The 56,495-nt window shown below is 66.5% G+C and carries 50 protein-coding genes (1 of these 50 running past the window's edge); 20 read left to right on the top strand and 30 right to left on the bottom strand.

Translation table 11 applies throughout. The features are described 5' to 3' along the window. Positions 1–780 precede the first annotated feature (780 nt). The 3 genes from FBZ88_RS28325 to FBZ88_RS28335 all read left to right on the top strand — a co-directional run bounded on the left by FBZ88_RS28325 (position 781) and on the right by FBZ88_RS28335 (position 4,309). On the top strand, positions 781–2,442 hold the full coding sequence (locus tag FBZ88_RS28325; protein ID WP_246138901.1) for a S8 family peptidase: 1,662 nt from the start codon (positions 781–783) through the stop codon (positions 2,440–2,442). A 521-nt stretch (positions 2,443–2,963) separates the two neighbouring features. Then, entirely contained in the window at positions 2,964–3,461 is a 498-nt protein-coding gene (locus tag FBZ88_RS28330) for a MarR family winged helix-turn-helix transcriptional regulator (protein ID WP_145620327.1), read from the top strand. Next, on the top strand, positions 3,458–4,309 hold the full coding sequence (locus tag FBZ88_RS28335; RefSeq protein ID WP_145620328.1) for a CPBP family intramembrane glutamic endopeptidase: 852 nt from the start codon (positions 3,458–3,460) through the stop codon (positions 4,307–4,309). Before FBZ88_RS28330 ends, FBZ88_RS28335 begins: the two co-directional genes overlap by 4 nt. A gap of 3 nt (positions 4,310–4,312) precedes the next feature. On the opposite strand, the gene FBZ88_RS28340 is transcribed toward FBZ88_RS28335, so the two are convergent. Both FBZ88_RS28340 and FBZ88_RS28345 read right to left on the bottom strand, forming a co-directional pair. Next, positions 4,313–4,837 (bottom strand): GFA family protein, encoded by a 525-nt coding sequence (locus FBZ88_RS28340; RefSeq protein ID WP_211102834.1) that lies wholly within the window; start codon positions 4,835–4,837, stop codon positions 4,313–4,315. A gap of 132 nt (positions 4,838–4,969) precedes the next feature. Then, the gene (locus FBZ88_RS28345; RefSeq protein WP_145620329.1) at positions 4,970–5,716 is read right to left on the bottom strand and encodes a glucose 1-dehydrogenase; all 747 of its coding nucleotides are present in this window, start codon (positions 5,714–5,716) and stop codon (positions 4,970–4,972) included. 145 nt (positions 5,717–5,861) lie between these two features. On the opposite strand from FBZ88_RS28345, the gene FBZ88_RS28350 reads away from it, so the two are divergent. Continuing rightward, positions 5,862–6,158, top strand: coding sequence for an ArsR/SmtB family transcription factor (locus FBZ88_RS28350; RefSeq protein WP_246138894.1), 297 nt, complete (start codon positions 5,862–5,864; stop codon positions 6,156–6,158). Between the two features lie 14 nt (positions 6,159–6,172). On the opposite strand, the gene FBZ88_RS28355 is transcribed toward FBZ88_RS28350, so the two are convergent. Then, entirely contained in the window at positions 6,173–7,810 is a 1,638-nt protein-coding gene (locus FBZ88_RS28355; protein ID WP_145620331.1) for a GMC family oxidoreductase, read from the bottom strand. A gap of 91 nt (positions 7,811–7,901) precedes the next feature. Next, positions 7,902–10,262, bottom strand: coding sequence for a beta-glucosidase family protein (locus tag FBZ88_RS28360; RefSeq protein WP_246138895.1), 2,361 nt, complete (start codon positions 10,260–10,262; stop codon positions 7,902–7,904). A 220-nt stretch (positions 10,263–10,482) separates the two neighbouring features. Here FBZ88_RS28360 and FBZ88_RS28365 point away from each other — a divergent pair, with 220 nt between their 5' ends. Further along, positions 10,483–10,854, top strand: a complete 372-nt coding sequence (locus FBZ88_RS28365; protein WP_145620332.1) for a hypothetical protein — start codon at positions 10,483–10,485, stop codon at positions 10,852–10,854. A gap of 4 nt (positions 10,855–10,858) precedes the next feature. Here the strand turns inward: FBZ88_RS28365 and ftrA are convergent, their stop codons facing one another. The 6 genes from ftrA to FBZ88_RS28395 form a co-directional block, all read right to left on the bottom strand. Continuing rightward, positions 10,859–11,851 (bottom strand): transcriptional regulator FtrA, encoded by a 993-nt coding sequence (ftrA, locus tag FBZ88_RS28370; RefSeq protein ID WP_145620333.1) that lies wholly within the window; start codon positions 11,849–11,851, stop codon positions 10,859–10,861. 85 nt (positions 11,852–11,936) lie between these two features. Next, positions 11,937–12,290, bottom strand: a complete 354-nt coding sequence (locus tag FBZ88_RS28375) for a hypothetical protein (protein ID WP_145620334.1) — start codon at positions 12,288–12,290, stop codon at positions 11,937–11,939. Next, positions 12,287–12,622 carry a hypothetical protein gene (locus FBZ88_RS28380; protein WP_186464644.1) on the bottom strand — a complete coding sequence of 112 codons (336 nt, stop codon included), beginning with the start codon at positions 12,620–12,622 and terminating at the stop codon, positions 12,287–12,289. Before FBZ88_RS28380 ends, FBZ88_RS28375 begins: the two co-directional genes overlap by 4 nt. A gap of 153 nt (positions 12,623–12,775) precedes the next feature. Next, positions 12,776–13,123 carry a VOC family protein gene (locus FBZ88_RS28385; RefSeq protein ID WP_145620336.1) on the bottom strand — a complete coding sequence of 116 codons (348 nt, stop codon included), beginning with the start codon at positions 13,121–13,123 and terminating at the stop codon, positions 12,776–12,778. Positions 13,124–13,216: 93 nt separating this feature from the next. Continuing rightward, positions 13,217–13,735 (bottom strand): RES family NAD+ phosphorylase, encoded by a 519-nt coding sequence (locus FBZ88_RS28390; protein ID WP_186464645.1) that lies wholly within the window; start codon positions 13,733–13,735, stop codon positions 13,217–13,219. Beyond that, positions 13,732–14,100, bottom strand: a complete 369-nt coding sequence (locus tag FBZ88_RS28395; protein WP_145620337.1) for an antitoxin Xre/MbcA/ParS toxin-binding domain-containing protein — start codon at positions 14,098–14,100, stop codon at positions 13,732–13,734. The genes FBZ88_RS28390 and FBZ88_RS28395 overlap by 4 nt, the downstream gene beginning before the upstream one ends. Positions 14,101–14,287: 187 nt before the next feature. Here FBZ88_RS28395 and FBZ88_RS28400 point away from each other — a divergent pair, with 187 nt between their 5' ends. Further along, positions 14,288–14,710 (top strand): rhodanese-like domain-containing protein, encoded by a 423-nt coding sequence (locus FBZ88_RS28400; RefSeq protein ID WP_145620338.1) that lies wholly within the window; start codon positions 14,288–14,290, stop codon positions 14,708–14,710. A 5-nt stretch (positions 14,711–14,715) separates the two neighbouring features. On the opposite strand, the gene FBZ88_RS28405 is transcribed toward FBZ88_RS28400, so the two are convergent. After that, positions 14,716–15,192 carry a GNAT family N-acetyltransferase gene (locus FBZ88_RS28405; RefSeq protein ID WP_145620339.1) on the bottom strand — a complete coding sequence of 159 codons (477 nt, stop codon included), beginning with the start codon at positions 15,190–15,192 and terminating at the stop codon, positions 14,716–14,718. 57 nt (positions 15,193–15,249) lie between these two features. After that, positions 15,250–17,313, bottom strand: coding sequence for a methyl-accepting chemotaxis protein (locus FBZ88_RS28410; protein WP_145620340.1), 2,064 nt, complete (start codon positions 17,311–17,313; stop codon positions 15,250–15,252). A 265-nt stretch (positions 17,314–17,578) separates the two neighbouring features. Here FBZ88_RS28410 and FBZ88_RS28415 point away from each other — a divergent pair, with 265 nt between their 5' ends. From FBZ88_RS28415 to FBZ88_RS28425, 3 genes are all read left to right on the top strand, one after another. Beyond that, positions 17,579–20,254, top strand: coding sequence for a response regulator (locus FBZ88_RS28415; protein ID WP_186464646.1), 2,676 nt, complete (start codon positions 17,579–17,581; stop codon positions 20,252–20,254). A 177-nt stretch (positions 20,255–20,431) separates the two neighbouring features. Next, positions 20,432–22,570 carry a glycosyltransferase family 2 protein gene (locus tag FBZ88_RS28420; protein ID WP_145620342.1) on the top strand — a complete coding sequence of 713 codons (2,139 nt, stop codon included), beginning with the start codon at positions 20,432–20,434 and terminating at the stop codon, positions 22,568–22,570. 8 nt (positions 22,571–22,578) lie between these two features. Beyond that, complete coding sequence (locus tag FBZ88_RS28425) at positions 22,579–24,354, top strand: HAD family hydrolase (protein ID WP_145620343.1); 1,776 nt, start codon at positions 22,579–22,581, stop codon at positions 24,352–24,354. A gap of 28 nt (positions 24,355–24,382) precedes the next feature. Here the strand turns inward: FBZ88_RS28425 and FBZ88_RS28430 are convergent, their stop codons facing one another. The 5 genes from FBZ88_RS28430 to FBZ88_RS28450 form a co-directional block, all read right to left on the bottom strand. Then, positions 24,383–25,543, bottom strand: a complete 1,161-nt coding sequence (locus tag FBZ88_RS28430) for an AGE family epimerase/isomerase (RefSeq protein WP_145620344.1) — start codon at positions 25,541–25,543, stop codon at positions 24,383–24,385. A 26-nt stretch (positions 25,544–25,569) separates the two neighbouring features. Next, complete coding sequence (locus tag FBZ88_RS28435) at positions 25,570–26,328, bottom strand: hypothetical protein (RefSeq protein WP_145620345.1); 759 nt, start codon at positions 26,326–26,328, stop codon at positions 25,570–25,572. Positions 26,329–26,343: 15 nt separating this feature from the next. Next, positions 26,344–27,201, bottom strand: coding sequence for a hypothetical protein (locus FBZ88_RS28440; protein WP_145620346.1), 858 nt, complete (start codon positions 27,199–27,201; stop codon positions 26,344–26,346). Positions 27,202–27,304: 103 nt separating this feature from the next. Then, entirely contained in the window at positions 27,305–28,060 is a 756-nt protein-coding gene (locus FBZ88_RS28445; RefSeq protein WP_145620347.1) for an ABC transporter ATP-binding protein, read from the bottom strand. Positions 28,061–28,063: 3 nt separating this feature from the next. Then, positions 28,064–28,777: an ABC transporter permease gene (locus FBZ88_RS28450; protein WP_186464647.1), complete on the bottom strand. Its 714-nt coding sequence runs from the start codon at positions 28,775–28,777 to the stop codon at positions 28,064–28,066. Between the two features lie 967 nt (positions 28,778–29,744). On the opposite strand from FBZ88_RS28450, the gene FBZ88_RS28455 reads away from it, so the two are divergent. The 4 genes from FBZ88_RS28455 (at position 29,745) to FBZ88_RS28470 (ending at position 37,426) form a co-directional block, all read left to right on the top strand. Beyond that, complete coding sequence (locus tag FBZ88_RS28455) at positions 29,745–31,946, top strand: TonB-dependent receptor (protein ID WP_145620349.1); 2,202 nt, start codon at positions 29,745–29,747, stop codon at positions 31,944–31,946. A gap of 126 nt (positions 31,947–32,072) precedes the next feature. Continuing rightward, positions 32,073–33,056 (top strand): nucleoside hydrolase, encoded by a 984-nt coding sequence (locus FBZ88_RS28460; protein WP_246138896.1) that lies wholly within the window; start codon positions 32,073–32,075, stop codon positions 33,054–33,056. A gap of 12 nt (positions 33,057–33,068) precedes the next feature. Continuing rightward, entirely contained in the window at positions 33,069–35,249 is a 2,181-nt protein-coding gene (locus FBZ88_RS28465; protein ID WP_145620350.1) for a formylglycine-generating enzyme family protein, read from the top strand. Positions 35,250–35,419: 170 nt separating this feature from the next. Beyond that, positions 35,420–37,426: a hypothetical protein gene (locus FBZ88_RS28470; protein WP_145620351.1), complete on the top strand. Its 2,007-nt coding sequence runs from the start codon at positions 35,420–35,422 to the stop codon at positions 37,424–37,426. Between the two features lie 175 nt (positions 37,427–37,601). On the opposite strand, the gene FBZ88_RS28475 is transcribed toward FBZ88_RS28470, so the two are convergent. From FBZ88_RS28475 to FBZ88_RS28490, 4 genes are all read right to left on the bottom strand, one after another. Next, positions 37,602–38,249, bottom strand: a complete 648-nt coding sequence (locus FBZ88_RS28475; protein WP_186464648.1) for a substrate-binding periplasmic protein — start codon at positions 38,247–38,249, stop codon at positions 37,602–37,604. A 254-nt stretch (positions 38,250–38,503) separates the two neighbouring features. Further along, the gene (locus tag FBZ88_RS28480; protein ID WP_145620353.1) at positions 38,504–39,286 is read right to left on the bottom strand and encodes a substrate-binding periplasmic protein; all 783 of its coding nucleotides are present in this window, start codon (positions 39,284–39,286) and stop codon (positions 38,504–38,506) included. Positions 39,287–39,450: 164 nt separating this feature from the next. Further along, a complete protein-coding gene (locus FBZ88_RS28485) occupies positions 39,451–40,410 on the bottom strand; it encodes a nucleoside hydrolase (protein WP_145620354.1) in 960 nt (319 codons plus the stop codon). A gap of 22 nt (positions 40,411–40,432) precedes the next feature. Beyond that, positions 40,433–42,124, bottom strand: coding sequence for an amidohydrolase family protein (locus FBZ88_RS28490; RefSeq protein WP_246138897.1), 1,692 nt, complete (start codon positions 42,122–42,124; stop codon positions 40,433–40,435). 358 nt (positions 42,125–42,482) lie between these two features. On the opposite strand from FBZ88_RS28490, the gene FBZ88_RS28495 reads away from it, so the two are divergent. Continuing rightward, positions 42,483–42,755 (top strand): hypothetical protein, encoded by a 273-nt coding sequence (locus FBZ88_RS28495; RefSeq protein WP_145620355.1) that lies wholly within the window; start codon positions 42,483–42,485, stop codon positions 42,753–42,755. Between the two features lie 77 nt (positions 42,756–42,832). Here FBZ88_RS28495 and FBZ88_RS28500 read toward each other — a convergent pair whose 3' ends face one another. Next, positions 42,833–45,307, bottom strand: a complete 2,475-nt coding sequence (locus FBZ88_RS28500; protein WP_145620356.1) for a TonB-dependent receptor plug domain-containing protein — start codon at positions 45,305–45,307, stop codon at positions 42,833–42,835. Positions 45,308–45,651: 344 nt separating this feature from the next. Between FBZ88_RS28500 and FBZ88_RS28505 the strand changes: the two genes are divergently transcribed. Together FBZ88_RS28505 and FBZ88_RS28510 are read left to right on the top strand one after the other, a co-directional pair. Then, positions 45,652–47,079, top strand: a complete 1,428-nt coding sequence (locus FBZ88_RS28505; protein WP_145620357.1) for an FAD/NAD(P)-binding protein — start codon at positions 45,652–45,654, stop codon at positions 47,077–47,079. A 129-nt stretch (positions 47,080–47,208) separates the two neighbouring features. After that, a complete protein-coding gene (locus tag FBZ88_RS28510) occupies positions 47,209–47,949 on the top strand; it encodes an EAL domain-containing protein (protein ID WP_145620358.1) in 741 nt (246 codons plus the stop codon). Here FBZ88_RS28510 and FBZ88_RS28515 read toward each other — a convergent pair. The 3 genes from FBZ88_RS28515 to FBZ88_RS31445 are packed head-to-tail and all read right to left on the bottom strand — an operon-like array spanning position 47,938 to position 50,302. Beyond that, complete coding sequence (locus tag FBZ88_RS28515) at positions 47,938–48,738, bottom strand: MBL fold metallo-hydrolase (protein ID WP_145620359.1); 801 nt, start codon at positions 48,736–48,738, stop codon at positions 47,938–47,940. The genes FBZ88_RS28510 and FBZ88_RS28515 overlap by 12 nt on opposite strands. A 14-nt stretch (positions 48,739–48,752) precedes the next feature. Then, on the bottom strand, positions 48,753–49,205 hold the full coding sequence (locus tag FBZ88_RS28520; RefSeq protein WP_145620360.1) for a cupin domain-containing protein: 453 nt from the start codon (positions 49,203–49,205) through the stop codon (positions 48,753–48,755). A 26-nt stretch (positions 49,206–49,231) separates the two neighbouring features. Continuing rightward, complete coding sequence (locus tag FBZ88_RS31445; protein ID WP_211102835.1) at positions 49,232–50,302, bottom strand: redoxin domain-containing protein; 1,071 nt, start codon at positions 50,300–50,302, stop codon at positions 49,232–49,234. Between the two features lie 107 nt (positions 50,303–50,409). Here FBZ88_RS31445 and pdxR point away from each other — a divergent pair, with 107 nt between their 5' ends. Next, complete coding sequence (gene pdxR / locus FBZ88_RS28530) at positions 50,410–51,912, top strand: MocR-like pyridoxine biosynthesis transcription factor PdxR (protein ID WP_211102836.1); 1,503 nt, start codon at positions 50,410–50,412, stop codon at positions 51,910–51,912. On the opposite strand, the gene FBZ88_RS28535 is transcribed toward pdxR, so the two are convergent. The 3 genes from FBZ88_RS28535 to FBZ88_RS28545 are packed head-to-tail and all read right to left on the bottom strand — an operon-like array spanning position 51,863 to position 53,079. Then, the gene (locus tag FBZ88_RS28535; RefSeq protein WP_145620361.1) at positions 51,863–52,231 is read right to left on the bottom strand and encodes a hypothetical protein; all 369 of its coding nucleotides are present in this window, start codon (positions 52,229–52,231) and stop codon (positions 51,863–51,865) included. The genes pdxR and FBZ88_RS28535 overlap by 50 nt on opposite strands. Before the next feature lie 34 nt (positions 52,232–52,265). Next, positions 52,266–52,751 carry an SRPBCC family protein gene (locus tag FBZ88_RS28540; protein ID WP_145620362.1) on the bottom strand — a complete coding sequence of 162 codons (486 nt, stop codon included), beginning with the start codon at positions 52,749–52,751 and terminating at the stop codon, positions 52,266–52,268. A 16-nt stretch (positions 52,752–52,767) separates the two neighbouring features. Continuing rightward, complete coding sequence (locus FBZ88_RS28545) at positions 52,768–53,079, bottom strand: ArsR/SmtB family transcription factor (RefSeq protein ID WP_145620363.1); 312 nt, start codon at positions 53,077–53,079, stop codon at positions 52,768–52,770. A 327-nt stretch (positions 53,080–53,406) separates the two neighbouring features. Here FBZ88_RS28545 and FBZ88_RS28555 point away from each other — a divergent pair, with 327 nt between their 5' ends. The 3 genes from FBZ88_RS28555 to FBZ88_RS28565 are packed head-to-tail and all read left to right on the top strand — an operon-like array spanning position 53,407 to position 54,286. Continuing rightward, entirely contained in the window at positions 53,407–53,670 is a 264-nt protein-coding gene (locus FBZ88_RS28555) for a type II toxin-antitoxin system ParD family antitoxin (protein WP_145620365.1), read from the top strand. Positions 53,671–53,680: 10 nt separating this feature from the next. Further along, the gene (locus FBZ88_RS31610; protein ID WP_145620366.1) at positions 53,681–53,980 is read left to right on the top strand and encodes a type II toxin-antitoxin system RelE/ParE family toxin; all 300 of its coding nucleotides are present in this window, start codon (positions 53,681–53,683) and stop codon (positions 53,978–53,980) included. 21 nt (positions 53,981–54,001) lie between these two features. Continuing rightward, on the top strand, positions 54,002–54,286 hold the full coding sequence (locus tag FBZ88_RS28565) for a hypothetical protein (protein WP_145620367.1): 285 nt from the start codon (positions 54,002–54,004) through the stop codon (positions 54,284–54,286). 16 nt (positions 54,287–54,302) lie between these two features. On the opposite strand, the gene FBZ88_RS28570 is transcribed toward FBZ88_RS28565, so the two are convergent. Both FBZ88_RS28570 and FBZ88_RS28575 read right to left on the bottom strand, forming a co-directional pair. Then, a complete protein-coding gene (locus tag FBZ88_RS28570) occupies positions 54,303–55,556 on the bottom strand; it encodes a M20/M25/M40 family metallo-hydrolase (RefSeq protein ID WP_145620368.1) in 1,254 nt (417 codons plus the stop codon). Next, positions 55,553–56,495, bottom strand: partial view of an allantoate amidohydrolase gene (locus FBZ88_RS28575; protein ID WP_246138898.1) — the 3' portion only. 305 nt of this gene lie beyond the right edge of the window; 943 of the gene's 1,248 nt are visible here — the last part of the coding sequence; its start codon lies off the right edge, out of view — the gene reads right to left on this strand; it ends in the stop codon at positions 55,553–55,555. Before FBZ88_RS28575 ends, FBZ88_RS28570 begins: the two co-directional genes overlap by 4 nt.

Consider the following 56,495-nt stretch of genomic DNA (forward strand, 5'->3'; position numbering starts at 1 on the left):
GATCGGCCGGAGCGGATGATCCGCCCGTACCCGCATCTCAAGATCAACGTAGGAAAACAACTCCCCCGACCGTTCGTCCGATCCCCGCATGCCGCTCTCGGCTCCGTTCCAAGGCCAACAGTGAATCATGCTGAAACTCAGGCAGCCACAGGCTTTTTCAACAGCCTGCTAGAAGTATACAGTCGTCCGGATGAGCGGCTGAAGAAAGATAGCCTGGATTCAAGCGGCCTTGCGTTGCTTCGTAGCCACTTGCAAACCGAAAACGGCATTACCTCTGAGGTCGCAACGCTATTCGCTTCCGCTGCCGGTGTCGCTAAGCTGCGTAAGAAGGTCGAACAGTTCCGCACCGAAAACACGCCCGATCGGGAAAAAGACGGAGTGATCGTTCCCGGCCGACCAAAGAACGCCGATCTGGTACAAAGCATTGCTGCAATCGTTGAAGCCGGCCTCCGCGCACTTTGGCGCAGTCCCCAAGCCAAGTTCCCCGCTAACGCTGGCTCCGTGCATTGGGAGATCTGGCTCGAGCCCGACCAGGCCGAATCATTCATCCAGCGGGCGGTCGGCCTTGGTGTCCTGATAGGCGCAGATCGACTCCATTTCCCCGAAGATATCGTGGTCATTGGTGAAGCAACACGCGATCAACTGGCACTTGCCGTGCGACGACTGGGTGGCGTACGTGCGCTGGCCGCACCGACAGTCACCGCCGACTATTTCGACAGCCTAGACGCACAGGAGCAGGCAGCATGGGTCGGCGAACTGTCGCAGCGCACGACCTTTACCATGGATCCAAACGCCAGCTACATCACCCTGCTTGACACCGGCGTCAGTCGCGCGCATCCGCTCATCCAGCCGGCGCTTGCGGCGGCGGACCGTCACGCCGCCAATCCGGCCTGGGGCCTGGAGGATATTAAGGGGCATGGTACCCAGCTTGCCGGGCTTGCGCTGTTCGGCGATCTTACGCCTAAGCTACAGGACATGTTACCTGTCTCAGTTGGTCACCGGCTGGAATCGGTCAAACTGTTGCCCGATGCCGGCTTCAATCCCCATCACCTGCTCGGAGCGGTAACGCGCAACGCCATTGATGCCGTCGAGATGACCATCCGGCGGCGCACCTTTACGATGGCGACCACCACCAGCGACGACACGCCCCATGATGGTGCACCGACCTCCTGGTCTAGCGAGATCGATCAACTCACGGCCGGCGTCTCGGGCAAATGCAGTGATCCACGGTTGATCCTCATCTCCGCTGGTAATATCGACGCCATGACCTCCGGGGCCGGGCATTATCTGGAAACCTGCGACCATCCGGACAGCGAATTGGAATCGCCTTCCCAGGCTTGGAACGCAGTCTGTGTGGGCGCGTATACGGAAAAGGCAATGCTGCCGCCAGGCGAGAGCTATACCGCACTCGCCCCTTCGGGTGATCTTTCGCCTGCATCGCGCACAGCATCCTGGACGTCGCAGTGGCCGCTCAAGCCCGATGTCGTATTGGAGGGAGGTAATTGGGCCGCAGGCACGGTCCCGCCCCCGCTGACCCATGGCTGGCTATCGCTATTAACTACCGATCACAACTATCCGCGGCACTCCTTTTGCTTCAGCCATGACACCAGCGCGGCAACCGCGCTCGCCGCGAAGCAAATTACGGAATTATGGTCCGACTATCCAAGCCTGTGGCCTGAGACGATCCGTGGTCTCTATGTGTCGTCTGCACGCTGGACCGAGCAGATGAAATCGCATCTACCCGCTAATCCGTCCAAAGGCGCCTATGCACTGCTGTTTCGGCGCTATGGCTATGGTGTGCCAGACCTACAGCGGGCGCGGCGCAGCGCATCCAACGCGCTCACGCTCATCGTCCAAGATGAAATTACACCATATGGGCTTTCCGAGAAAACTGGCGGCGACGTGCACAAGGAGTTACGGCTGTTCGAGCTTCCCTGGCCGGTCGAGGAACTGCGCAAGCTCGGCAGTGCCTTGGTCACGCTAAGGGTAACGCTGAGCTCCTTCGTCGCCCCCAATCCTTCGGAAGCATCGCGGGGGTCACGGTATCGCTATGCATCACACAACCTCCGCTTCAAGCTCAACCGCGCGGGCGAGAATGTGCAGCAGTTCCTCGCTCGCATCACCAGGCTAGCCGAACCGGTCGACGGGCCGCCTAACGAGGAGGACGACTCCTGGACGTTTGGCAGTACCCGCCGTGATGTCGGCTCGTTGCATATCGATCAGCTGACATGCCGTGCGTCCGATCTTGCTCGCCGCAACTTGCTCGCCGTGCATCCTGTCGCAGGCTGGTGGAAGAATAAGAAGTTGCTGGAGAAGACCCTGCCAATGGTCCGTTTCGCACTGATCATCGAGATCGATGCGAGTGAACTGGAGACCAAACTCTATACCGAGGTGGCCACTAGCATCACAGCTCTGGCCAAAGCGCAGATCATTGTTGGCTGACCCTCCCAAGGCGCCGGGCGCGAATTCGGATTTTCGCACGCCTCAAAAACGAATGGCCACCTTCGAGATGAGGGGCGATTGCAGAGGACGGCTGTAGATGCGCGCATATGCACTTTCAAAATGATCGCTGGTGGCGTCTGCTATCAGGAAGCCGCAAAGTTGATCTCAACGGCCTCCTTGGGGCGCAAAGCGGACAGAAGCGGTTTTCTCAAGCTATAGCGTCAAATCCAGAGGTTTTCGCATCGAGAATGGCAGGGCCTGATCAAGTTATGTGTCAGATCACCCTGCGGCCTTGGCGGCCCGCCTCGCCCGCCCTTCTCACTTTATGGGTCAGCCCTCATGTGTTGCCCGATGACGGATTTTGCGAAGGGTCACACTATCCGGAGCGCTTACGCTTTCTTCCCAATAGAGATTCGGGCGTCCCAGCCTTGAGGACGTTCTGACCGGGAGGTCCCGGGCCGCCCGGCAATGAGCTAAGAAAATTATATCATTGCTTATATAAGTGGTGATATTGTCGCCGCATGAAACAGGGATTGGGAACTCAGCTGCGGCATCTGATTGACCTGCTCGACGGGGCGGTCGATGCCGCCTATGGCGAGGCGGGGCTGGATTACCGGCCGCGCTACACGCCCATCATGCGGGTGTTGGCGGCGCACGGCAGCCTGACCATCGGCCGCATCGCCGAACTGGCCGGCATCACGCAGCCGGCGGTGACACAGACCTTGGCGCTGATGAAGGCGGACAAGCTGGTGTCCATCACCGCCAGCGACAGCGACGCGCGTCAGCGCCTGGTCCGGCTTAGCGACCATGGCGTGTCCCTGCTGGGCCGGCTGCAGGACTGCTGGGACAGGACCCGCCAGGCCGCCGACAGCCTGGATGCCGATCTGCCCTATCCCCTGTCCCAATGCCTGCGCGAGGCTATCGAGGCCTTGCACAAGCGCCCGTTCGGCGACCGTATCCGCGCCGCCCACCACTCACGGCCAGATGCCACCTTATCCCCCAACCCGGAAAGCGAATGATGGATCACACCTTGGCCCTGGCCGTCCCCCGCCCCCGCTTCGGCATGCGTCTGATGGCCCACCCGCTGGTGCGCATCCTCATCGGCACGCTGCTCACCTTCGCGCCGGTGCCGCTGGTGATGATCCTGGCCACCAAGCTGGTGGATAAGCCGTACCGCGTCGTGTGGCCGCAACTGCTAGCGGCGGCCTTCGTCTGGTTGGGCTATCGCTTCTATGTGCGGCGCATTGAAAAGCGCCGGGTGACGGAACTGGCGCTGCCCCAAGCGCCGCGCGAACTGGGCCTTGGCCTGCTGCTGGGTGGCGCCATGGTGACGGCTGTCTTCGCGCTGCTGGCCCTGTTGGGCGTCTATCGGGTCGATGGGGTGAACGGTGTCAGCCTGGCGCTTTTCCTGCCCTTGGCCGAACTGGTGCTGGTCGCGCTGGCGGAAGAGGCGGTGTTCCGCGGCATCGTGTTCGGTGTGACCGAACGGGCCTGGGGCAGCCGCGCCGCCCTTGCCATTTCCGCCCTGCTGTTCGGCCTGGTGCATCTGCCCAACGAAGGCATCTCAGTGCTGGCGGTGGCGGCCGCCTGCGCCTTCGGCCTGCTGCAGTCGGCCATTTACATGAAGACGCGCCGCCTGTGGCTGTGCATCGGCAGCCATGTGGCCTGGAATTACAGTGTGGGCCAGGTGTTCTCGGTCCCCGTATCGGGCCATGCCGTCACGTCCGGCCTGGCGCGCGGGGATCTGGCCGGCGCGCCATGGCTGACCGGCGGGGCCTTCGGGGTCGAAGGCTCGCTGGTCTCGCTGGTGGTGATCGCCATCGCCGCCCTGGTCTGGCTGCGCCTGGCCTTCAGGCGCTCCGCCTGACGGTCACGGCACGCCCTCGACGGCCGGGCGCCGGAACCCCATGGCGGCCCAGGCGCCCAGCAGCTTCAGCATAAATATGCCGGAAACGCCGGGATGGTTGGCCATGTCATCAGGCAAGGCCGCCCCCGGGGGACGGGCGGCGGTCATCACCCGCATGGTGGCCGGCGGGATGGTGCGGGGCAGGCGGCCGCGATAAACGGTCAGCCAATGGCCCTTGGTGAAATCCAGGAACATGGCGGTGTCGCAGCAACGCGCGTACAGGCGCCGCGTCGGCGACTTCGGGTCCAGCCGCCGCTCCTCCAGCAACTCCCCGCCCCGGACGCAGCGGACGCGGTCCTTGCGGTACAGGACGTAATCCGTCCCGCCATCCGCGGCCAGGGCGACATCGGCGCCGGGCTTGGCCTGATGCCGGCGGCCCGCCTCCTGGCAACTGGCGCAATAACAAATGCCGTGCAAGATGGGGGCGCCGACGATCTCAAGTTCCACCTTGCCGCACCGGCAGGATGCCGAGGTGTGCCCTTCCGTCATGTCGCGTCGCCTTCCATGAACCCAGGGACCGGGTACCCGCACTATGGCGCGGAAGTGCTGTTGCGCCAAGCCGCCTGGCAGCCTCATCGTAAATGTGTGCTCCCCCATGAGGGGGAGCACACTGCATGCGACTCAGCGCAGGCCGCCGCTGGCGGTCAACCGTTCGCCGGTCAGCCAGCGGGCGTCGTCGGAGGCGAGGAAGACGGCGACGGCCGCGATGTCGTCCGGCCGGCCTATGCGGCCCAGCGGGGTCTGCGCCACGAAGCCGTGTTCCAGGTCAGAGCCGACGACACCGGCGGTATGCGTGCCTTCGGTCTCAACCAGGCCCGGGTTGATGGCGTTCACCCGGATCTTGCGCGGGCCCAGTTCATTCGCCAGCACGCCGGTGATGACGTCCACCGCGCCCTTGGTCCCGGTATAGACGGCCGAGTTCGGCATGAGCACGCTGGTGACGGCGGACGAGATGTTGATGACGCTGCCACCTTCGCCCAGGTGCTTCGCGGCCGCCTGGGTGGTCAGCAGCAGGCCCAGCACGTTGACGTCGAATATGCGGCGGTAATGCGCCTCGGTCACCTCCTCGATGGCGGCGAATTCGTAAACGCCGGAGTTGTTGACCAGGATGTCCAGGTGGCCGAATTCCTTGATCGCCGCGTCGATCAGGCCCTGCGCCTGGTCGGCCTTGGTGACGTCGCCCTGCACGGCGATGGCCTTGCCGCCCGCCGCCGTGATTGCCTGGACCGCCGCGTCCGCGCCGGCCTTGCTCGACGCGTAGTTGACCACCACGGCGGCGCCTTCCGCCGCCAGCGCCTTGGCGATGCCGGCGCCGATACCCTTGGAGGCACCCGTCACCACGGCGACCTTACCGGTAAGCTTTCCCATGTTTTCCGTTCCCTTTTGAGTCGGGGAAGCCGAAGGATGCCGGCTTCGTCCCATAGTTCGGAATATCGGAACTATTGAAGCGGGCAACAAGCCCCCTCATATTAAAAAAATCATGAGGCCTCTCTTTCATCCCGCGGTCGGAGATATGCGACCGGAAGCCATCCTTCACGCCCTGTCCGATCCCGTGCGCGCGGCGATCTTCACCCAGATTTCTGGGCAGGGCTGCGTGGAGGCTTGCTCGGATGTCGCGGTCGTGGGCGACAAGGCCATCCCGAAATCCTCGCTGTCCCACCATATCAAGGTGCTGCGCGAGGCTGGGCTGATCCGGTGTGAGCGGCACGGCGTGGAAATGCGCAACCATTCGCGCTGTTCCGAGGTGGATCAGCGCTTCCCGGGCCTTATCGCGGCCATCCTGGGCGCCTACGCGCTGGTCCAGGCATAGAGTTCGCCGCCCCGCTAACGCCCATCTTCCAGTATCATTGCCGCTGCCCTTTCCGCGATCATCATGGTGGGCGACGCGGTGTTGCCCGAGGTGATGCGCGGCATGACGGAGGCGTCGGCCACACGCAGGCCCCGCACGCCGATGACGCGCAGGCGGGCGTCGGTGACGGCGTGCGGATCATCGGGCGCGCCCATGCGGGCGGTGCCCACGGGGTGGAAGATGGTGGTGCCCACATCGCCGGCGGCCTGTGCGATGTCGGCATCGCTCTGCAGATGGGTGCCGGGCTTGTATTCCTCCGGTTTGAAGGCGGCCAGCGCCGGGGCCTGGGCGATGCGGCGGGCCAGGCGCAGGCTATCCACCGCCACCCGCCGGTCCTCTTCCGTCGCTAGGTAATTGGGCTGGATCAGGGGGGCGTCGGTGGCATCGGGGCTGCGCGCGTGGATGCTGCCCCGGCTGGTGGGGCGCAGATTGCAGACGCTGGCGGTGAAGGCGCCGAAGGGGTGCAGCGCGTCACCGAACTTGTCCAGCGACAGGGGCTGGATGTGGAATTGCAGGTTGGGGGTGGCGTATTCCGGCCCGCTGCGGGTGAAGGCGCCCAGCTGCGACGGCGCCATGGTCAGCGGCCCGCGCCGGCGCAGGGCATAGTCCAGCCCCATCCACGCCCGCCGGGGCAGGGACCTGTACAGCAGGTTCAGGGTGGACACGCCCGTCACCTTGAAGATGGGGCGCAGCTGCAGGTGGTCCTGCAGGTTCTCGCCCACCCCCGGGCGGTCGGCGATGACCTCCACGCCCAGGTCGCGCAGCCGCTGGCCGGCGCCGATGCCGGAGCGTTCCAGCAGGGCCGGTGTGGCCACGGCGCCGGTGGCCACCACCACCTCCCGCCGTGCCGCCAGGGTACGGATGCCCCCGGGTGCGCGCAGGCGCACGCCAGTGGCGCGTGTGCCCTCGAACACCAGGCGGTCGGCCAGGGCGCCGGTGATGACGGTCAGGTTGGGGCGGTGGCGGACAGGGTCGAGGAAGGCGCGGGCGGCACTCCAGCGCCTGCCGCCCTTCTGGTTCACCTGGAAATAGCCGCAGCCCTCGTTGTCGCCGCGGTTGAAATCCTCTGTGCGGGGTATGCCGCACTGCTCGGCGGCGTCGATGACGGCATCCAGCAGGGCCCAGCGGATGCGCGGGTGGTCGACATGCCATTCGCCGCCGGCGCCATGGAACAGGCTGCTGCCCGCCACATGGTCCTCCTGCGCCAGGAAGATGGGCAGCACGTCGTCCCAGCCCCAGCCCTCCAGCCCCATCTGGCGCCAGCCGTCATAGTCGGCGGCCTGGCCGCGCATGTAGATCATGGCGTTGATGGCGGAGCAGCCGCCCAGCACCTTGCCGCGTGGATAGGCCAGGCTGCGGCCGTTCAATCCTGGCACCGCCTCGGTCTTGAACATCCAGTCGGCGCGGGGATTGCCGATGGCGAACAGATAGCCGACGGGGATGTGGAACCAGATCCAGTCGTCCTTGCCGCCGGCCTCCACCAAGGCCACGCGCACGCCCGGGTCGGTCGACAGCCGGTTGGCCAGCACGCACCCGGCCGAGCCCGCGCCCACGACGACGTAGTCGAAGATGTCGGCTTGGTCGAAGATGTCGGCTTGTGCGGCGGCGGACATGAGGCGTTCTCCCAGGCGGCTGTTTTGCCGCCAGTGTCGGCCCCAGGGGTGGGGCCTGGCAAGCGCCGGGGCGGCTTGCCAGGCGATCCCGTCACGGCTTCAGGGTCTGGGCCTTCAGCGTCACGGTCTGCTTCTCCCCCAGGCTCAGGGCGTCGCTGCCCAGGGCCACGGTGTAGCTGCCGGCCGCTACCTTCCACTCATGGGCCTGGGCGTCGAAATCGGCCAGCAGGCGCGGATCGACGCTGACACTGACCGTCTTCTTTTCGCCCGACTTCAGGTCCACCCGGCCAAAGCCCAGCAGGCGGGTGCGGTTGCCCTGCGGGCCCGACACCAGATAGACCTGCCCCACATCCTGGCCGGCGCGCTTGCCCGTGTTGCTCACGGTGAAGCTGATCTTCATCGCCTCACCTGCCTTGGTGCCGGCCGATGCCTTCAGCCCGCCTTGCGCGAAGGTGGTGTAGCTGAGGCCGTAGCCGAAGGGGAACAGGGGCGTCAGGCCCTTGGCCGCGTACCAGCGGTAGCCCACGTCCGACTTCTCCGGATAATGGGCGTCGATCAGCTTGGTGCGGTCGCGCTCATAGAAGCCGGCCAGCACCGGGCTGGGCAGCTGGCTTTCATCCTTGGGGAAGGTGATGGGCAGGTGGCCCGAGGGGTTCACGTCGCCGAACAGCACGTTGGCGATGGCCTGGCCGCCGCGCGTGCCGGGGTACCAAGCCTCCACCACGCCCGCGACCTTGTCCAGCCAGGGCATGGCGACGGGGCCGCCCGTCTCCAGCACCACGATGGTGTTGGGGTTGGCGGCGGCCACGGCGGCGATGACGGCGTCCTGGCCCTGGGGCAGGCTAAGATCCGGCACGTCCTGGCCTTCGATGTTCCATTGCGTGGCGAAGACGATGGCGATGTCCGCGTCCTTGGCGGCGGCCACGCTTTCGCTGACGTACCGGCCGTCGGCGAAGAACACGTTGTCCTTGCCGGCCTTGTCCTCGATGGCCTTCAGTGGCGCGTCGGGCTGATAGATGGCGTCGGAGATGTGGACCAGCTCACCGGTGCCGCCGATATGGACGAAGGCGCCGTTCTTGTAGTCATGGTTGGGCCCGTCGGCCGCCAGCACCTGGGATGAGCCGCCGCCCGACAGCACGCCCACATCCGCCAGGCCGCCGATGACGGCGATGCGCTTGCCCTTGGCGAAGGGCAGCACGTCACCCCTGTTCTTCAGCAGCACGATGCCCTGTTCGGCGACCGTGCGGGTGATGTCGGCGTGGGCCTGGAAGTCGATGGGGCCGGTGGGCGCCTTCACGTCGAACACGCCGGTGGCGAACAGGGAACGCAGGATGCGCCGCACCATGTCCGACACGCGGGCCGCCGGGATCTGGCCGCCCTCGACCGCCGCCTTCAGCGGCTTGTCGAAGAACACCTCCTTGTCGATCTGCTCACCCGACTGCTGGTCCAGTCCGTTGGTGACGGCGCTCAGCGCCGGGGTGGCGCCCCAGTCGGACATGACCCAGCCGGGATAGGCCCAATCCCCCTTCAGCACCTTGTTCAGCAGGAAGTCGCTGTCGCAGGCCCAGGGGCCGTTGACGCGGTTGTAGGAACACATGACCGAGCCGGGCTTGCCCGCCTCGATGGCGAACTGGAAGGCCAGCAGGTCGCTTTCGCGCAGCGGCGCCTCATCGATCACGGCGCTCACAGCGCGGCGGCTCGATTCCTGGCTGTTGATGGCGAAGTGCTTCACCGTCGCCACGATGTGCTGGTCCTGCGTGCCGCGGATGGCCTGGCCCGCCAGCGTGCCGGCCAGCAGGGGGTCCTCGCCCAGATATTCGAAGTTGCGGCCGTTCCGCGCCTCGCGCGTCAGGTTCACGCCGCCGCCCAGCAGGACGTTGAAGCCCTTGCGCGTCGCCTCGTCACCCACCATGGCGCCGCCCTGGTAGGCCAGTTCCGGGCTCCATGTCGCGGCGATGGCCAAGCCGGCGGGCAGGCCGGTGGCGCCGTCGGGGCGCAGGCGGTGCGGGGTGGCGACGCCCAGGCTGGCGTCCGTCTCGCGCAGCGCGGGGATGCCCAGGCGTGGCACGCCGGGGATGTAGCCGGCGGACCAGACGACGCCGTCGGGCAGGCCCTCGATCTTGTAGGGCAGGGCCATGATGCCGTGCAGCATGCCGATGCGCTCATCCAGGGTCAGCTGGCTTTCCAGCAGGCGCGCCCGTTCATCCGGCGACAGCTTGGTGTTCATCCACGGCCCCGGCACCGACGGGGTGGGCGGCACGGCGGCGGCGGTCGCCCGCGCCGACATCTCGGCCTCCAGCGCGATCTGGGCGTGGGCCGGCGAGGTCAGCACGCCCCCAATCATCAGGGCGCCCCCAATCATCAGCGCACTGAGGGCGGCACCGGCGGCAAGGCGGCGGGTGAAGGCACGGGGCGTGGAAGGCAGGCAGGACCCAAACGGCGCGTGGGGCACGAACGTCTACTCCCTAGTTTTATTGCCGCCGGAAGGGGTCCGGCGGGGCATATGACAACCTTGTCATATGGCGGGCACTCTAGGGTTTGGCCTGGACCGGCGCAACCGGTTTTGTGCGGCCCTGGCGGCAAGGCCGGATGGCTGATGGCCGAATGCGCGTCTAGGCCGCCGATGCGGCCCTGGGTTTGGCTGGAGCAAAATCCCTGTCAGGAGGAAGACGATGGCCGAGATCAAGACATCCGCCGGCACCACCATCCATATCGATGCCGGCGGCATCAGCACTCTGGTTGGTGGTCCATCGGGGACGGCGCTGGGCGGCTTGGCCGAAGGGGTGACGACGGCGGAGGCGCCGGACGCCCTGCTGGCCCGCCTGGATTTGGTCCAGGACTTCGCCCGCTTGACGCGGCCGGACGGGTCGGCGCTGTGGGTGCGGGGGTCGGCCGTATCGCTGCTGCGCCCGCCTCTGCCCACGGAAACTCCGCCGGGCGGCACGGGCAAGGCGACGCTGCTGGTCGGCGGGAGTCATCAGACGGTGGCCGAGGACGTCGCCGCCGTGCTGGCCGCCGTGAACGCCTGCGGGGGACAATTATAAGGGGTTACTCGGCCGCGTCGGCAAAACGGCCGCGGTAGGCGGCAGGGCTGGTGCGCAGGCGGGCGCGGAAATGGTGGCGCAGGGTGTCGGCGCTGCCGAAGCCGCAGTCGGCCGCCACCTGCTCCAGCGGCAGCGACGTGGCCTCCAGCAGGGTGCGGGCGCGGTTCAGCCGCTCCGTCAGGATCCAGTCCTTGGGGCTGGTGCCGGCGGCCTCGCGGAAGCGGCGGACCAGGGTGCGCTCGCTCATGCGCGCCTGGGATGCCAGGCGGGCCAGGGGCAGGTCCTGGTCCAGGTTGCGCCGGATCCAGTCGAACAGCGCCGACAGGGGCGCGGCCTCGTCGGCCAGCGGCGCCTCCACGAACTGGGCCTGGCCGCCGTCGCGATGGGGCGGGATGACCAGCCGGCGGGCCACCTGGTTGGCGACGCGGGCGCCATGGTCGCGGCGGATGATGTGCAGGCACAAATCCAGGCCGGCGGCGCTGCCGGCGGACGTCAGTACCGATCCCTCGTCCACGTACAGCACGTCCGGTTCCACGCGGATGTCGGGGAACCGCTCCGCCAGGGCCTGGGCATAGCGCCAGTGGGTGGTGGCGCGCTTGCCGGCCAGCACGCCGGCCGCCGCCAAAACGAAGACGCCGGAACAGATGGACACCAGCCGCGCCCCGGCGGCGTGCGCCCGGCGCAGCGCGTCCAGCAGGGCCGGCGGCGCCGGGGCATCCATGCCGCGCCAGCCGGGGATGATGACGGTGCCGGCGTCGGCCAGATCCTCCAGCCCGCCGTCGGCCAGCACCTGGATGCCGCCCATGGCGCGCATGGGGCCGGTGTCGGCGGCGCAGACGCGGAACTCGTACCAGTCCGCCATCTCCGGCCGGGGCAGACCGAACACCTCCACCGCCACGCCGAATTCGAACGTGCACAAGCCGTCATAGGCCAGGACGGCCACGGTGCGGTTGCGCGGCGGCGGCGGGGCAGGTGGGGCGGGGCGGCGCAGGGTCATGGCATCCCATGAAACACCGGCGTGGCGGGGGCGCCAAGGGGGCATCGCCGCCATGGCGGGAAATGCCCGCCTATTGGCGGAACGGCTATGGCGGCGCGCCCTCACCGTCAGGGGCCTTCATCGCGGCACCGCACCGCGGACAATGCCGGACGACATGGCCACTGACGATGCCGCAGGCGGGGCACAACCGGAATCCCGTCAATGCCGCGCCGATCATGAAGGGGGCGGCCACCGCCAGCGGCCAAGCCTGCGCCCAACCCCAGCGTGCCCAAGCGTAAAGGAAGACGGCCAGCGCAATGCCGGCATAGAGCCAGTGATAGGTCCGGTTGCGCCGCACCGGGTTGCCGGGAACCAGATGGCACCAGGCTATGGCGGCGGCCAACGGTGCCACGGCCAGGCCCAGCAGAATGCCGCCGATGGTGTTCCAAGCTGGCGTCATCGCTCATTCCCCGTATCCCGGAACGCGCGGCCACAATGGGCGCAATATTTCGGCGGAACCAGGCTGCGGGGCTGAACGGCGACGCCGCATTTGCCGCAGACGCGGGAGGTGGCCAGGGCCACGGCAGCTATGCCGCCCAGGAACAGCAAGCCGGGCCAGCCTCTGGCCAAGCCTACGTTCAGCACCAATGCGGTACCCATCAGGACGACGGGCATCGCGTAATAATAGGGCAGGATGGCGCGCCGCTCGGCGGGCTCCCCAGGAACGTGAAACAGCACGAAGCCAAAACCGAGGGCGAACAACCCGCCCAGAATCAACAACAGCAGGGCCAAGCTGTGCAGGGAATGGGCATGAACCATATGAACCTCCCATCCGGGCGGCTCCCCGTGACAACTGGGGCCACCCGCGATGGGGGCATTTTAAGGCAGTCCCGCCACCCCATGGTGCAGGACTGTGCCGTCCCAGCGTTGCGCGCTATGCGTGGGTCAATCCTGATGGGCGTCCGGCTGCATCACTGCCAGCTCATTGCCCGAGGGGTCGGTAAACTGGAAACGACGGCCTCCGGGAAAGCTGAAGGTCGGGCGGACGATGGTGCCGCCGGCGGCGGTCACGGCGGCCAGCGCCGCCTCCAGATCATCCACCTGTATGACCGTCAGGGGGGCTTTGGTCGCCTCCGCCGCGTCGGCCTGCAGGCCGATGTCCACGTCGCCCGTCATGGTGCAGGCGTAGGTGGGGCCGAAGCCGGTCAGCGACCAGCCGAAGGCCTGTTCGTAAAAGCGCTGTGATGCCGCGATGTCGCGCGTGGGCAGCTCAATGTAGTTGGGGCGGGCCATGGGATCACGTGCCTTTGTCCTGCGTTTGTCTGGTCGGACCTTCCTAGCCGCGCCGGGTGACAGAAGCTGTCAGCAGGATCGGCCCCCGGGGCATCAGCGCCACGACAGGTCGTTGCGGGGCAGGCGCCTGGCGTCGTCGATCACCCGCACCTGATGGGGCGGCATCGGTCCCCAGGTCCAGAAGACGGCGTTGATGTCGATGGCGCCGGCGCCGGGGGCGAAGCTGGGCACCACGATGCCGACATGCCCCGCCTGATGTAACCGCTGCGCGATTCGCCAGCTGCCTGGTATCTGGCCCCGATCGGCCAGGTCCTCCCAGGCACAGGCCAAGTCGGCCCCATCGATGCCATGGGCAGCCCGTTGGGCGGGGTCAGTCAAATCCACGACGCCCGCACAGTCCACTTCATAGGCCACCATCGTCATGGGCTGCGCCTTGAAGGGGAAGGCTTGCTGCGCCTCCAGCCAAGCCGTCTCAAGGCGGCGCGCGGTATACAGGGTTGGCATTCCCGGCGGGTTGAAGCGTCCGCCGAACCGGGCGGCCCCGTCGCCAGAGTCCGGCAGGAATGCCCAACGCGGGTTGTGTGCCCGGTAGACCAGGCCCGTCAGCCTCACGCGTAGCCGCCGACGGCGATGCGGCTCAGGTATCGCTTCACCGCCTCGGCCCGGCCTTCCTTCACCAGGTCCTCGGCCGTCTGATCGCCAAAGGATGGGATGGGCTGCGCCCGGTACCAGGCGAAGGCCTGGGGAAGGGAACCTGACCAGGCCAGGATGCGATTGATGATCTCCACCCCGTCGCGCAGCCGGGCCTGGGTGCTGGGCGCGCGCAACCGGCTGGATTTGGAGACAGCGTCGCGGGACAGGCCCATCGCGCCTGCCAGTTCGGTCTTGGTGATGCGCAATTGGGTTGCCAGGCGGTCGGTGGCGACCAAGCCATCGGGCGCCATCACTTCCGCCAGGAAGGCCACATGCGAGCCCATGGTCGCCTCATCAATTACCCGTGTCTAGGGACATAATGTGGGGCATCCGGGGCCTTCGCGCCAGCCTTTTTCCGTTTAGGCGCCGCTTGGCTGGAAGTGCCCACCTATTGGCGGGCGCGCCACTGGCGGGAATTTGGGCGCCGGGCGACAAAGTGCGCGTCACCATCGTCTGACAGGGATACCGATCATGACCACCGCTGCTTACATCCCCGCTTTCCCTTCCGTCGTCGCCAAGGCGCCGGCCGCCCCATCCCAGGCCGCGGCGGCTCATTTCGAAGCCAAGCTGGCGTTCGAGACCGACTGCGCCGACGTCTGGTACGCCACGAACCATGAGACCAAGGATTTCGTGCTGGTGGACGTGCGCACCCCGGCGCTGTACGCCGCCGGCCATGTGCCGGGGGCCGTCAACATCCCCACCCGGCAACTGAGCGAGGCGCGCCTGGCCGACTACCCCGCCGACACGCTGTTCGTCGTCTATTGCGCCGGGCCGCATTGCAACGGCTCCACCAAGGCGGCGTTGAAGCTGGCCAGGATGGGCCGTCCGGTGAAGGAGATGATCGGCGGCCTGACGGGCTGGATCGATGAGGGCCTGGGCCTGGCGCGGACCTGATCCGGTCAGGTCAGGACCTTGGCCATCTCGGTGGTCGGGGCCCAGCCTGCTTGCTCATACAGGGGGCGACCGGCGGACGTGGCGTGCAGGATGGCGTAGGCGACGCCGCGCCGCCGGAACTCCGCCTCCGCCAGAGCCATCAGCTGGCGCGCCAGGCCCCGGCGGCGGTGGGTGCGATCGACGTAGACGTTCAGGACATAGCCGCGCCGGCCTTCCCCGGGATGGGCGGGGTGGGGCGGCCAGTCGATCTCCATCAGGCCGATGCCAGCCGCGGCCGCGCCATCCGCACCTTCCAGGACGAAGCCGAAATAGCGTCCGTCCGCCAGGCGGGGCGCCAGCCAGTCGCGGAAGGGCGTCGCCATGGCCGCGATGGCGTCCTCCGGCCGGCCGGACTCGCGGAACATGGCGGCACGGTGCCGGCACACCAGGTCTAGGTCATTGGGTGTCAGCGGCCGATGGCTCAAGCGGTCCCTCAGATCCATGCGATCCCCCATGTGCATCGGGAATCCTTGTACGGCGAAGCAGGCCGCCAGGCCAGCTCAGGCCGTACGCACGCCGCCCAGGAAGCCTGCCACGTCGCCCTTCAGCCGCTCCGCCCGGTCAGTCATGGAGGTGGCGGCCTGGCGCAGGTCGCCCGCCACGGTGGTGGATTGTTCCACGGCCGTACGCACATCATCGATGCTGGCGGTGATCTGGTGGGTGGACATGGCCACCTCCTGCACATTGCGGGCGATCTCCTGCGTCGCCGCCCCCTGTTCCTCCACCGCCGCCGCGATGCCGGCGGTGATACCGCCCATGGTGTGGATGACGTCGGAGATGGCGCGCACCCCCGCCACGGCGCTGCGCGTCACCAATTGGATCTCCCCGATCTGGCGGGTGATCTCATCCGTCGCCTGGGCCGTCTGGTTGGCCAGGTTCTTGACCTCCGCCGCCACGACGGCGAAGCCCTTGCCCGCTTCGCCCGCCCGCGCCGCCTCGATGGTGGCGTTCAGGGCCAGCAAATTGGTCTGGCTGGCGATAGCCGTGATCAGGCCCACGATTTCCCCGATCTTGGCGCTGGCGGCGGCCAGGACGGCGATGGCCTGGTCCGTTTCCTCTGCCTTGGCCATGGCGTCGTTGGCGATGGTGGTGGACTGGGCCATCTGCCGGCTGATCTCTGAGATGGAGGCCGACAGTTCTTCCGCCGCGGCGGCCACGGTGTTGATGCCGCTGGACGCGGTCTGGGCGGCGCTGGCCACGGTGGAGGCCTGGCGGCTGGAATGTTGAGCCGTCTCCGTCATGGCGGCCGAGGTGGCGGCCAGATGGTCCGCCGCCTCCTCCATGGCGTTCAAGCCGACGGTGGCACGGCTGTCGAAGTCGCGGCACAGCCCGTCCACCGTCCGGGCACGGTCCAACGCCGCTTGACGGGCGGAGGCGGCCTCGCGCTCGGCCGCGCGGGCCTGGGCGGCGTTGTCGCGCAGCACGGTCAGGGCGGTCGCCATTGCACCCACCTCGTCCTGCACGCGCGGTGTGGCAATGGCCACCTCCAGGTCGCCCTCCGCCAGGCGGGTGATGGCCTGGGTCAGGTCCTTGATCGGCTGGGTCACGCGGCGGCGCAGCACCCAGGCCACCAGGGCGGTGATGACGGCGACGAAGGCCAGGGTCAGGCCGCCCAGCACCAGGCGCAGGCGCGCTTCCGCCAGGGCGTCGCGGTCCATGTCGCGCGCCGTCTCCAGCGCGCGGTCGCGCAGGATCAGGGCGTTGTCCAGCATGGGGCTGGTCCAGGCCCGCCAGGCGGCGTTGTCCATGGGGCTGGGGGCACCGGTGCGGGCCGCCTCCAGGATGGCCTGGTAGCGCGGCTCACCCTCCTTCATCAGGGTGGCCTCCTCGGTCGCCAGCGCCTCGGCCAGCTTGGCCGGGCTGCCCAGATTGGCCACGGCCTGGGTCTGCAGCCGCCACAGGGTGGCCACCTGGCCGGTCAGCTGGGTGGCGGTCAGCAGGCGCTTGGCGTCCAGCGCCTGACCCGCCTGGAACAGGCTGAGGATGGCGGAACGGGTGCCGGCGGCGGCGCGCAGGTCCTGCGCCATGGCGGCGATCTGCAGGGGCACCGTCAGGTCAGCGGATGAGGCGGCGGTACGGCGGAAGGCCAGGTCGGCCGCATGGTCCACCGCGCCGGCCGCGGCGGCGATACCCTCCTGCATGCGCCCCGCGCCGTCCGCCGCCCGGTCGGCCTTTGCCTTGGCGGTTTCGGTCTTGGCGCCGGCCCGCATGTCGGCCAACAGCTTTTCCGCCTGGCCCAGGCCGGCCGGATCCAGGTGCGCGGCGGCGGTGCTGCCCCGGGCGGCGGTCAGGGCGGCGTCCGTGGCCGCCATGGCCTTGCCCGGCGCGCTGCCGGCACCGGTGTCAGCCGGGCCGTCCGCGCTGAAGGCGCCGTTCCAGGCGGCCCGTTCCGACGCCAGCAGGGCGCCCAACCTGAGGGTGTCGCCATAGGCCGTCAGGCTGCGCCCGGCGGCGGCCTGGGCCGCCAGGTCCCGGGCGGCGACGAAGGCGATGATGCCCGACAAGGCGACGGCCAGGGCGGCGACGCCGCCGATCCCCGACAAGACGGTCTTGCTGATATTCACGGGGTACCTCCTGGCTTGCCTGACGTGAACAGGGCGCCTTCCGCCAAATATAGCGATATAGCGTCCAGGTTAAGGTTGCATGAACCATGACCCATAGCTTAGGCCGGGACCAGCGCCGGGATACGCAATGGCCGGCCACGCGAGCAATTTACTGCCAAAGATAGTCCGTGCGTCCCAACTTGAACGCTGCTCGCAGGGCAAGGTGCACGTATAGTGGCGCATGGGTATGGCTAGGTTCGATGGCTTGAGCGTGAAAGAGGCAGGCGTGACCCGGTCGGAGTCCGAGGCGGACCGTATCCGTGCGTTGGAGCATCAGGTGGAACGCCTGGGCGAAGTGGTGCTCACCCAATCCCTGCTGGCCGATTCCGAATTGGATCTCGACGCCTTCATGCAGACGGTGGTGGATCGCCTGCAACGCCTGATGCACGCCAAGGGCGCGGTCGTCGAACTGGCGGAGGGCGACGACATGGTCTATCGCGCCGCCAGCGGGGCCGTGTCGCAGTTCGTCGGTGTGCGCCTGAAACGCAAGGGCAGCCTGTCCGGCTATTGCGTCGAGACCGAGAAGGTCCTGATGTGCCGGGACAGCGAGACCGATGACCGCGTGGACCGCAACGCCTGCCGCATGGTGGGGGTGCGCTCCATGATCTGCGCGCCCCTGTCCGAGGCGGGCCGTGTGGTCGGCGTGCTGAAGGTCATGGGCACGGAACCCGACGCCTTCACGGCCGAGGATGTGGCCCTGCTGCAAATGATGGCCAAGGCCTTGGGCGGCGCTCTGGGCAAGCAGCTCAGCTTCCATGAGAAGCAGATGCTGTTGGAGGAACGGACGGCCACCGTCGCCCGGCTGGAGGTCGAGGTGGCGGAGCGCCGCCGGGCCGAGGCCACCCTGCAGCACCAGGCGCTGGAGATGGCCACCCTGGCGGAGCAGCGTGACCAGGCCCGCCTGGCGGCCGAGGCGGCCAGCCGCGCCAAGTCGGAATTCCTGGCCAACATGAGCCACGAGATCCGCACCCCCATGAACGGCGTGCTGGGCATGGCCCAGCTGATCCTGGATACGCCGCTGGATGCGGAGCAGCGGGTGCTGGCCGCTGCCATCCATGACAGCGGTGAGATGCTGCTGTCGATCATCAACGATATCCTGGACGTCTCCAAGCTCGAGGCCGGCAAGGTCGAGCTGGAGGAGATCGACTTCTCCATGGATGAGCTGGCGGACAGCGTCACCATGCTGCTGTCGCCCAAGGCGGCGGAGAAGGACCTGGACCTGGTCTGCTATGTAGAGGACGCGGCGCGCGGCGCCTATCGCGGCGATCCCACCCGACTGCGCCAAATCCTGGCCAACCTGGTGTCCAACGCCATCAAATTCACCACCACCGGCAGTGTCGCCATCGAGATCGGCCAGGAACCCGGCGCCGCCAAGGGCGCGGATGGCCGCCGCCGGCTGCGCATCGCCGTCAGCGACACGGGCATTGGCATCCCCGAGGAACAGCGTGCGCGCCTGTTCCAGAAGTTCAGCCAGGCCGACAGCTCCATCACCCGCCGCTTCGGCGGCACGGGCCTGGGCCTGTCCATCTGCCGCCAGCTGGTGGAGCTGATGGGGGGCGAGATCGGCGTCAACAGTGTTCCCGGCCAGGGCAGCACCTTCTGGTTCACCGTGCCCTTGCGACCGGTGGCCGCCACCCTGATGGACCAGGACACCTTGGTGGACGGCATCAAGGGCCTGCGGGTGCTGGTGGTGGACGACATCCCCCTGCACCAGAAGATCTTGAGCCGCGCGCTCAGCGACCTTGGCCTGGTGGTCAGCCTTGCCGATGGCGCCGCGTCCGCCCTGGCGGCGCTTGAAAGAAGCTGGGAAGCGGGCCGTCCGCCCGACCTGGTGCTGGTCGACTTTTCCATGGCGGATGTCCGGGGTGATGAGCTGGGCCAGCGCATTCGCAACGACAGCCGTTTCGCCGAAACCAAGCTGGTGTTGATCTCATCCTTCGGAGTGATGGACCGGGGCAGCGCCGAAGTCCACGTCTTCGCCGCCGTACTGGCCAAGCCGGTGCGCCGGCAGACCTTGCTGGACGTGTTGAGCCGCCTGTTCCTGAGCCAGGTGGCGGCCTCTCCGGTGAAGCCCGACCCGGCCAAGGTGGGCACCGGCGCCGGCCGCCGCGTGCTGCTGGTGGAAGACAACCAGATCAACCAGCAGGTGGCGCTGCTGATGCTGCGCAAGGAGGGGTACGAGGTCACCCTGGCCGAGGATGGCGAGGATGGCGTGCGCGCGGCGACCGCGCCGGGGGTCATTTTCGACCTGATCCTGATGGACGTGCAGATGCCGCGCATGGACGGGCTGGAGGCCACGCGCCTCATCCGTGCGCACCAAGGCAGCGTGCGGGTGCCCATCATCGCCCTGACGGCCAACGCCATGGCCGGCATGCGCGAGGAATATCTCGACGCCGGCATGGACGACGTTGTGGCCAAGCCCTTCGACCAGCGCAAGTTCCTGGGCGCCGTGGCGCGATGGACCAAAGCCTCGCCCCACGAAGCGGCGCCGGCTATGACGGCCAGTCCGCTGCCGACGGCCACGGTCCTGGATGAAAGCGTGCTGCAGCGGCTGGAGCTTATCGCCGGCCGTGAGCAGTTCCAGAGCCTCGTCGGCAGCTTGGTGACGCATGGGGGCGAACGCCTGGACCGGGTGGCGGCGCTGCGCGCCCGCGGCGACATGGACGGACTGCGCGCCGAGGCTCACGACCTCATCTCCACCGCCGGAAGTGCCGGCCTCAAGCAACTGCAGGCGCTGGGCGAGGCGCTGCACGCCGCCTGTGCCGCCCCGGACCGGCAGCGCGACCGGGTGCTGTCGCTGGCCGACGCCGCGGTCGCGGCGGGGCGGGAGGGCTGGGCCGCGGTCTCACGGCGGTTCGGCGGACCGGGCCCGGCCACCGCGGTGGTCGGCCGACGGGATTGAAGAGCGCACATTACTGCGCCGTATAGGTCGGCGGGGGCCGTTTGTTGACAGCACTACCTGATCCATATAGCGTTCCGCCAGGCCATCCCCCTTGCGGGTTGTCAAGTAAAGAGTGGTGTCTTTTCCTTGTTATGCCGCAAGTCTGCCGCAAAATTGAAATAATGGTCTGAGCTGACGATGACACTCTCTAGTACGCCAGTCCTGCACGACGAGGGCGACGCGGTGCGTATTCTGGCGGAGCGGGATGACGAAATCGCAAAACTGACGCGAGCCCTGGCGGATCGCGATCGGACCATTGCGTATCTTAACCAGCTCGCCGGGACGCGCGGGCGTTCTTTGCAGGATGTGGAAGCAACGAACGTCGCGTTACGGGCTGAACTGGCACGGACCTATCAGTCGCGCAGCTGGCGGCTGACCGGCCCCTTGCGTTGGCTGTTGCGCCGGACGTTCCAGGGGCGCGCCGCGATGGCCACGCTGCTGTGGGGCTTCAGGCGCCGGGGCCTGAAGGCAACCCTCATGGACGTTCGCCGGATTCGGTATGACCATGGCATCACCGGTGTCAAATTCTGGCTGCTGAACGGTGTGGCGCCGGGCGGGGCGGCGCAAGGCGAACCGGGCACTGATCTGGCTGCGGCCAGAGGGGCCTTGGCAGACGTGCGCGGACCCGACGGCTATGTCTATCGCGCGTCGCGCCCGCCTGCGGATCTGGACGCGCGGCTCAAGGACCTCTCCACCACCTTTTCCATCGTGGTGCCCGTCTACAACACGCCGCCGGCCTTGCTTGAGGCTGCCGTCCGCTCGGTGGAGCGGCAATGGTATCCTCATTGGCAGCTGGTGCTGGTGGATGACGCCAGTCCCAATCCGGCGACACGGGCGGCGTTGGAGCGGCCGCGCGATCCCCGCGTCACCATCTTGCGGCAGGCAGCCAATCAGGGCATCTCTGGCGCCACCAACGCCGGCCTGGCAGCCGCCACGGGCGATTTCGTCGTCTTCCTCGACCACGACGATGAGCTGACGGCCGACTGCCTGTATGAGCTGGCGTTGTGCATCGCGGCACACGATCCGGACTTCGTCTATAGCGACGAGGACAAGATCACCGAGGATGGCCGGTTCACGCAGCCGTTCTTCAAGCCTGACTGGTCGCCCGACACGATGATGAGCACGATGTACACGTGCCACGTCAGCTGCGTCCGGCGCAGCCTGTTGAATGAGCTGGGGGGGCTTCGACCGGAATATGATGGCTGCCAGGATTGGGATCTGGTCCTGCGCCTGGCGGAGAGGACCACACGCATCCAGCACGTGACCAAGGTGCTCTACCATTGGCGCATCATTCCGCAGTCCACAGCGGCCGATCTGAACGCCAAGCCCTACGTCGTGTCCGTGTCTGAACGCTTGCGTGCCGACACCTTGGCACGCCGCGGCCTGAAGGGCACGCTGGAGCCTCTGCCTCAGTTGCCCAGCTATCACCGGGTGCGCTACGACATCCGGGGCACGCCCACCATCTCCATCATTATCCCCTCGCGCGACAACCAGCCGGTGCTGTCGGCCTGTCTTGACAGCATCCGCGCCCGGTCCAGCTATGATCGATATGAGGTTGTGGTGCTGGATAACGGCAGCCGGGAGCCTGCCACGCTGGGCTACCTGAACCGTATCCGGGCGTGGCCCGGGGTAAAGGTCATCCGCCACGACGCCCCATTCAACTATTCGGAACTGAACAACCTGGGCGTCGCCGCCGCCACAGGGGACATCCTGCTGTTCCTGAACGATGATACCGAGGTGTTGACGACCGACTGGCTGGAGCGCATGGCGGGCTATGCGCAGCTGGATCACGTTGGCGCCGTGGGGGCCAAGCTGCTGTATCCGGGTGGCGAGCAGGTACAGCATGCCGGCGTGCTGAACCTGTTCAACGGGCCAAGTCATGCCTTCCTGCGGCAGGATCGCAACCACTACGGCTATTTCCTGCGCAACTTGCTGGAATATAACTGGCTGGCCGTGACCGGCGCCTGCCTGATGGTGGAACGGCGCAAGTTCGAAGCGGTGGGCGGATTCGATGAGACCTTGCCCGTCGCCTACAACGACGTGGATTTGTGCATGCGCCTGCATGAGGCTGGCTACTACAACGTCATGTGCCAGGCGGCGGAGTTGATCCACCACGAATCGATCAGCAGGGGTCTCGATTTCGTGTCGCCGGAAAAGATGGCGCGGTTGGAACAGGAGCGGGGCCGGCTTTATGACCGGCATCCCGGCTTGTTCCTGCACGATCCCTTTGGCAATCCCAACCTGCATCCCAACGGCGGCAATTTCGAGATCGCGTGATGACGGCCATGATTGACAGCCTTGACCCGGCCGCCATTTCGGGCGGTCCGTCGCTTGGGGACCAGGTCCTGCATGAGGCCATCATGGCTGCGGGGGCTGTATCGTTCGGTTTTTATGGCACGCTGTTCCATCGCGCCGCCCCCTCGCCGGATGCCGTTTTCGATATGCTGGGGCGGCGCTACTCCATGTCGGGCTTTTCCGCCCAGCGTAAAGCCGCCCAGGCGGAGGCCTTGGACCGGGCGCGCAAGGCAGGCCGCCGGGAAATCACGCTGGCCGGCATTTACGATTGCCTGACCCTGGAGCCGACGCTGGCCGCTTCCATAAAGGCGGCTGAAGTGGCGCTGGAATTGGATCTGCTGTGTCCCGATCCCATCGCGATCGCCGCGCTCCGGCAGGCGCAGGCGTCGGGCTGTCGGGTGCTGATCGTCGCCGACAGCTATATGGGTCGCGCCTTCGTGCGTGACGCGTTGGGCCGCCACGGGCTCGACTCCGTCGCCCTGTTCATCTCCAGTGATTGCAACCTCACGGCCCGGGACGGCGACCTGTTCGATCTGGCCATCGACTATCTGCAATTGCCGCGCGAGCGCGTGCTGCACGTCGGTTGTGACGTGCAAGGCGACGTGGCCCAAGCGCGAGCGAAGGGCCTCGCGGCGGCTCACTATCAGGGCCGCGGCCAAGGCAGCGATATGTCCGTTGGCCCGGTGACTCCCATGTCGGCGGCCTTGCCCGCGGGGACGTTGCCGCCCCGCGATCTAGGGTATCGTGTTGCTGGCCCTGCCGCCGTCGGTTTCCTGAACTGGATCGAACGCCAGGCCAAGCTGGACGACATCCGGCACCTGCTGTTTTGCTCACGGGGCGGCTATCTACTGGAGCGCCTGGTACAGGAAAGCCCGGGCCTCTGGTCCCTGCCGCCCTGCAGTTTCCTCCCCGGGTCCCGGATTGCCTTCGACCTGGCGGCAATGGATGACCTGAACTTCGCCGACTACCTGCCATTCCTGATCTCCAGATCGGACGGTCTGGCGCCGTTCGAGGTGCTGGAGCGCATCGGCGTTCCGGCGCCGGCGCCGGAGGTGATGAAGAAGTATGAGCTGGGGGATGAGATCAGGCTGTCACCGGCGGCGCATCCGCGCCTGCGCGGATTCTTGTTTGAGTATCGATTTGAGATTCTGAAGGTTTGTCGGCGCAACCGCCGGGCCCTCTTCACCTTCATGAGGAATCTACGGCTTGCGCCGGAGACACCCGTGGCTCTGGTCGACCTGGGGTGGGACGGTGCCACGCAGGAAGCGTTCGAAACTGCCTTGAGCGGCATGGTGGACCTGAGCGTCCACGGCTATTCCTTCGGCCTGACGGACGGCGAAGACAGCCGGCGGCGGCGGCGTGCGCGCCGGATGGCGGCCCTGTTCACCGACACCGACGTGGCACCAGCTATTCTGCGGCGCCTGCATGCGAACCGGGCGTCGGTCGGGCTGCTGTTCGATGCCCGAAGCCAGGTCGCCATAGGCCTGGAGGTGATAGGCAATGACGTGCGAGGGGTGGATGATGTGCGGTGGCACCCCGATGCCGCCACCGGCGCCGCGATCTCGGCCATGATCGATGGGGCCATGGCGTTCGTCCAGGATTACGCCGCGGGTCTGGCCGCCGGGGCGGTCCCGCCGCCGGCGCTGGAAATGGCCTGGCCGTTGGTGAACCTCCTGGACCGGCCAGGCTCGCTTGCCCAGGACTTGCGGGCGCTGGCGGATTTCGATCCATGGACGGCCAGCCGGCATCCGCGGCAGGCCAGATAGGAGGGCCTGCCCACCTGGACGCCGCAGATCAAGTGTTCGCGCGGGCGGTTTCCATCGCCGCCAGGAACAGGTGATACGGCGTGCTGCCCGGCAAATCGCGCATGGTGGGCGCGCCAGTCTCATCCTGGGTTTCGATCCAGCGGCCGCTGGCCGGGTCCAGGAAGGCGGCCTGCAAATGGACCGTCAGCCGTTGGGCCAGCGCCTTTGCGGCATCGCCGGCGCTCGTGCCGTGGTGCCGGCGGGCCTGCGACAAGGCTGCCTTGATGGCTTCAGCCACCGGCCAGATGCGGCGGGTACGCAGGATGGGCGCGCCTTGGGGATCCATCTGGTCCATGATGCCCCCGTCGGGCAGGAAGCCATGCGCCACCGCCTTGTCGAACAGGGCGTCGGCCAGGGGCAACACGGACCTGTCGCCGCCCTGGTTGGCGTAACGATCCAGCAGCCAGGCCCATTCGAAATGGTGGCCGGGCTCGACGATATGCCCGGTGATGGGATCGGGCCGCCAATCCTGGGTGAAGAACTCTCCCAGTGTATTCGTCGCGCCGTCAAAAAAGCGGGCCTGGAACAGGCGGATGACGGCGGTCGCCTCCGATAGCCACGCGCCGTCGCCAGTGACCTCATGCAAGGCCAACAGGGCTTCCAGCAGGTGCATGTGCGGGTTCTGGCGGCGCGTCGCGCCGTTGGGGACCCATTCGGCACTTGCCCCTTCCGCCAGGCCGCCCCAGCCGCCGTCCGCCAGCGCCGGCATGGCCAGGCGGTCGTGCATCAGCGCCCAGGTCTCCTGCGCCAGCGTCAGGGCGCGGGGGGCGGCGAAAGCGGCATGGGCGTAGGCTAGGCCAAACAGGACGAAGGCGTGACCGTAAAAGTCCTTGGAGCTGTCCAATGGCTGACCGTCGGGCAGCACCTTGAAGAACCAGCCGCCGTTACGGTCATCCCAAAAATTGCGGACCAGGAAGTCGTAGCCCCGTTCCGCGGCGTCTTGACCGCTGCGATCTCCCGATAACGCGCCATGGGCCAGCACGTACAGCTGCCGGGCCTGCACCATGGACCGCTTGTAGCCCAGGGGCAGGGGCTGTTCCGCCGGATCCAATCGTTCATGGAAGCCGCCATGGACCGTGTCAGCGAACCGGTCGCGGCATAATGGCAGCAGGCGTTCAAAGGCGTGGCGGACGAAGGCGGAAGACGACATGGCGGCCTCTGGCTTGGACGGTTCCCTTATGGGCGGGGGGGGAGCGCCATGGTGAAGGTCAGGGTCACCTGATCGATCTCGCTGGGCGTCGTCGCCGGGGGCGGATGATGTCCATGTCCGCCCACTGGCGCGGCTGGCGCCGGTGGCACTTGCGCCACGCCGCGCACCGTCAGTACCGGCCGCCCCGCGCGGCCCAGCAATTCATACAAAAGCGGTTGGGTGGACGTCAGCGCGGCGCTGGCCTCCAGCGCCTGGATGCGGGCGACCGTTTCCGGCGCTGGGGCTCCCGAGATATGGGCGCCCGGCGCAACCTTGGTAATCGCGGCATCCACATGCTCCACCGGGGCGGTGGTGGGGCAGGCACCCGCCGCCATGCCCGGCGTATTGCCGTCGCAGGTGAGATAGCGGGCCAGCAAGGTGGCCGCCTCGGCCATTTTTTCACGGCCCTCGGGCTTCAGCGCGGCTGCACCGGGCGCGAAGAACTGTGCGGAAGGCAATGTCAGGATGCCTTTGGCGGCGTCGGCCACCACCGCGATGTGCCGGGCTTCCAAATCCTGGCGCAGCGCCTCCACCATGCGGGCGCGCTCCGCCATGATCTTGGCGATGGTCTCCTGGTAGTCTTGCTCCGACTGCTGATCCTGCTGCTTGGGGGTCTCGTCGATGTTGTACATCGACAGGGCCATGAGCATGATCAGGAAGATAAAGACGATGCCGGCCATCAGGTCCGACATGGAAGCGAAGTAGCTTTCCTGGTCGTCCCCGTGTGCCCTGGTTCCCCGTCGCATGGCAGCCTTCCCGTCTTACGGCGCCTGGCCGGCGATATCCGGCTGGGGTGCGGGGGAGAGCGGGAGGCGCGGCGCCGATACCGCGGCGGCCACCCCGTCCTGCGTCCAGTCACCCATCAGGCGATGGGCGGAGATCAGGGGGAAGCAGAGTTCGATGGCGCGGCACAGGTCGTCCAGCGCCGCCTGAACCTTGCGTTGCCAATGGCGGACCACCATCGACGTCACCAGTGACGCGCCGATGCCGACGACGGAACTGACGAACTTCATGGTGGAGGCGGCCAGCAACTGGCCCAGCGCCTGCCGGGCCTGCGCCAGGTCACCCATCTGCAGGCCCTTGCTGGCGAAATACAAGCCGGCCACCAGGCCAAGGAAGGTGAACATCAGGCCCACGCCCACGAAGTAGTTGGGCAAGGCGACGTAGAAGCGGAAATCCAGGCCGCGGCTTTCCATGGCCTCCATGGAAAAATATTCCTGGGGGCGGATGGTGGAGTAAGCGCGCCGCTGGGCACCCTGGCCGGCGTCCAACAATGTGGATTCGAACATCCGCCATTCGTCAATCAGCAGCGGGCTCGATTCCATCAGGCGCTTCATCGATCCGACCCGGCGGTCGTTCGGTTCCCCCATGATCAGCATGGCGGAACTGGTAATGGTCTTCAGAGTGTCCAGCGTGCGGCGGACCTGGCCCGCCCAGAAGCCGCCCAGCAGGGCGACGCAGGCCACCATCATGCCAGCGGCCAGGACCAGGGCGAATTCCGGCTGACCGAACAGGGCCAGGTAAACAGTGGCGAGTGGCTTTGCCAATTCCCGGATGGTCAGGAAAAAGGACGCGGAATCACCACCCTGGCTAAGCCTGAACACAAGGACGGCAAGCACGACGGAGATGCCTGCCCAGACGTATTTTCTGACCATGATCGACGGCTGGTTCCGGAGTGTCCCGGGGCATGCCCTGGGGATTGGGATGGGGCAAGCGGCGGGCTCAGGCCTCTGCCAGCGACTGCTGGTAGACGTCCGCCACCTCTTTCAGCGGACCGTAAGCGATCACGTTGCCGTTACGCAAGTACAGCCCCTTGTTGCACCACCTCTCCAGCAGATCCAGAGAATGGGAGGCCAGCACCATCAGGCTGGACCGCTGCACGAAATCTTCCATGCGTTTTTGGGCTTTGGCCAAGAAATGGCTGTCGCCCGCCGCCAGCCATTCATCCATCAACAGGATCTCGGGCTCGACACAGGTGGACGCGGCGAAGGCCAGGCGCAACATCATGCCGGCGGAATAGGTGCGCACCGGCATGTCGATATACGGACCGAGTTCGGTGAACTCGACCACCTCCTCGACATGGACCTGCATATCCTTGGGATGGATGCCCATGTACATGCCGCGCAGCATGATATTTTCACGACCAGTGGCATCGGGGTTCATGCCCATCTGCACATCCAGCAGCGCGGAAACGCGGCCTTGGGTGTGAAGGGTGCCGCTGGTGGGCTCATAAATCCCGGCCAGGGTCTTGAGCAGCGTCGTCTTGCCCGATCCATTGGGGCCGATCAGCCCGACGCGGTCGCCCTTGTCGATCGTCAGGGTCAGGTGGTTCAGCGCACGGACCAGGATACGATTGGCGGCGTCACGGGCCAGGTTGGTACCCATGGGCGCCGAAAACAGCGCTTTTTTCAGTGAGCGGCCGTTCGCCTGATAGATGGGGAATTCAACCGTGAGGTCTTGCAAATGCAGGGAGGCCATAAATCACACCCAGTAAGCGATCCGGGACCGGAAGCGGCTGAAGAAAACGGCGGTAACCAACAGCCCGCCCACGGTCATGATGCCGACGATCTGCCAGGAGTAGGGGGCGCACGGTTCGCCCAGCAACGGCGCGCGGATGACATCAATGGCGGCGAACAGAGGGTTGAAGTCGCCCACATGTCGATACTTGCCCAGTGTCTCTACAGTCCAGAAAACGGGCGTCACGAAGAAAACGACCTGCAGCAGCGCCGCCACGATTGGGGGCACGTCACGGAATCGGGCGCTCAGCATACCCAGCAGGATGCTGATCCAGAAGCCGTTGATACATAAGAGGATGAGACCCGGTATGACCATCAACGCGTCCCAGCCGATGCCGTGACCCATCATCAGGAAGACGATGGGGATCAGGACGGCGTTATGGCCCAGGATCAGCAGGTTGCGGAAGACGCTGCGCAGCACGTGCACGGTATAAGGCAGGCGAACCTGTTGAATGGCGTGCTGCACCGACATGAAGGCGGAACAGCCATCGGTGATTACCGACGATATGAACTGCCAAATCAGCAGGCCCAGGGTCAGGAAGGGAACATAGCGCTCCGGATCCAGATGGAAAATCTGGGAATAAACGAAGCCCATGGCCGCGATCATGATGGCGGTGCTGAATGTCAGCCACAGCGGGCCCAGCACGGAGCCGCGATAGCGCAGGACGATGTCCTGCATGGCCATGGCGCGCCAAAGCCAATGCTGGCTCATGCCGCTGGCCAAGTCGCGCAACGCCAAGCGCCCCCGATTGGGCTTCGCCGGCCTGGTGGCCTGAACGGGATCCGTTTGGGCGGAAAGCGGCTTACCGGCGACTATCATAGGGAACGCGGCTCCAAAACAAATCTCACCATGCTCTCATCACCCAACTGTGGGTTCACCGGACTTCCTTTGTTCGCCGGTCGCGACGCGACGTCCGTTCGTCGGTCTTGAAGGCGCCATGGCCATAGCCGGACACGGCCCGTGCACTTCGCCGAAACAACTACAGGGCTGAAGGCCTGGCCATGAGCATCCTTGTCGCTGACGGGGTACCATAACCCCGTCCTCCTGTTCCATCTTAAAACCTCAGGCCTCCTCGCCGTTGATTGCGGGGCCGAGCCATCGGCCGGAGGCGGCTGGCCATCAAGGCCCACTGCATCGGGCGGCGGCCGACTGCACTTTTATAGTGTGGCTATTCTAGGGCGCCCGGCCGGCGTATTGCTCGGCGGAGCCTCGGCGGGCAGCCAACCTGTCCAGTTTTAAGAAGGCCTATAAATTTTAAGAAAGCCTATAAATTAGGCAAAATGCCGAATGTCGCCGCCTGAATTGTGGGCAGAGCCCCGACCATGCCGCGCCCCTTTCCTGCGCCTCTGCGTCAATTTGAAACTGGCGCCTTTTTTGCTAGCGACAGGCGAAGGCGTGCGTAGGGGTGCCGCATCGCGGCAACAGTCGCGCATCAAATATGTGCGTTGCGGCAAAATTTCGGTCTGGCCCTCGCTTTCTTGTTGGATTTGAAAGACCTTCGGGAGTAGTGGGGCTGCCGCAAACAAAATCTGCCATGTACCCTCCCCTGGCTGTTCCCAGCCTAGCCTTTTGGCGCGGGGACCGGTGCGACGGGCAACGCAAAAGCAGGTCCGGCAAGGGCCTGGAAAAAGTGAAGGGATCGAGCATGATGAGGGTTGAGAAGAGCCGCGGGCTGAAGTCCGCGCTGCTGGGTATGTCGGCTTTGAGCCTGCTGGGTTTGGCCAGCGTGGCGCAGGCCGCCGATGACAGTTCCGACAAGCTGGACGAGATCATCGTGTCGGCCGAACGCCGGCCGGCGCTGGAGCGTGAGGTGCCGATCGCGGTCACCTCCATCAGCGGGGAAAAGCTGGACGTGCTGAACTCCGGCGGCCAGGACATCCGCTTCCTGGCGGGCCGCGCCCCCAGCCTGCAGGCTGAGTCGTCCTTCGGCCGCACCTATCCCCGTTTCTATATCCGCGGCCTGGGCAACGCCGACTTCGACCCCAACGCCTCCCAGCCGGTGTCGGTGGTGTTCGACGACGTCGCCATGGAAAACCCCATGCTGAAGGCCTTCCCGGTCTTCGACGTCGGTGCGGTGGAAGTGCTGCGCGGTCCCCAGGGCACGCTGTTCGGCAAGAACACCCCGGCCGGTGTGGTCAAGATCGACAGCGCCAAGCCCAGCGACACCTTCGGCGGCTTCGCCGATCTGACCTACGGCAGCTATGACACGGTGAACTTCACCGGCGCCGTGGGCGGCCCCATCGTCAAGGACGTGCTGAAGTACCGCGCCTCGGTCAACCTGCAGCGCCGTAACGACTGGGTGCAGAACGAGGACATCAGCACGAAGAACGACACGGACTTCGAGGGCTATCGCGACCTGGCCGGCCGGTTCCAGCTGGAATACACGCCCAATGAGAACCTGGACGTCCTGCTGAACGTCCATGGCCGCCAGCTGGACGGGTCCGCCCGCCTGTTCCGCGCCAACATCATCCAGAAGGGCACCAACGATCTGGTCCCCGGCTTCGACATCGAAAAGGCCAACCAGGACGGGGCCAACCCGCAGAAGCTGAACTCCTTCGGCTCCAACCTGCACATCGTTTACGATGCCGGCCCCGTCACCGTCACCTCGGTCAGCGGTTATGAGCGTGCCAACGTGTTCAGTCGCGGCGACATCGACGGGGGCGTGCCCTCCGACGTGCCGTTCTCGGTGGAAACCGGCGGCTACAACTCCCCGCGAGAGCTGAGCCAGGAAGTGCGCTTCGCCTCCAACGACCTGGGGCCTTGGCTGCTGCAGGGCGGCCTGTACTATTTCAACTCCTACCTCGCCGGTAAGGATTACGACTACATCACCGCCACCGGCGCCATCGATGATCAGGTCCGCCACAAGGACCGCAGCGAGACCGACGGCGTCTTTGGTTCGGTGAAGTACAAGGTCACCGATGCCCTGACCCTGGGCGGCGGTGTGCGCTATTCACACGACAACAAGTCGGTCGAATCCATCCGTGACTTCGGCTACACCGGCCCGATCTACCTGCGCACCAGCGTCAACGGCGGCAACGCCTCCTGGGACGTGTCGGCCGACTATGCCATCAACAGCGACGTGAACGCCTTCGTCCGCGTGGCGACCGGCTATCTGGCCCCGTCCATCCAGGACCGTATCACGTTCGCCAACTCCACCTCGACCGCGAAGGCCGAGACCACCATCTCGTATGAGGCGGGTGTCAAGTCGTCGCTGTTCGACAAGCGCGCCAGCTTCAACCTGACCGGCTACTACTACGACACCAGCGACATGCAGCTGACCGCCGTGGGTGGCGCCAGCAACACCGCCCGCCTGCTGAACGCCGACCACGCCGTCGGCTACGGCGTGGAAGCGGAGCTGGAGGCCAAGCCGGTGGAGCACATGCTGGTCACCTTCGGCGGCAGCTACAACCACACCGAAATCCAGGACCCGAACGTGTCGGTCGCCACCTGCGGCGGCGGCTGCACCGTGACCAACGCGCTGAACGCCCAGGGCAATGCCCTGCTGGACGGCAACCCGCTGCCCGAGGCGCCGGAATGGGTGCTGAACGCCACCTTCCGCTATGGCGTGCCGGTCGGCGACAAGGGCGAGGTGTTCTTCTACACCGACTGGGCCTACCGCAGCGAGGTCAACTTCTTCCTGTACAAGTCGACGGAGTTCACCGGCAAGTGGCTGCTGGATGGCGGCCTGCGCCTGGGCTACAAGAACGACGATGGCTATGAGGTCGCGGCCTTCGTCCGCAACGTGTTGGATCAGGTGCGCGTCATCGGCGCCATCGACTTCAACAACCTGACGGGCATGGTCAACGAACCCCGCATCATCGGTGTTCAGGCCAAGTACTCGTTCTAATACCCCTGGCATCTTCCCGGCGGCGCTGGCCGCTGCCGGGAAGGCGTGACAGGATCTGTTCCAGGGGCCCGGCCGTGGCAGCGGCGGGCCCCTGTTTCTACCCGGCCGGCCGCAAAGGCATTTCCCATGACCCGGATCGCTTTCCTGTTCCGTTGCCTGCGCGCGGGCGCGCTGGGCGCCGTTCTTCTGACCACTCCAGCCATCGCCAAGGAGGGCGCGCCCCTCAAGGAAAAGGTCATCATCGATACCGACATCGGTGATGACATCGACGACGCCTTCGCCCTGGCGGCGGCGCTGAATGATCAGCGCCTCGACATCCTGGGCGTGACGGCGGCCTGGGGCGACACGGGCCTGCGTGTGCGCCAGCTGCAGCGCCTGCTGGCCATCGCCGGCCGCGCCGACGTGCCCGTCGCGCAGGGGCCCGCCACGGCCAACACCACGCCCTATACCCAGAGGCGCTGGGCGGAGAGGCAGCCGGCGCCGGCCGCGCCCGTGCCGTCCGCGGTGGACTTCATCCTGGAGCAGGCGCGTCGTTACCCGGGGCAGGTCACGCTCATCTCGCTGGCGCCGCCCAGCACTCTGGGCGCCCTGATCGATCGCGATCCCGCCGGCTTCGCCAAGCTGAAGCGCGTGGTGATGATGGGCGGCTCGGTCTATGCCGGCTACGACGACACCGGCTACGGCCCGCTGAAGGGCCCGACGCCGGAGTACAACATCTATTCCGACATCGCTTCGGCCAAGAAGCTGTTCGCCAGCGGCGTGCCCCTGGTGGTGATGCCGCTCGACAGCACCCGGCTGAAGCTGGATGAGGTGAAGCGCGACCTGCTGTTCGCCGCCGGCACGCCCATGACCGACGCCCTGGCCCTGATGTATCACCAGTGGCGCCACCTCAACGGCTGGGGCCAGATCACGCCCACGCTGTTCGACCTGGTGCCTGTAGCCTATGTCCTGGATCCCAGGCTGTGCCCCACGACGCCCCTGCGCCTGGTCGTGGGCGACAAGGGGGAGACGACGCCGGCGCCAGGCCCCGCCAATGCGCAGGTGTGTCTGAAGGAGGACAAGGAGGGCATCCTGGATCTGCTGATGAACGGCCTGCTAGCCCGGCAGTAGGAGTGACATCTCATGCGCCGCCTGCTGGCTGCCGCTTTTCTAGCTATGCTTGTGACCGGCACCGCCGGGGCGCAGGACACCCAGGCGGTGCCCTACGGCAGCTGGAAACAGCTGATGATCAACGGCCCCGCCTGCCTCACTTGGCGGGAGGCTTGGGAGGGTGGAACGCGGGAGTGCGCGAACGCGGATTACGAGGCCTGGCTGGCGGACATACGTCACTGGCGCCAGGAACGGCGCATCCGCATCGGCTATGACCCCGCCCGCTATGCTGATCCCCGCCTGGCCTGGACGCGCACCAGCTTCGTTCAGACCCAGATGATGGTGGAGGATCGCTATTTCTATGATCCGGTGGCCGGCCGCTATACCGTCGATCGCTACCTGGATGACCTGACGGCCCGCTTCGGTGGCATCGACGCCGTGCTGCTGTGGCCCGACTATCCCAATATGGGCATCGATGACCGCAACCAGCTGGACCAGGTGGCCGACCTGCCGGGCGGGCTGCCGGCGGTCAAGGCCATGGTGGCGGATTTTCACCGCCGGGGCGTGCGCGTGCTGCTGCCCATGATGATGTGGGACCAGGGCACCCGCGCGCCGGACCGTCCCTGGCCGCAGGCCATCGCCGAAATGGCCAGGGAGATCGGCATCGACGGCATCAACGGCGACACTCAGGACGGCGTGCCCCTGGCGTTTTCCCTGGCGGCCGACAAGGCCGGCCACCCCCTTGCCTTCCAACCGGAGGGGGTGCTGGCGGATGAGGCCGTGGCCTGGGATCTGATGTCCTGGGGACAATACACCTTCGCGCCCGTACCCAAGGTTGACCGCTACAAGTGGCTGGAGCCCCGGCACATGGTCAACATTTCGGACCGCTGGGCCCGGGACAAGACCGACGACCTGCACTACGCCTTCTTCAACGGCGTCGGATGGGAGGCATGGGAGAACGTCTGGGGCATCTGGAACGGTATCAGCGCCCGCGATGGCGAGGCGATGCGCCGCGTGGCGACCCTGGAGCGGGGCCTGGGGCCGCTGCTGTCCGGGCCAGACTGGCAGCCCTTTTACCCCACCCGCGCCGCGGGGGTGTACGCCAGCCGCTGGCCGGGTGCGGACGGCCGGGTGGCCTGGACCATCGTGAACCGCAACGACCATCCGCTGGACCAGACGGTGCTGGCCGTACCGGCGGATGGGACGGCGCTGCGGTATTTCGACCTTTACCATGGCGTGGAACTGACGCCGCGGCGGGAGGGTGATCAGCTTCTCCTGTCCTTCCCGCTGGAGGCCCAGGGCTTCGGCGCCGTGCTGGCGCTACCCGGCGCGCCGGACCCCGCCATACGCGGCCTCATGGCGCGCATGAAGGCGCTGACGGCCACGGATCTGGCCAGCCTGCCGCGCGGGTGGGCGCCGCTGCCGCAGCGCCTGGTCGACATCCCGGCCACGCCGCCGGTTGCCACAGCGCCCGAGGGCATGGTGGAAATCCCGGCCGGCGACTTCACCTTCCGCGTCCAGGGGCTGGAGATCGAGGGCGGCACCAGCGCCGGTGTCGATGTGGCCTACCCCTGGGAGGGGGAAGCGCGGCGCTATCACGAACATCGCCTGTCGCTGCCGCGCTTCTTCATGGACCGCTTCCCCGTGACCAACGCGCAGTTCAAGCGCTTCCTGGACGCCAGCGGCTATCACCCCAGAGACGACCGCAACTTCTTGAAGGATTGGAAGGGCGGCACCTATCCCGCCGGCTGGGACGACCGGCCCGTCACCTGGGTGTCGCAGGAGGATGCGCGCGCCTACGCCGCCTGGGCGGGCAAGCGACTGCCGCACGAATGGGAATGGCAGTACGCGGCGCAAGGGCGGGACGGCCGCCGTTATCCCTGGGGCGACACCTGGCGGGATGATGCCGCGCCCGTGCCGGAACGGGGCCGCGCCGTGCGGCCGCCCGATGCCGTGGGCGCCCATCCGGCGGGGGCCAGCCCCTTCGGTGTCCAGGATCTGGTGGGCAACGTCTGGCAGTGGACGGATGAGTACCAGGACGGGCACACCCGCGCCGCCATCCTGCGCGGCGGCAGCCTGTACCAGCCCCAGGGTTCCATCTGGTATTTCCCGCAGGCCTACCGCAACGACCAGCACGGCAAACTGTTGCTGATGGCCCCCTCCCGCGACCGCTCCGCCCTGGTGGGCTTCCGCTGCGTGAAGGATGCGGACTGAGATGGCCGCGTGGAAGGCTTAAGCGGACGACACACCACATTGTATCAGCGGATTTTAACTTTCCAAGATAGGCGCCATCGGGTATGAAATCTGTCTTAATGGATGAAGGCCAGGTGTTTCAGTCCACCGAATGCTGAATTTGACCTTTTCTTTTCCGAAGATGGAATAAAATGATTAAGGATAATTTGAATAATCTGGCGCGACTGCTTTCCAGTAAAAGGAGCTGGGCTCCGATATTATTCTTCATTGTTTCATTTTTTGCCATTATTGTATCTAATTGGCATGTTGTCGGCACTCAATATAATGATGCGGGCGACTTTGCTGCGAATAGCATGTTGATAGCAAAAATGCGAAGCTTCTCGCTCTGGGTGGGAAACTATTCGCGCGTTGGATTCAATCATCCAGGTCCGGCGATATTATATATTCTTGGATTGGGTGAGTTCGTACTATACAGTGGTTTACACTTGGTGGCTTCCCCGCTGTCGGGCCAGTTCGTCGGGGGATTCTTATATAATGCCTTCTGGCTGACAGTCTTGTTCGTAGGCCTATGGAAGATTTACCGGTCCGCCTCGTCGGCGCTTCTTTCAGTATCAATATTCTTAATATTAGTGGTTTGGATTCATTCCCAGTTTCTGAATGGGCTCTGGTTTCCAGATTTGTATTTTTTTCCTTATGCAGCAATGTTCGTTTCGGCCGCACGATTAGCCTCTGGCAAAGGAGATATGCTGCCATTAATGGGGCTTAGTTGCGGATTTCTCATAAATGGCCATGTATCGTTTATGCCCATGCTGGGATTTATATTCATAATTCTGATGTTATACAACGCACTTACTTATTTCAGGATGCCGGAAAATTGTTTGATCCGAAAGGCTTTCTACACAAGGAACGTCCGTGGCGTTGTGGTTTTCGGATTAATTTTGTGCCTTTTCTTTGTGCCGGCCGCAATTGCGACCATCCAGGACTTCCCTGGCCCCTTTGCAGACTACGTGAAATACGGCCAGCACCGAGCCCCTAATCCCTCGGGTGAAGTTATTTTATTTATTTCTCAATATTGGGGGAGTCGTCTTTTTTTCTTTTTTGCTATCGGAGTAAGCGTCATATTTCTTATATTTAGCGCTCATGTGAAGGGCAGTGATCGTATCGATAGCATGCGGTCCCTGGCGGCAGTTATGGTCGCGGCCACTGGGTCGGTTATTTTTTACGCGAAATACGGTGTGGATGACCTGTCTCAGAATTATGTCTGTCTGTTCTATTATTGTGTTTCTTTCCTTTTTATTGCATCCATCCCATTCTGGATTGATTTCCTGGCCGATATGTTCGCCAAGAAAGTACTCTGTGGCGTGATAAGTGCGGTTCTTCTGACGGGGACGGTTATCTATGTCAGTCAGATGCCGAGAAGTGACCTGGGTTACAATCAGCCCGATATCGCCAATATATATCAGGACATTAAAGCCCATAAGAGCGACGCGCGTCTGACATTTGATCTTGTGCCCGGGAAGGATGATTGGGGTTATATTTGGACTGTTCTTGCCGGCGTTGGGGCGCATGCAGCTCGCCGGGATGAGGACCTGTTCTGTGTGAATCAGAATTGGCATATCCTCTTTACTAAGGAAAAAAAATGCCGCCCCGATGAATTGGAACATAACCCTCGCTATCTGGTGGGCAGCAACTTGGGGTCACAGTACCGTGCGCAGGCGGGCGATTTCCAGAGTGGCGGTTTGTTGTTCCAGCGGTGGGCACTTCCGGAGCTTCCGGATGGCTCCATGCTGACGGTGAATGATAATAAGTATGACTATAACCGATATATATTGGCTTCAGGATGGTCTTCCGCCGAGGGCAGTTTCGTTTTTATGACGGCGCCCGAGGCTCATCTTACCTTCAAGGCGACACAGCTAGATTCCGGTATTGTGATGTTGGATTTGGGCGCGTACCTGCCGAAGTCCGATTCAAGTCAGTCGATGGTAATTAGCGTCAATGACGGGCCGCCTGTTTCGGTGACGTTTTCGTCGTCTCACCCTTTCCAACGTGTCCGCGTTCCTTTCAATAACCCGACCCATACGGTGTTGGATGTCAAAATAATTGACCACGATCTAATTTCGCCGGCTACCGTCGGGTTATCCGCGGATACACGATCCCTGGGTGTCAGTCTGACTGCAATAGGGGTCGAGGCGCAGTAAAATTTGCGTCTGAAAGACTGGTCGGTATCACTGGGGATCGGGGCCTTCACCTTGAAGAGGTGAGTGGTGGCAGATCAACGCGACTGGCTCCAACTTTCATCTCCTCACATCGGCTATGAGGTGCTTCGGCATGGCTTAGCCTGGGCTCTCGAACTCCCCAAAGCAAGGCGGCGGTTCATGGCCCAGACGGGCGACCGGCATGTCCCAGGGCGATACGCGCCAGCGTGCCGTCCGCAGCCAAGCGGTCAAGACCGGCATCCAGGCGCTTACGGATCTCAGGATCCAGGTGGCGGGAGAAGACCATATATTGGTCCTCCACCGCCAGTGGATGGGGCAGTATGCGAATCCGCCCGTCCCAGCCGTTGCTCTGGACAACCTCCGTCAGGCCGGGGTTGCGGAAGATGAAGAAGCGGCCCCTGCCGCTCATCAGCTTGCGCAGGTTGGTGTCGCTATGCGCGGCCCAGGCGTCGATGTTGCGGTCCTCGATGCCGGCGCGGTGCAGCCGCTCCAGAAAGGCGGAGCCGGCGTTGACCAGGATGGTGTCGTGTCCATCCGCCAGCGCCGCGCGCAACTCATCGAAGGTGGCGATGGTGGCAGGGTCGTCGGCGCGCACGGCCAGCACCGTTTCCATGCGGATGACGGCGCGGCGGGAATAGAGTATCCGGGCTTCCCGTTCCGCCGTGCGGTAGTAGCCGCAATCCGTGTCCAGCCGGCCCGCCGCCAGTTCCTGCACCGCCCGGTCATGGGTCAGCCAGTCCGTGGACCATACCAGCCGCACGCCGGCCACTTGGCGGCTCAAGGCCAGCAGGATTTCCTCGCACATGGCGGGGGCTTTGGCATCCGATGGTCCGTGGCGCGGGATCCGCAGTTCCAGGACCGGCGTCGGCGGTCCGCTGGGCGCGGGCGACGCGTCCGCTCCCGCCCACGCGCCAAGAAGGGCGATTGTCAGCAGCGCCACGCGCAGCGCCCATGGCCCCATGCCTTTTTGATGTCGGCTTTTCCGGTCCACGCGGGCCCCCCGTTTCCCACGGACGCCAGTCTACACCCTGGTGCGGCGTCTTCTAAGTGCGCCTTCGGTCAGGCCATGCCCAGGCGCACGCGGCGGGCCAGGGCATCCAGGTCGGCGCGATGGGCCAGGATGGCGGCGTCCAGGCTTGCCACCACGGCGGCGCAGTCGGGCAGGCTGCGCCGGATGGCGAGGGTCCGCACCACCGTGCCGAGGAAGGGGCGAGGGGTATAGGCCAGGGCGCCCATCAGGCCGGCGGCGCGGGCCAGATAGCCCATCTGCAGTTCATCATGGACAAAGGCGTCGATACGGCCCGCGGCCAGCATCTTCAGCACGCTGACGGGATCCGGAACCACCGCCAGCGTGGGGATGGTGTCCATGTGCTCCGTCGCCCAGCCGTTGCCGACGTAGCTGCCCAGACGGAAAGCCGCCAGTTCCTCCAGGCTGCCAATCGCCTTGAAACGGTCGTCGTCGCGGCGGTGCCAGATGCCGATGTCGCTGGTCATCACCGGCTGCAGGCAGAACTGGACATAAACGGCGCGGTCAGCGGAGGGTACGGTGCAGAAGCCGTCCGCCTGGCCGGCCCGCACGGTGGCCTGGGCGCGGCCCCAGGGCATCAGGCTGGTGGTCTGGCTATAGCCGGCGGCCGAGGTCACGACGTCCACATCGTCTTTCAGCAGGCCGGTGGCGTTGCCGTCCGCGTCGGCATAGCTGAAGGGCACCACGTTGTCCGCATAGACAAAACGCAAGGGCAGTAGCGCCGCGCGGGCGGCGTGGGGGCCCAGGGCCAGGCCCAAGCCAGCGCAACCGGCCCCCCGCAACAGGGCGCGGCGGTCCATGATGATGCCACTCATCTAGCCCCCCGCGTGTTCGGTCCTGGATGATCGAAGGTGCCGGGACGTGCGTTAACTAACGATCTGGAAACAGGTCGATTCGTATTCCTAATCCGGACAGGCTACACCAGAGGGGCTGTGGGTGAAAGCGCCACCATCGATAGTGGTGATGGCGCCACCCCGGATCAGCGGACGGCGTCCGTCATCATGCGGACGAAACCTTCACGGTCGGCGCGCTTGATGACGCGCATGTTGGGCACCTGGGGCGCAAGGTCCGGATCGGCATCGGCCGCGTCCGGCAGGATGGCGGAGGAGACGCTGGAATAGCCGCGCGTGAGCGTGCCGGCCGTCTCCACGTCCACCACGCAGTCCTCCGCCTCCAGCACCAGGGCCTCATTCAGGGCGCAGGCGCAGGTCAGGGCGTCGGGATGAATGCTGCCGTCAATGCGCTGCCGGTCGCGCGAGAAAGCCAGGCTGTCGCGGTTCACCCGGGTGAAGAACCGGGACACGGGCGTGCCCAGGGCCGCGATGGCGTCCAACTCGGCGCTGGTGATGACACCCTCGACCATGGAGCGCGTCCAGGTCAGCAGGCTGGCCTTGAACCCGGCGTTGACCACGATCTTGGCGGCCTCGGGATCGACGTAGAAATTGAACTCGGCCGCGCTGGTGACGTTGCCCACGGCGTTGTCGGTGCCGCCCATGATCCACAAATGCTTGGTGGCCTGGACGATGGCCGGTTCCTTCATCACCGCCAGCGCCAGGTTGGTCAGGGGCGCCTGGGCGATGATGGTGACCTCGCCGGGGTGGGCGAGGACGGTGTCGATGATGGCGTCGACGGCGTGCTTGGCCTCCGGCCGCTGCTTGGCCGGTGGATAGTTGGCGTCGCTCATGCCGTCCTTGCCGAAGACGTAGGCCGCGTCCAGCGGCTTGCGCATCATGGGCAGCCGGGCGCCCGGGTAGACCGGCACCTCGCCGCCGCGGCCGGCGGCCTCCACCGTGTACAGCGCATTCTCCACGCACTGGTCGAAGGTCACGTTGCCGTGGCAGATGGTGATGGCGTCCAGCGTCACCTTGGGATTGCGCAGGGCCAGTAGCAGGGAAAAGGCGTCATCGCCGGCGGTATCGGTGTCGATCAGAAGGCGCATGGGCGCGGTCTCGCTTCGCTGCTCAGGTGGGGGATAGGCCAAGGGATGCGGCGGTGGTTTTAGGGCCCTGGCCCTGGCCCCACAAGCCGCTTTCGGCCTCGGCGGCCACAGCCGCCTCGAAATCGTGGAAGTCCGCCTCCAGCCGCCATTGCAGGGCGGCCTTCTGGCTCTGATCCAGGAAGGCCTGGCAGGCGGCGGACGGGGTCGTGCCGGGATGATCGGCGGCGCAGGCTGCCACGGGCTGCCCCGGCCCCGCCCACAGGCTGGCACCCGGCAGGAAGGCATGCTCCAGCCCGTTGCGGGAGAAGGTCTTCAGCGTGGCGTAATCCAAGCCATAGGTTCCCGCCGCCCGCACATATTCATGCGTCAGGTCGATGCGCGACACGCCCTCGTCATCGGTGGACAGGGCCAGCGGCACGCCGAAGGCGCGGTAGGCGGTGATGGGGTGGTTACGGCCCTTCACACCCAGGATGACGTCGTTGCTGGTCAGGTTGATCTCCACCAGCACGCCCCTGTCGGCCATGGTCTTCAGCACGTGCTGGGCGTCCGTCTCCTGCCCGATGTCCACGCCGTGGCCGATGCGCTTGGCGCCCGCCACCTCCACCGCCAGGCGGATGTGGTCGCGCAGGTCCTCCGGCGGCACCAGGCCCAGGGCCAATTCGCCGGCGTGCAGCGACAGGTTGGCCGCCGGCATGCGCCGGCCCAGGTAACCCAGCAGGCGCATTTGCAGGCCATAGTCCTTCAGCGTCACCGGATTGTCCTCCGGCGCCACCAGGTTGACGCCGACGAAGCGCGGGTCGGCGGCTGTCAGGGCATAGCCGTACAGGCTTTGCGCAAACACCTGCGGGGCGGGCAGCACGCGGATGACCTGGGCCAGATAGCGTATGCTGACGGCGCAGCCCGGCTGGGCGTCCGCCGTGCCACAGTGCAGAATGTGGCGCATCTGGGCTTCCGCCGCGTCCGTATCGGCCTTCGCGGCGGCGATGATGGCCGGCAGGCCGGGTTCCACCCTGGCGCGCCAGGCCTCGAACGTGGCGGTGTCGCCGGGGATGGAGCCAGGGGCTGGCGTGCCCAGCGGGACCGCCAAGGCCGCCGCCTTGGACATCCCGTTGGACCACATCAGTTCCAGGTACAGCACATGGCTGGCGGCGGCGCGGTTCGCCGCCTCCGCCAGCATCTCGGGCACCCGGGTCTTCAGCGCCGGTTCGAACTTGGCGAAGCTGTCGAAGAAATGGTCGTGCCCGGATGCGGCACCCGCCACGAAGTTGCGCATCGACAGGGCGTTGATCAGCCGGTTGTACAGGCCGACGTCGCGCCGGGCGTCGGCCGCCGGCACCAGGCCGCCGGTGCAGGGGGCGGGCTTCAGCACGAGCGCCTTGGGCTCGATGCACGCCGAGTCCGCCGCCGCCCAGTCCACCATGTTCTCGGCATAGATGCCGCCGCTCATGTGGTTGTGCAGATCGGCGCCCTTGGGCATGCGGCGCAGGAACATCGCCAGCCGCACCGGGTCGGCGCGCAGATGGCCGAACAGCGCGGCCGTTCGGGACTCCGGCGTCTGGGGGGCTTCGGCCGGGGTGGGGGCGGGGGAAACGGGCGCCGGTGCGGCGCCATGGCCGCCATCGGCGGCGCAGGCGGACAGAAGCACCAGGCCACCCACCGCCAGAATGGTGCGGATACGCGTCGCCCAGATACGCCCCGTCTGGGTGCGCCCCATCCGGGTCCGCCCCGGTCGGGTACGCAATGCCCCCTTACTCATGCCCCTCGCCCCTTGTCATTTCACCCGCCCACGGTTGGCGCACCGCCGGGATGGGTCAGGGTCGGGCCGTCGACGCGTCCAGGGGCGGGGGCCACGGGGCGGATACGCCGTTGCCAGTCCAGGGCATTATGGGCGTTGGCGGCCAGCGGTGCCACTGCCCAAATCCGGGAAGACTTTCAAGCCGGGTATGGGTGTCCCGCCATAGCCGCCGGCTATCAAAACGGGATGTTGAACCTTAACCATTGACCGCTAAACTTCCGGCTGATCAGGGCGCTGCCGTCCCGGGGCGTCTTTCCAGCCGTCAGGAGAATCCCAGGTGCGCGCCCTTTCCGCCCTCACCCTTTGCACCCCCCTTGCCGCCTCGCTGCTGCTGTCCCTGCCTGCGGCGGCCCAGAGCGCCCCGCCGGCCGATGCCGACAAGAAGGCGGTGATCCAGCAGCAGAAGGAAAATGAGGACGCGGAAACCCTCTGCCGCGTCATCAAGGACAAGGCCGATTACGACAAGTGCCTGGAACTGTACTTCCTGGATCAGGACCAGTTTCGCGCCTTCCTCGACGCGCACAAGCCCAAGCCCGCGCCCAAGGCCTGAGCCCAAGGCCTAAGAAAGAACAGCCGCCTTGGGCGCCCAAGGGGGACGCCCAGGGCGGCCGTCTTTACGCCGGCCGGTCAGAACTTGTAGCTGACGCGGCCGTAATAGAACGCCCCGTTGAAGCCGAAGGGCGAGTAGTTGCTGTAGGGATAGATGCCGCTGGTGCTGTTGGCGGCGATGACCTTGTCGGGGTAGACGTCGAACACGTTGTCCGCCCCGATGGTCACGCCGATGGCATCCGTCACCTGATAGCTGATGGCGATGTCGGTGATCCACTTGGCGCCATAGGTCTGGTCCAGCGCCGGGTTGCTGCTGTCCAGTGAGGTGGTGCTGCCGTAACGGGTGGTGCGCACCGTGGTCGACAGCTTGTCCCAGTCGTACGTTGCCGCCAGGTTCAGCTTGTTCTTGGGCTGGCCCTTCTCGATGCGGCCCTTTTCCGACCGGCCGAAGCGGAAGACGGTGGTGCCCAGGCTGGCCAGCTGCGACGGATTGCCCTCCACCCGCGTCACTTCCGTGTCGTTCAGGTTCAGGCCGGCGGTCAGCGATAGGCTGCCCGCGTCGCCCAGGTCGATGGCATAACGGCCGACGATATCCACACCGCGGGTGCGGGTGTCGATGGCGTTGGTGAAGAAGCGGCCGCCGCCGATGCCGGTGACGCCGTTGGCCGCCAGCAGCTTCACCACCGCCGCACCCGTCAGGTTCTCCGACAGCACGATGCGGTCATCGATATCAATTTGGTAGAAATCCACAGTGGCGTAGAAGTTGTCCGTGGGGCGGAACACTAGGCCGGCGCTGTAGTTGGTGGACTTCTCCGGCTTCAGCGGCTCGGCGCCCAAGGCCTTCGCCGCCGGGTCCGTCACCGGAAAGGTTCGGACGTCATAGGGCACGCTGTTGATGAACACCGTGCTGGTGGCGGAATAGTGCGACTGGGCCAAGGATGGCGCGCGGAAGCCGGTGCTGATGGCGCCGCGCACGGATAGGGCCGAGATCAGGTCGTACTTGGCCGACAGCTCGCCGTTGGTGGTGTCGCCGAAGTCGCTGTAATGCTCGTAGCGGCCGGCCAGGTTCACCAGGAAGTCGGGCGTCAGCTTGGTTTCCAGCTCGGCATAGGTGCCGACGCTGCCCCGGCTGTTGGTGCCGGCGTCGGCCGGCTCGAAGCCGGGGAAGACCTGGGCGCCAGGGGCGGCCGCCGTGCCCCTGGACGGGCCGTCCAATACCGGCACGCCACCGTTGATATAACTGGCGGGTTCTCCGGCCTTGATCGTGTAATCCTCGCGCCGCACCTCGCTGCCCACCGCGATGGACAGCGTGTCCGGCAGGAAGCCGATATGGGCCAGCTTGCGGACATCCAGGTTGCCCACCAGTTCGTCCGACACCAGTTCGCCGGCGTAAAAGCTGCGTGGGCTGGCCGTGCCCAGCGACACGTTGACGGAATTCTCCACGCCATAGTCGAAGCGGTTCCGGCCGTAATCGACGCTCAGGTCATAGCTCCAGTCGTCGGGCAGGTCGCCGCGCACGCCCACCGTGGTCGACAGGTCCAGCTGCTTGGACGTGATGTAGGGCAGATAGCCGTCGGGCGTCAGGGCCCGCACCGTGCGCACATCCTGCGCCCGGCGGAAGAAGCCGGCGCTCTGCCCGTCGCGCTGGCCCAGGCTGGCGAAGGCGTAGATCTCCGCCTTGTCGTTCACCGGCAGGCTGGCGTTCAGGAAAAGGTTGTATTCCTTGTCCAGCGGATCGCCGAAGCGGCTGTCGTGCCGGTTGAACGTGGCCTCGCGCGGGTCGCCGGCCGTCAGGTATTGCTGGCGGGGGTCGTCGCCGGACCGGTCCGTGGGCCGCGACCGGTGGGCCTCCGCCGACAGGGTGACGTAGCCGTTGCGGGGCAGGGGCAGGCCGACATTGGCCTCCACCCGGCCGGTCTGGCCGTCACCGGCGCCGTACTCGCCATACTCCACGGCAGCGCTGCCGCCGCTGTCCTGGCCCTTCAGGCGGATGTTGATGACGCCGGCGATGGCGTCGGACCCATATTGGGCGGCGGCGCCGTCGCGCAGCACCTCGATCTTCTCGATGGCGATGGACGGGATGGTGTTCAGGTCCACGGCGTCGGAGCCGCGACCCACGCTGCCGTTCAGGTTCAGCACGGCGCTGACGTGCCGGCGCTTGCCGTTGACCAGCACTAGGGTTTGGTCGGGGCTCAGGCCCCGCAGGGTGGCCGGGCGCACATGGTCCGTGCCGTCGGTGTTGGCCGGCTGGGGGAAGTTGAAGCTGGGCACCAGGGCGCGCAGCATCTGGGTGGTTTGCACCAGGCCGGTCTTTTCCAGTTCATCCACCGGCAGCACGTCGATGGGCACGGGGGAGGAGGCGACGGTGCGGTCGCTGCGCCGCGTGCCGGTCACCACCACCTCGTCCAGGTCGCTCAAGGTGGCAGCGCTTTGCGGGGCCGGATCGGCCGCCTGGGCAACCGGGACGAATAGGGGTGCGGCCAGGATCAACGCCAGCGCGGTGGTGGCCCGGCGGTGCTTGCCCTGGGGCAAGGACCTTGAGGAAACGGTCATGGATGAAGGCTCCCAAGGGGTTGTCGCCGTCCGCCACCAGAAGGGCGGACATGAACAACGCTTTTTTTGTGTTTAAATTTTTATTCAACACGCTTGTGGAGCATGGCGCAGATCGTCGCAGTATCGCAAGCGCCGACGTGGAGCGGAAAGCGGCGGGGGGGGCATGCCGGAATTGTATAGATCGCATGGCGTTTGGCTGATCCATGATCTAGCAAATTTAACGGTACTACTAATGTTGTATGTAAGCCAAACGTCGCTTGACAGCGGGGGTGGGCGCCATTGAGCATGGGGATCAATTTGCGGCCCCGTTGGGCGCACCCCACCGGCGCCGGGTAGGAACACCCATGACGACACGGCCGACCATCGCCATCATCGGCGCGGGCTTCAGCGGCTCTTTGCTGGCCTTGCACCTCCTGTCCCGCGGGGCCGACTGTCCCCGCATCCTGCTGATCGAACGCGCCTCCGACTTCGGCCGGGGGCTGGCTTACGCCACCGGCAATCCCGCCCACCTGCTGAACGTCCGGGCCGGGAACATGAGCGCGTTCCCCGACCAGCCGGAACATTTCCTGGCCTGGCTGCGCCAGCAAGGCGATGCGGTGCCGGGGGCGGCCGGGGCGGGGCCTGCCAGCTTCGTCGCGCGCCAGACCTATGGCCATTACCTGCAAAAGCTGATCTCGGACGCCGCCAAGCAGTCACGCTCCGCCGGTCGCCTCATCCTGGTGCCGGATACGGCCGTGGCCCTGCGGCATGAGGGCGGGCGCATGGTGGTGCGCCTGGACGTGGGCCGGGAATACAAGCTGGACGCGGCCGTGCTGGCCATCGGCAATTTCCCGCCGCAGCCGCCGCATCTGTTCGACGGCGCCTTTTTCCGGTCCAGCCGTTTCCACCCCGATCCCTGGGCGCCCAGCGTGGCGCGCGACATCGGCGTGCGCGACAGCGTGCTGGTGGTGGGCACCGGCCTCACCATGGTCGACACGGTGCTGTCCCTTCGGGCGCGCGGCCATCAGGGGCAGATCGTGGCGCTGTCGCGGCGTGGCCTGCTGCCCCGCCGGCATACCGATGCCGTGCCCCACATGGTGCCGCCGCCGCCGGATATGCCCACCTCCCTCTCCCGCGCCCTGGCCCATGTGCGCCGCCTGGTGCGGCAGGAACAGGCGGCGGGGCGCGCCTGGCAGCCGGTGATCGACAGCCTGCGCCCGCGCACGGTGGCCTATTGGCAGGCCCTGCCCCTAGGCGAGAAGAAGCGTTTCCTGCGCCATCTGCGCCCCTGGTGGGACGTGCACCGCCACCGCCTGGCGCCCGCCGTCGCCACCCAGCTGACGGCCTTGCAGGCCACGGGCGCGCTAATCGTGACCGCCGGCCGGCTGCAATCCATTGAGGAGGTGCCGGACGCCGTGCAGGGCCGGGTGCGCGTGACCTACCGTCCCCGGAACGAGGATGGCGACATCACCTTCCCGGTCGACCAGGTCATCAACTGCTCCGGCCCGGCCTGCGATATCCTGCGCGTGACCGATCCGCTGGTGCGCGACCTGCTGGCCCAGGGCACCATCCGCCCTGACCCCCTGCACCTGGGCCTGGACGTGGACGCGGAGGCGCGGGTGCTGGATGCCGGCGGCCGGCCGGTCCCCGGGCTGTACGCCATCGGCCCGGTCACGCGTGGCACCTTCTGGGAAATGACGGCCGTGCCCGACATCCGCATGCAGGCCGCCACCCTGGCCCAGCACATCGGCGCCTATATCGACCGCCATGCCAAGGTGGCGGTGGAGGCCTGACGCGACCCTTCCATTCCTGGGCACATCCCTTGTCCAGGATGGCGTCATGATCCTTATGTAGGGCATCTGTGACCGCTCCCATCCATGCCGGTGGGCGGGAATGTCCCCTTGAGGAAGAGTGCCCCTACGATGGATTGCCAGGCTTGCCGTGAGGGGACAGCGCTTCCCTTCGACTTCACCATGGCGTTCCAGCCCATTGTCGATGTGGGTGCCGGTACCGTCTTTGCCTATGAGGCTCTTGTGCGTGGCCCGGCGGGCGAGGGGGCGGGCGCCATTCTGGCGCGGGTGGACGCGGCCAACCGCTACGCCTTTGACCAGGCCTGCCGGGTGAAAGCCATTGAGCTGGCGGCCAGCTTGGGCCTGGTGCAGACGGGTGCGCGCCTGTCCATCAACTTTCTGCCGGCGGCGATCTACCGGCCGGAGCATTGCCTGCGCGCCACCTTCAAGGCCAGCCGGGCGGTGGGCCTGCCGCTGGATCGCCTGATGTTCGAGGCGACGGAGAACGAGCCCGTTCATGACGCCGACCATCTCCTGGCCGTCTTCCGGGAATACCGTCGCCACGGCTTTCTCTCCGCGATCGACGATTTCGGCGCCGGCTACGCCGGCCTCAGCCTGTTGGCCAAATTCCAGCCGGATGTGCTGAAGATCGACGTGGAACTGACCCGCGACGTGCACGTCCGGCCGGTTAGCCGCACCATCATCGCCGCCATCCTCCAGGTCTGCCGGACCCTGGGCATCACCGTGGTGGCGGAGGGGGTGGAGACGCTCGAGGAACTGGCCACCCTTCGCGATCTCGGCATCACCCTGATCCAGGGTTATCTGTTCGGCCGGCCGGCGTTCGAGGCGCTACCCAAGCCTTTAGGCCTCTAGGCGCGCCAGGAACCGGTTGAAGGACCGGTCCACCGCCTCCCGCCCGCCACCGATGATGTCGCGACCCCAGGTGTAGCCATAGACGTCCTCGAACCGCAGGCCGGCCAGCCGGTCGCGGATACCCCGCACATCCGCCGCCGTCATGGGCAGGTAATTGGGGTAGCTGTACATGAAGGTGACGTGGCGGCGGTCCATCACCACCTGCAGCGCGTCGCCGGGGAACAGGGCGCCGCCGGGGCGGGGGCCGTCCCGCCAATGCAGGGCGGTGCTGCCAGGAAAATGCCCGCCGCAACGGATCAGGGTGACGCTGTCCGACAGGGCCAGGCGATCGCCCTCCCAGAATTCCACCTGCGGCGCCGGGCGCATGACCCAGTCGCGATCGGCGGCATGCAGCAGGATAGGGATATTCCCCAGCGCCTCGCTCCACGACACCATGGACGCATAGAAATGGGGGTGGGAGATGATGATCCTGTCCACGCCACCCCGCGCCTTCAGCGCCGCCACCCCGTCCTCCGTCACCAGCGGCACGCATTCCCACAGGATGGTACCGGCGTCGGTGGGCAGCAGCAGGGCGCGCTGGTCGATGGCGAAGGGCGGCGTCATGCCCAGCGCGAACAGGCCCGCGTCTTCCTCCAGGCGGCTGCGATGGCGGGCGGCCAGCCCCTCCATGGTGGTCCAGCGCTGGCCCCGCCAGCCGACATATTGGCGCTCATCCTCGCAGATGGGGCAATGGTCGGGTGGGGTTGTGGTGGTGAACTGGGTGCCGCAGGTCTCGCAGATGGCGTGCATGGCGGTGCGTCCGGTCAGGCCAGGGCGGGGTGCGGGACGACGCCTTGGGCAGCGCACCAGGCCAGATAGGCGGCCCGCGCGCTGGCGCTGTTGGTGGTCCCTATCACCTGGCCCCCCTCATCCAGATAATCGATATCCCCCGTCAGGCTGATGTGGATGACGCAGGGCTCATCCCCCACGGTCCGCCAGCTGTCGATATTGCCTGCCGGCTCGTGGACGAAAACGCCGGGGCCGATGATCTCCCCCGTCTCGATGATTTCGCGTGACCCTGACAGGGTGTAGGCGTGAACCTCCCCGCTGTGACGGTGGCGGGGGATGACGGTGCCGGGCTCCACCCGCAACTGCAGATCATAGCCGTCCTCGGCGAAGTGCAGCGGACGGAACGACAGGCCGGGGCGCAGCGGAACCCAGGCCTGGGCCAGGGCGTCGAGGGGATGGGCGGTGGGGGTGCCAGCGGTGGGGATCATGATGGTTCCTCCGTTGTTCATATCGGTCAGCGGGCTTGGGCGACGGTGCGCTGGGCGGTGGCGAGGGTGATTTCCTCCGGTCCCAGGATGCGGGTGATGCGGCCCTTGGCATCGATGATGGCCAGGCTGGGCACCTCGCGCACGCCGAAGGCACGGAACAGGTGGCCGTCGGCGTCCAAGGTCAGGGGCAGGCCGCTCGGTACCGCCGTCTTGGGGTTGGCCTGGTAGTCGGCCAGGTCCTTGGCCGAGGCCCACAGGCCCGAGGCCACGCCCAGCCAATGGGCCTGGCCCTGGTCGGCCAGGCTGGACGCCACCTCCCGCGCCTGACGGCAGGCGGCCGCCATGGCCGGGCGACTGGTGGCGAGATAAGATTCGCACCAGGGGGAGAAGAACAGGACGGCGCGGGGCTTGCCGTCGCGGCTGGGGCCGCCCACGGGGAAGGCCTGGCCGGTGGTGATGCTGGTGGTCAGGCCGGGCAGGATGTCGCCCGGCTTGTAGGTCGCTTCCTGCGGATGGCCAGGGGCGGCGGCGATGCCGGCGGCACTCCCGCCCTCCGCCAGGGCCGCCTGCAGCGCCTGGTGCAATTTGTCGTCCGCCAGATGGCCGACGTACAGGATACGGCCGTCGCGGCCGATGACCACGTGTTGCGGCGTCACGCGCAGGTTCAGGGCGGCGGCCAGGCTGCCGTCGTCCACCGCCACCGGCATACGCAGGCCCATCTTTTGGCGGAAGTCCCGCACCGTCGCCGGCTTGTCGTTGAAGCCGGTGTTGACGGCGATGATGGCCATCCTGTCGCCCAGGGCCTCATAATCCGCCTCGAAGCCTGGCATCTGCTCCCGGCAGGGCACGCACCACGTGGCCCAGAACTTCAGGTAGACCGGTTTCCTGCCGTAGTAGGCGCCAAGGTCGATGCGCTCCCCCTCCAGGGTGGTCAATTTGGCCGCCGGGCCGGGCAGGCCCAGCAGGCCACTGCCCGCCGCCTCCGCCCGGCCCTGGCCGCTTTCCGCATTGACGGCCGACGTGCCGTCCGTGGCGGCATGGGCGGGGAAGGTGGCGAGGGCGGCCATCAGCAGGCCGGCTTGGAACAGGGTGCGCATCAGGGCATTCCTTCAGGATCCGATGGGTCCAGCATGGCGCGGAATTGGATCAGGAACGAGAGCCGATCCGTGGTATTCCTGGTGATCCAATTGCGGATGCCGACACCTTGACCATCGCCTTGCAACTGGGCCTGACGCTGCCGCCGCCCGGCTCGCGCCATGCCCGCCGCGCCCTGCATGACCAGTTGCGCGCCGCCATCCTGGACGGGCGGCTGGCGCCGGGCTTGGCCCTGCCGCCCAGCCGGACCCTGGCGCAGGAACTGGGCCTGTCCCGCACCACGGTGGTGACGGTCTATGATTTGCTGTTGAGCGAGGGCTATGTCGTCGCCCGTACCGGCGCCGGCACCTTCGTCGCCGATACGGGCGCCAAAGCCCAGTCCGGCGCCGCGGCCGGGGCACCGCCGCCCGGCCCGCCCAGCGGCGTGCGGCTGAACCCCGCGTTGCTGGCGCCCGGCGGCGTCCGCGCGCCCACCCCACCGCCGGAGGTGGCGGTCAATTTCCGCCTGGGGCTGCCGGACACCAGGGGCTTTCCCTTCGACGTCTGGGGGCGGCTGTACATCCGGGCGCTGCGCGCCTTCGCCCGCACCCAGCCCGGCTATCGCGAGCCGGCGGGCCGGTCGGCGCTGCGGGCGGCGGTGGCGGGCCACGTCTCCTTCACCCGCGCCGTGGCTTGCCGGGCGGACGACATCATCATCACCGCCGGCGCGCAGCAGGCCTTCGACTTGCTGGCCCGCGTGCTGGTGACGCCGGACCGGCCTGTGGTGGCGATGGAGGATCCCGGCTACGCGTCCGCCCGGGGCGCCTTCCTGGCCGCTGGCGCCCGGCTTCATCCCGTGCCGGTGGATGGGGAGGGGCTGGTGGTTGACGCCCTGCCGCCGGACGCGGCGGTGGTCTACGTCACGCCATCCCACCAGTTCCCCTTGGGCGTGCCCCTGTCGCCCCGGCGGCGTCAGGCGCTGCTGGCCTATGCCGCCGCCACCGGCGCTGTGATCGTCGAAGACGATTATGATGGGGAGTTCCGCTACGGCGGCCGGCCGCTGGATGCCCTGCAGACCCTGGATGGCGGGGCCCGCGTCTTCTATGTCGGCACCTTCTCCAAAAGCCTGTTCCCGGCCCTGCGCCTCGGTTTCATCGCCGTGCCCGCCTGGGCGCGGGACCATGTGCTGAAGGCCAAGCAGGTGGCCGACTGGCACGCCCCGGTGGTGGAGCAAGACACCCTGGCCGCCTTCATGGCCGAGGGGCACCTGGCCCGCCACGTCCGGCGCATGCGCGCCGTTTATGATGACCGTCGCGCCGCCCTGCTGGGGGCCTTGGCCGCCCATTGTGGCGACCTGCTGGAGCCGGTACCGGCGGTGGCGGGGCTGCACCTGGCCACGCGCTTCCGCCGGCCGGTGGACTCGGACGCCGTGGTGGCCCGGGCCCTGGCCGCCGGCATCGGGGTGGAAAGCCTGGCCAACTATGCGCTGCGGCCCACCCAAGGGGGACCCGTCCCGGGGGATGGCGTCGCCGGTCTCGCCTTCGGTTATGGCGGGGTGGGAGTGGATGCCATCGCACCCGCCATCAGCCGGCTGGCGGCCATCCTTCGGGATGCAGCGCGGCCCGCAGGCTGAAGGCCAGCAGGCCGGCCGACAGCAGCAGGAAGATGGCGGCGTGCGGTTCCAGCCAGGTGCCGGCGATGGCGGCGAAGGCGACACAGCAGCCCATCCACGCCACCAGGCCGGCGGCGCAGATCCAGGCCAATGCCCTGTCCCCCGGCCGTCCGCCCCGCAGCAGGTTCAGGGCGCCCAACAGAATGACCAGGATGCTGGCGCTCAAGGCCCACAGCAGCACCATGGGCTGGTTGCCATAAGCATTGAAAGACCCGGCGGTGTGCCCGCCGGCGCCGAGGATCAGCAGCACCGCCAGCGCGCGATCGATCATCTTCCCCATCGAGTCTCTCCTCCCCTTGGCCCCCGTTCCGTTTTCACCCGTTGGCGGCCGCCGCGTACAGGTCCAGGATGCCGCCCCAGCCGCCGTCGCTGCCCACCTTGGCCCGCAGGCGCTCGCCATTCTCCGCGCCGAAGCGCTCCAGGTCGCGGTGTTCCAGCGTCACCCGGGTCAGGGTCTCATCCAGGGCGGTGAAGGTCACCTCCACCTCCGAATAGGTGTCGGTACGGAATTGGAAATCCCCGTCCAGGTGCCAGCTCAGCACCAGGCGGGCCGGCGGCTCCCACGCCAGCACGCGGCCCCAATCGCATTCCGACCCATCGTCACCCACTTCGTACCAGCGGCCATCGACCTTGGGCTCGATGATGGCGTTGGCCAGGGGCGCCTTGCCGATATGGTGGGTGGCGGGCCACCAGCTGGCGAAACGGGTGGTGAAAACGGCGAAGGCGTGGGCCTGGCCGGCCTTCACCGTCACGGTCTTCACCACGGGTGCGATGGCGATGGTGCGTTCGGCGAGCGTCATGGCGTGCTTCCCTCTGTTATGGCTTATCCGCTGTCTTCTCCGCCTCGGCCGCGAAGGCGTCGAGCGCGGTTTCCCAGAACTGGTCCAGCCAGCGGCGCAGCGCGCCCAGGCCGTGCGGGTCGATGTGATAGATGCGGCGCGTCCCTTCCGCCCGGTCGGTCACCAGCCCGGCGTCCTTCAGCACCTTCAGGTGCTGCGACACCGCCGGCCGGCTGATGGGCAGATGCCGCGCCAACTCCCCCACCGGCTGCGGCCCCGCCCGCAGCCGCTCGAACACCGCCCGCCGGGTGGGATCGGCCAGGGCAGTCAGTGCTTGTTCGTAAGACATGACTTACGGTAAGTCACGACGAACGGATGAGTCAAGGGAGACGTTCAACCAGCAGTCCCGAATTCCGTAGGGGTGAGGTCGCGAAGAAGTCGGCAAGAGTGCCCTGACGTCGTGGTGGGGACTGTGGCGGCGGGATCACCACGGCAGCCGTGCGGCCATTCCTGAGAATAAATTGAGGATGACCGGCCGCCGCCAGGGCGATGATCTCATCCAAAGCGTCTGCAGCCTCGGCTATCGTCCAATGTCCCATAGCGGCCTCCCAGTTCCGGAGCTATATTGATAATAGTTATCCACCCAGCATGTGCCATGGGGGAAGGAGTGCGGATCTTGCCCAGCAGCGTCAATCTTGGCCCTCAATTGGAGGGTGTGGTGGATCAGCTTGTTGAGTCCGGGCGCTATAACTCCCGCAGCGAGGTGCTTCGTGATGGGGTGCGCTTACTGCATGAACGCGAAATCCGCTTGGCCGCGTTGGATGCTGCGTTGAAGCGAGGGCTTGAAGATGCTGATGCTGGCGACGTCTTAGCGGTGGATGAGGTGTTTGAGGCACTGAAAGCCAGGTTAGGCAAGTCCAGGAAGGCATCGGCCGGCTAACTCCGTGCCTATGAAAGTCGTCATCACTCGGGCCGCTTTCACCGACTTGGTATATATCGCGGATTGGATCGACGCCGAGGAGCCTGATCGGGCGCCAGGTTTTATTGATGCGTTACACGATCGGTGCCTAGACTTAGGCCAGTTCCCTCTAGCCTGTCCATTGGTGCCGCGCTTTGAAACGCAAGGCATTCGTCGTCGCGTGTTTCGCGATTATCTGATTTTCTACCGTATTCGGAGGAGGAATGTCCAAGTGCTGCGTGTCTTGCATGGCGCACGTGACTATGCCGCCTTATTGTCCTTTGACCTTTAACTGGCTGACCTTCTCCTTCCTATGATCCTCGACATCATCGCCACCCTGGGCCTGCTGGCCATCCTTGCCATCTGCGTCCACGGCATGCGCACGCCACAGAAGCGCATGGGCTTCCTGCTCATGGCCGCCGTGACCCTGGTGGCCGTCGGTGTGCTGGTGGCGGATAATCTGGTGGCCATCGGCCTGGTGCATGGCGCGCGCTTCGGCGCCGTGATCCTGGGCGTGATGGGTCTGATCAACGGCGCCCTGGTCCTGGCGCAGATCGTCAGCGGCAAGCCGTGGAACCCCCGCCGGCCTGGGCGGTGAGGCGGGGGCTGGAGCGTCAGGCCGTCAGAAAATCCACCAGTGTCAGGGCCATGACCTCGGTCGCCTTGTACAGGTCGCTTAGCGGCAGGCGCTCATCCGCGCGGTGGGCGTTGGCTTCCTCGATGGTGTGGGGGCCGGCGCCGTAGAGCACGGTGGGGATGCCGGCGGCGGCATAGTGGCGGGCATCGGTGTAGATGGGCACGCCCTTGGCGGCGACCGGCTCACCCAGGATGCGGGTGGCGTGGCGGCTGATCGCGTCGGTCAGGCGGTCGGTGCCGGCGATGGGCTTCAGGGGCTCGGCCAGCAGGATGCGGCGCACGGTCACCGTCGCCTCCGGCCGTTCGGCGGCGGCCGCGGCGATGACCTGGCGCAGGGTGGCCTCCACCGTGGCGCCCTGTTCCTCCGGGATCATGCGGCGGTCCAGGCGGAAGGTGATGCGGTCGGGCACGACGTTGGTGTTGATGCCGCCGGAAATCAGGCCGACGGTCAGTTGCGGGCTGCCGATGCCGGGCACGGCCGAGACGGTGGCGGCATAGCCGGCGCGGTGCTGGTACAGCCAGCTGAGGATGACGGTCGCGGCCTCCAAGGCATCGATGCCAGTGGCGGGCAGGGCTGCATGGGCGGACTTGCCCCGCACCTCCACCTCCAGATGCAGGCAGCCGTTGTGGGCGGTGACGATGCCGTAGCTGAAGCCGGCGGACACGGCATAGTCGGGCTTGGTCAGGCCCTGGTCCAACAGCCAGCGCGGCCCGATCTCCCCGCCCGCCTCTTCGTCATAGGTCAGATGCAGTTCCACCGTGCCGTTCAGGGCGGCGCCCTGGCGCGCCAGCTCATCCAGCGCCATCAGGGCGTAGGTGTAGCTGGCGAAGTCGGATTTGGAGACGGCGACGCCGCGCCCGTACATCCAGCCGTCCTTGACGGTGGCGGCATAGGGATCGACCGTCCAGCCCTCGCCCGGCGCCACCACGTCGCCATGGGCGTTCAGGGCGATGGTGGGCCCACCGGTGCCAAACGTGCGCCGCACGATCAGGTTGGTGGCGCTGATCATGCCGTTGGCCTTGACCAATTCGTCGGGCACGACGTGGCGTTCCACGGTGTAGCCCAGGCCCTCCAGCAGTTCGGCGGCGCGGGCGGCGTGGGGGGCGCAGTCACCCGGCGGATTGTCGGACGGCACCTTGATCAGTTCCGCCAGGAAGCGCACCTGCTCCTCCCGCTTGGCCGTCAGGAAGGTGTAGACGGCCCCCTGGATGGCGGTGGCGGTGTCGGTCATGAACGGGGTCCTTCAGCAAGGGGAACGGGGTCGAAACGGCGCAGGAAGTCCAGCAGCACGGCGACGGCCAGATCGGCGTCCTCCACCGTGATGCTTTCGGCCGGGTTGTGGCTGATGCCGCCCTTGCAGCGGACGAACAGCATGGCCATGGGGCACAACGCCGCCAAGGCCATGGCGTCGTGGCCGGCGCCGCTGGGCAGGTGGTGGGGGATGATGCCGGCCCGCGCCACCGCCTGGCCCAACTGGCGCATCAGGATGGGGTGGCAATGGGCGGCGGGGGCGTCGTGCGTGGGCTGGATGTCCAGCGCCACGCCCCGGCGCGCCGCGATGGCGGCCAGGGTGGCCAGCAGACCGGCGGCGGCCGCTTTGCGGCTGTCGTCACGCGGGCTGCGCAGGTCGATGGTGAAGGTGGCCTGGCCGGGGATGACGTTGACCGCACCCGGCTTGGCCTCCATGCGGCCCACGGTGGCAACCAAATCCGGTTCGGCCCCGCCGGCCGTCTCCACCGCCAGCACCATTTCCGCCGCCGCCGCCAGGGGGTCGTGGCGCAAGGCCATGGGCACGGTGCCGGCGTGGCCCGCCTGGCCGGTGACGGTGACGGCGTAGCGGCTGGCGCCGTTGATGGCGGTGACGATGCCCAGGGGCAGGCCCCGGGATTCCAGCACCGGGCCCTGCTCGATATGCACCTCGACGAAGCCCAGCACCTGCGACGGGTCGCGCGCCACGGCCCCCAGGCCGTCGGGGTCGCCGCCGAACTCCTTCAGCGCGGCGCCCAGGGCGATGCCGTCGCGGTCGCGTGCGGCCATGGCGTCGGGGGCGATGGTGCCTGCCACGGCGCGGCTGCCCGTCAGGGTGACGGGGAAGCGCACGCCCTCCTCATCGCCGAAGCCCAGCACCTCGATGGCGTAGGGCAGGCGTTCCCCCCGGCGGTTCAGCTCG

Origin of the sequence: Nitrospirillum bahiense (genome assembly GCF_007828025.1) — a bacterium.
In the GTDB taxonomy this organism is placed as follows: domain Bacteria; phylum Pseudomonadota; class Alphaproteobacteria; order Azospirillales; family Azospirillaceae; genus Nitrospirillum; species Nitrospirillum amazonense.

Excerpts from the sequence above, each read along its gene's own strand:
- FBZ88_RS28325 (WP_246138901.1), top strand. The coding sequence starts at position 781 with ATGGATCCAAACGCCAGCTACATCACCCTGCTTGACACCGGCGTCAGT.
- FBZ88_RS28330 (WP_145620327.1), top strand. The coding sequence starts at position 2,964 with ATGAAACAGGGATTGGGAACTCAGCTGCGGCATCTGATTGACCTGCTC.
- FBZ88_RS28335 (WP_145620328.1), top strand. The coding sequence starts at position 3,458 with ATGATGGATCACACCTTGGCCCTGGCCGTCCCCCGCCCCCGCTTCGGC.
- FBZ88_RS28340 (WP_211102834.1), bottom strand. The coding sequence starts at position 4,837 with ATGACGGAAGGGCACACCTCGGCATCCTGCCGGTGCGGCAAGGTGGAA.
- FBZ88_RS28345 (WP_145620329.1), bottom strand. The coding sequence starts at position 5,716 with ATGGGAAAGCTTACCGGTAAGGTCGCCGTGGTGACGGGTGCCTCCAAG.
- FBZ88_RS28350 (WP_246138894.1), top strand. The coding sequence starts at position 5,862 with ATGCGACCGGAAGCCATCCTTCACGCCCTGTCCGATCCCGTGCGCGCG.
- FBZ88_RS28355 (WP_145620331.1), bottom strand. The coding sequence starts at position 7,810 with ATGTCCGCCGCCGCACAAGCCGACATCTTCGACCAAGCCGACATCTTC.
- FBZ88_RS28365 (WP_145620332.1), top strand. The coding sequence starts at position 10,483 with ATGGCCGAGATCAAGACATCCGCCGGCACCACCATCCATATCGATGCC.
- ftrA (WP_145620333.1), bottom strand. The coding sequence starts at position 11,851 with ATGACCCTGCGCCGCCCCGCCCCACCTGCCCCGCCGCCGCCGCGCAAC.
- FBZ88_RS28375 (WP_145620334.1), bottom strand. The coding sequence starts at position 12,290 with ATGACGCCAGCTTGGAACACCATCGGCGGCATTCTGCTGGGCCTGGCC.
- FBZ88_RS28385 (WP_145620336.1), bottom strand. The coding sequence starts at position 13,123 with ATGGCCCGCCCCAACTACATTGAGCTGCCCACGCGCGACATCGCGGCA.
- FBZ88_RS28395 (WP_145620337.1), bottom strand. The coding sequence starts at position 14,100 with ATGGGCTCGCATGTGGCCTTCCTGGCGGAAGTGATGGCGCCCGATGGC.
- FBZ88_RS28400 (WP_145620338.1), top strand. The coding sequence starts at position 14,288 with ATGACCACCGCTGCTTACATCCCCGCTTTCCCTTCCGTCGTCGCCAAG.
- FBZ88_RS28405 (WP_145620339.1), bottom strand. The coding sequence starts at position 15,192 with ATGGATCTGAGGGACCGCTTGAGCCATCGGCCGCTGACACCCAATGAC.
- FBZ88_RS28420 (WP_145620342.1), top strand. The coding sequence starts at position 20,432 with ATGACACTCTCTAGTACGCCAGTCCTGCACGACGAGGGCGACGCGGTG.
- FBZ88_RS28425 (WP_145620343.1), top strand. The coding sequence starts at position 22,579 with ATGATTGACAGCCTTGACCCGGCCGCCATTTCGGGCGGTCCGTCGCTT.
- FBZ88_RS28430 (WP_145620344.1), bottom strand. The coding sequence starts at position 25,543 with ATGTCGTCTTCCGCCTTCGTCCGCCACGCCTTTGAACGCCTGCTGCCA.
- FBZ88_RS28435 (WP_145620345.1), bottom strand. The coding sequence starts at position 26,328 with ATGCGACGGGGAACCAGGGCACACGGGGACGACCAGGAAAGCTACTTC.
- FBZ88_RS28445 (WP_145620347.1), bottom strand. The coding sequence starts at position 28,060 with ATGGCCTCCCTGCATTTGCAAGACCTCACGGTTGAATTCCCCATCTAT.
- FBZ88_RS28450 (WP_186464647.1), bottom strand. The coding sequence starts at position 28,777 with ATGCAGGACATCGTCCTGCGCTATCGCGGCTCCGTGCTGGGCCCGCTG.
- FBZ88_RS28455 (WP_145620349.1), top strand. The coding sequence starts at position 29,745 with ATGATGAGGGTTGAGAAGAGCCGCGGGCTGAAGTCCGCGCTGCTGGGT.
- FBZ88_RS28460 (WP_246138896.1), top strand. The coding sequence starts at position 32,073 with ATGACCCGGATCGCTTTCCTGTTCCGTTGCCTGCGCGCGGGCGCGCTG.
- FBZ88_RS28465 (WP_145620350.1), top strand. The coding sequence starts at position 33,069 with ATGCGCCGCCTGCTGGCTGCCGCTTTTCTAGCTATGCTTGTGACCGGC.
- FBZ88_RS28470 (WP_145620351.1), top strand. The coding sequence starts at position 35,420 with ATGATTAAGGATAATTTGAATAATCTGGCGCGACTGCTTTCCAGTAAA.
- FBZ88_RS28475 (WP_186464648.1), bottom strand. The coding sequence starts at position 38,249 with ATGTGCGAGGAAATCCTGCTGGCCTTGAGCCGCCAAGTGGCCGGCGTG.
- FBZ88_RS28480 (WP_145620353.1), bottom strand. The coding sequence starts at position 39,286 with ATGAGTGGCATCATCATGGACCGCCGCGCCCTGTTGCGGGGGGCCGGT.
- FBZ88_RS28485 (WP_145620354.1), bottom strand. The coding sequence starts at position 40,410 with ATGCGCCTTCTGATCGACACCGATACCGCCGGCGATGACGCCTTTTCC.
- FBZ88_RS28490 (WP_246138897.1), bottom strand. The coding sequence starts at position 42,124 with ATGGGGCGCACCCAGACGGGGCGTATCTGGGCGACGCGTATCCGCACC.
- FBZ88_RS28500 (WP_145620356.1), bottom strand. The coding sequence starts at position 45,307 with ATGACCGTTTCCTCAAGGTCCTTGCCCCAGGGCAAGCACCGCCGGGCC.
- FBZ88_RS28505 (WP_145620357.1), top strand. The coding sequence starts at position 45,652 with ATGACGACACGGCCGACCATCGCCATCATCGGCGCGGGCTTCAGCGGC.
- FBZ88_RS28510 (WP_145620358.1), top strand. The coding sequence starts at position 47,209 with ATGGATTGCCAGGCTTGCCGTGAGGGGACAGCGCTTCCCTTCGACTTC.
- FBZ88_RS28515 (WP_145620359.1), bottom strand. The coding sequence starts at position 48,738 with ATGCACGCCATCTGCGAGACCTGCGGCACCCAGTTCACCACCACAACC.
- FBZ88_RS28520 (WP_145620360.1), bottom strand. The coding sequence starts at position 49,205 with ATGATCCCCACCGCTGGCACCCCCACCGCCCATCCCCTCGACGCCCTG.
- FBZ88_RS31445 (WP_211102835.1), bottom strand. The coding sequence starts at position 50,302 with ATGCGCACCCTGTTCCAAGCCGGCCTGCTGATGGCCGCCCTCGCCACC.
- FBZ88_RS28535 (WP_145620361.1), bottom strand. The coding sequence starts at position 52,231 with ATGGGGAAGATGATCGATCGCGCGCTGGCGGTGCTGCTGATCCTCGGC.
- FBZ88_RS28540 (WP_145620362.1), bottom strand. The coding sequence starts at position 52,751 with ATGACGCTCGCCGAACGCACCATCGCCATCGCACCCGTGGTGAAGACC.
- FBZ88_RS28545 (WP_145620363.1), bottom strand. The coding sequence starts at position 53,079 with ATGTCTTACGAACAAGCACTGACTGCCCTGGCCGATCCCACCCGGCGG.
- FBZ88_RS31610 (WP_145620366.1), top strand. The coding sequence starts at position 53,681 with ATGAAAGTCGTCATCACTCGGGCCGCTTTCACCGACTTGGTATATATC.
- FBZ88_RS28565 (WP_145620367.1), top strand. The coding sequence starts at position 54,002 with ATGATCCTCGACATCATCGCCACCCTGGGCCTGCTGGCCATCCTTGCC.
- FBZ88_RS28570 (WP_145620368.1), bottom strand. The coding sequence starts at position 55,556 with ATGACCGACACCGCCACCGCCATCCAGGGGGCCGTCTACACCTTCCTG.